The 55,536-nt window shown below is 68.8% G+C and carries 55 protein-coding genes and 1 tRNA gene (1 of these 56 only partly in view); 35 read left to right on the top strand and 21 right to left on the bottom strand.

From position 1 onward, the window contains the following. Positions 1–7 precede the first annotated feature (7 nt). From ACYVGI_RS15065 to ACYVGI_RS15085, 5 genes are all read right to left on the bottom strand, one after another. Positions 8–2,110 carry a RecQ family ATP-dependent DNA helicase gene (locus ACYVGI_RS15065; RefSeq protein ID WP_460633417.1) on the bottom strand — a complete coding sequence of 701 codons (2,103 nt, stop codon included), beginning with the start codon at positions 2,108–2,110 and terminating at the stop codon, positions 8–10. A gap of 112 nt (positions 2,111–2,222) precedes the next feature. Beyond that, positions 2,223–3,038 (bottom strand): ABC transporter permease, encoded by an 816-nt coding sequence (locus tag ACYVGI_RS15070; protein ID WP_460633418.1) that lies wholly within the window; start codon positions 3,036–3,038, stop codon positions 2,223–2,225. Further along, the gene (locus tag ACYVGI_RS15075; protein WP_460633419.1) at positions 3,035–3,967 is read right to left on the bottom strand and encodes an ABC transporter ATP-binding protein; all 933 of its coding nucleotides are present in this window, start codon (positions 3,965–3,967) and stop codon (positions 3,035–3,037) included. Before ACYVGI_RS15075 ends, ACYVGI_RS15070 begins: the two co-directional genes overlap by 4 nt. A 7-nt stretch (positions 3,968–3,974) precedes the next feature. Then, entirely contained in the window at positions 3,975–4,304 is a 330-nt protein-coding gene (locus tag ACYVGI_RS15080) for a hypothetical protein (protein WP_460633420.1), read from the bottom strand. Further along, a complete protein-coding gene (locus ACYVGI_RS15085; protein ID WP_460633421.1) occupies positions 4,301–6,079 on the bottom strand; it encodes a PspC domain-containing protein in 1,779 nt (592 codons plus the stop codon). The genes ACYVGI_RS15080 and ACYVGI_RS15085 overlap by 4 nt, the downstream gene beginning before the upstream one ends. Before the next feature lie 114 nt (positions 6,080–6,193). Between ACYVGI_RS15085 and ACYVGI_RS15090 the strand changes: the two genes are divergently transcribed. Both ACYVGI_RS15090 and ACYVGI_RS15095 read left to right on the top strand, forming a co-directional pair. After that, on the top strand, positions 6,194–7,405 hold the full coding sequence (locus ACYVGI_RS15090; protein WP_460633422.1) for an ATP-binding protein: 1,212 nt from the start codon (positions 6,194–6,196) through the stop codon (positions 7,403–7,405). Beyond that, a complete protein-coding gene (locus ACYVGI_RS15095) occupies positions 7,402–8,112 on the top strand; it encodes a LuxR C-terminal-related transcriptional regulator (RefSeq protein ID WP_460633423.1) in 711 nt (236 codons plus the stop codon). Before ACYVGI_RS15090 ends, ACYVGI_RS15095 begins: the two co-directional genes overlap by 4 nt. 96 nt (positions 8,113–8,208) lie before the next feature. Here the strand turns inward: ACYVGI_RS15095 and ACYVGI_RS15100 are convergent, their stop codons facing one another. Beyond that, positions 8,209–9,423, bottom strand: coding sequence for a pyridoxal phosphate-dependent aminotransferase (locus ACYVGI_RS15100; RefSeq protein ID WP_460633424.1), 1,215 nt, complete (start codon positions 9,421–9,423; stop codon positions 8,209–8,211). A 194-nt stretch (positions 9,424–9,617) separates the two neighbouring features. Between ACYVGI_RS15100 and ACYVGI_RS15105 the strand changes: the two genes are divergently transcribed. The 7 genes from ACYVGI_RS15105 to ACYVGI_RS15135 all read left to right on the top strand — a co-directional run bounded on the left by ACYVGI_RS15105 (position 9,618) and on the right by ACYVGI_RS15135 (position 15,120). Next, positions 9,618–9,690, top strand: a tRNA-Trp gene (locus ACYVGI_RS15105). A 43-nt stretch (positions 9,691–9,733) separates the two neighbouring features. Beyond that, positions 9,734–10,006, top strand: coding sequence for a preprotein translocase subunit SecE (secE, locus tag ACYVGI_RS15110; protein ID WP_055890336.1), 273 nt, complete (start codon positions 9,734–9,736; stop codon positions 10,004–10,006). A 69-nt stretch (positions 10,007–10,075) separates the two neighbouring features. Further along, a complete protein-coding gene (gene nusG / locus ACYVGI_RS15115; RefSeq protein ID WP_460633425.1) occupies positions 10,076–10,996 on the top strand; it encodes a transcription termination/antitermination protein NusG in 921 nt (306 codons plus the stop codon). Between the two features lie 120 nt (positions 10,997–11,116). Next, complete coding sequence (gene rplK / locus ACYVGI_RS15120) at positions 11,117–11,548, top strand: 50S ribosomal protein L11 (RefSeq protein WP_055890341.1); 432 nt, start codon at positions 11,117–11,119, stop codon at positions 11,546–11,548. Between the two features lie 74 nt (positions 11,549–11,622). Further along, positions 11,623–12,312, top strand: coding sequence for a 50S ribosomal protein L1 (gene rplA / locus ACYVGI_RS15125; RefSeq protein WP_460633426.1), 690 nt, complete (start codon positions 11,623–11,625; stop codon positions 12,310–12,312). A gap of 208 nt (positions 12,313–12,520) precedes the next feature. Further along, complete coding sequence (locus tag ACYVGI_RS15130) at positions 12,521–14,518, top strand: S53 family peptidase (RefSeq protein WP_460633427.1); 1,998 nt, start codon at positions 12,521–12,523, stop codon at positions 14,516–14,518. 68 nt (positions 14,519–14,586) lie between these two features. Next, positions 14,587–15,120, top strand: a complete 534-nt coding sequence (locus tag ACYVGI_RS15135; protein WP_460633428.1) for a GNAT family N-acetyltransferase — start codon at positions 14,587–14,589, stop codon at positions 15,118–15,120. Here the strand turns inward: ACYVGI_RS15135 and ACYVGI_RS15140 are convergent. Further along, a complete protein-coding gene (locus ACYVGI_RS15140; RefSeq protein ID WP_460633429.1) occupies positions 15,117–16,085 on the bottom strand; it encodes an NADP-dependent oxidoreductase in 969 nt (322 codons plus the stop codon). The two genes, ACYVGI_RS15135 and ACYVGI_RS15140, sit on opposite strands and share 4 nt — an antisense overlap. Positions 16,086–16,224: 139 nt before the next feature. Here ACYVGI_RS15140 and ACYVGI_RS15145 point away from each other — a divergent pair, with 139 nt between their 5' ends. Continuing rightward, entirely contained in the window at positions 16,225–16,917 is a 693-nt protein-coding gene (locus tag ACYVGI_RS15145) for a DUF998 domain-containing protein (protein WP_460633430.1), read from the top strand. Here ACYVGI_RS15145 and ACYVGI_RS15150 read toward each other — a convergent pair. The 5 genes from ACYVGI_RS15150 to ACYVGI_RS15170 form a co-directional block, all read right to left on the bottom strand. After that, positions 16,914–17,555 carry a YqaJ viral recombinase family protein gene (locus ACYVGI_RS15150; RefSeq protein WP_460633805.1) on the bottom strand — a complete coding sequence of 214 codons (642 nt, stop codon included), beginning with the start codon at positions 17,553–17,555 and terminating at the stop codon, positions 16,914–16,916. The genes ACYVGI_RS15145 and ACYVGI_RS15150 overlap by 4 nt on opposite strands. 94 nt (positions 17,556–17,649) lie before the next feature. After that, positions 17,650–18,705, bottom strand: a complete 1,056-nt coding sequence (locus tag ACYVGI_RS15155) for a Gfo/Idh/MocA family protein (RefSeq protein WP_460633431.1) — start codon at positions 18,703–18,705, stop codon at positions 17,650–17,652. Positions 18,706–18,794: 89 nt separating this feature from the next. After that, entirely contained in the window at positions 18,795–19,544 is a 750-nt protein-coding gene (locus ACYVGI_RS15160) for a ThuA domain-containing protein (RefSeq protein ID WP_460633432.1), read from the bottom strand. Next, a complete protein-coding gene (locus ACYVGI_RS15165; protein ID WP_460633433.1) occupies positions 19,541–20,650 on the bottom strand; it encodes a Gfo/Idh/MocA family protein in 1,110 nt (369 codons plus the stop codon). Before ACYVGI_RS15165 ends, ACYVGI_RS15160 begins: the two co-directional genes overlap by 4 nt. A gap of 136 nt (positions 20,651–20,786) precedes the next feature. Then, positions 20,787–21,986, bottom strand: a complete 1,200-nt coding sequence (locus ACYVGI_RS15170) for an ROK family protein (protein WP_460633434.1) — start codon at positions 21,984–21,986, stop codon at positions 20,787–20,789. 141 nt (positions 21,987–22,127) lie between these two features. Between ACYVGI_RS15170 and ACYVGI_RS15175 the strand changes: the two genes are divergently transcribed. From ACYVGI_RS15175 to ACYVGI_RS15195, 5 genes are all read left to right on the top strand, one after another. Next, positions 22,128–22,871 (top strand): sugar phosphate isomerase/epimerase family protein, encoded by a 744-nt coding sequence (locus ACYVGI_RS15175; protein WP_460633435.1) that lies wholly within the window; start codon positions 22,128–22,130, stop codon positions 22,869–22,871. Further along, complete coding sequence (locus ACYVGI_RS15180) at positions 22,868–23,974, top strand: Gfo/Idh/MocA family protein (RefSeq protein WP_460633436.1); 1,107 nt, start codon at positions 22,868–22,870, stop codon at positions 23,972–23,974. Before ACYVGI_RS15175 ends, ACYVGI_RS15180 begins: the two co-directional genes overlap by 4 nt. Then, positions 23,975–25,075 (top strand): Gfo/Idh/MocA family protein, encoded by a 1,101-nt coding sequence (locus ACYVGI_RS15185; RefSeq protein WP_460633437.1) that lies wholly within the window; start codon positions 23,975–23,977, stop codon positions 25,073–25,075. Continuing rightward, positions 25,072–26,115 (top strand): sugar phosphate isomerase/epimerase family protein, encoded by a 1,044-nt coding sequence (locus ACYVGI_RS15190; protein WP_460633438.1) that lies wholly within the window; start codon positions 25,072–25,074, stop codon positions 26,113–26,115. Before ACYVGI_RS15185 ends, ACYVGI_RS15190 begins: the two co-directional genes overlap by 4 nt. A gap of 63 nt (positions 26,116–26,178) precedes the next feature. Next, positions 26,179–26,799 carry a pentapeptide repeat-containing protein gene (locus ACYVGI_RS15195; RefSeq protein ID WP_460633439.1) on the top strand — a complete coding sequence of 207 codons (621 nt, stop codon included), beginning with the start codon at positions 26,179–26,181 and terminating at the stop codon, positions 26,797–26,799. A gap of 117 nt (positions 26,800–26,916) precedes the next feature. On the opposite strand, the gene ACYVGI_RS15200 is transcribed toward ACYVGI_RS15195, so the two are convergent. Both ACYVGI_RS15200 and ACYVGI_RS15205 read right to left on the bottom strand, forming a co-directional pair. After that, positions 26,917–27,588, bottom strand: coding sequence for an ABC transporter ATP-binding protein (locus ACYVGI_RS15200; RefSeq protein WP_460633440.1), 672 nt, complete (start codon positions 27,586–27,588; stop codon positions 26,917–26,919). A 19-nt stretch (positions 27,589–27,607) separates the two neighbouring features. After that, positions 27,608–29,170 carry an ABC transporter permease gene (locus ACYVGI_RS15205; RefSeq protein WP_460633441.1) on the bottom strand — a complete coding sequence of 521 codons (1,563 nt, stop codon included), beginning with the start codon at positions 29,168–29,170 and terminating at the stop codon, positions 27,608–27,610. Between the two features lie 176 nt (positions 29,171–29,346). Here ACYVGI_RS15205 and ACYVGI_RS15210 point away from each other — a divergent pair, with 176 nt between their 5' ends. The 7 genes from ACYVGI_RS15210 to ACYVGI_RS15240 all read left to right on the top strand — a co-directional run bounded on the left by ACYVGI_RS15210 (position 29,347) and on the right by ACYVGI_RS15240 (position 34,737). After that, positions 29,347–30,102 (top strand): response regulator transcription factor, encoded by a 756-nt coding sequence (locus ACYVGI_RS15210; protein ID WP_235500366.1) that lies wholly within the window; start codon positions 29,347–29,349, stop codon positions 30,100–30,102. Further along, a complete protein-coding gene (locus ACYVGI_RS15215; RefSeq protein WP_460633442.1) occupies positions 30,099–31,679 on the top strand; it encodes a sensor histidine kinase in 1,581 nt (526 codons plus the stop codon). The genes ACYVGI_RS15210 and ACYVGI_RS15215 overlap by 4 nt, the downstream gene beginning before the upstream one ends. Then, a complete protein-coding gene (locus ACYVGI_RS15220; protein WP_460633443.1) occupies positions 31,676–32,452 on the top strand; it encodes an alpha/beta fold hydrolase in 777 nt (258 codons plus the stop codon). The genes ACYVGI_RS15215 and ACYVGI_RS15220 overlap by 4 nt, the downstream gene beginning before the upstream one ends. A 234-nt stretch (positions 32,453–32,686) precedes the next feature. Further along, complete coding sequence (gene rplJ / locus ACYVGI_RS15225) at positions 32,687–33,202, top strand: 50S ribosomal protein L10 (RefSeq protein WP_085371184.1); 516 nt, start codon at positions 32,687–32,689, stop codon at positions 33,200–33,202. A 61-nt stretch (positions 33,203–33,263) separates the two neighbouring features. After that, complete coding sequence (rplL, locus tag ACYVGI_RS15230; RefSeq protein WP_085371183.1) at positions 33,264–33,650, top strand: 50S ribosomal protein L7/L12; 387 nt, start codon at positions 33,264–33,266, stop codon at positions 33,648–33,650. 232 nt (positions 33,651–33,882) lie between these two features. Next, positions 33,883–34,026, top strand: coding sequence for a hypothetical protein (locus tag ACYVGI_RS15235; protein ID WP_157480029.1), 144 nt, complete (start codon positions 33,883–33,885; stop codon positions 34,024–34,026). A gap of 69 nt (positions 34,027–34,095) precedes the next feature. Further along, entirely contained in the window at positions 34,096–34,737 is a 642-nt protein-coding gene (locus ACYVGI_RS15240) for a class I SAM-dependent DNA methyltransferase (protein ID WP_460633444.1), read from the top strand. On the opposite strand, the gene ACYVGI_RS15245 is transcribed toward ACYVGI_RS15240, so the two are convergent. Then, positions 34,734–36,227, bottom strand: coding sequence for an amino acid permease (locus tag ACYVGI_RS15245; RefSeq protein ID WP_460633445.1), 1,494 nt, complete (start codon positions 36,225–36,227; stop codon positions 34,734–34,736). The genes ACYVGI_RS15240 and ACYVGI_RS15245 overlap by 4 nt on opposite strands. Positions 36,228–36,319: 92 nt before the next feature. On the opposite strand from ACYVGI_RS15245, the gene ACYVGI_RS15250 reads away from it, so the two are divergent. Next, complete coding sequence (locus tag ACYVGI_RS15250; protein WP_460633446.1) at positions 36,320–36,784, top strand: MarR family winged helix-turn-helix transcriptional regulator; 465 nt, start codon at positions 36,320–36,322, stop codon at positions 36,782–36,784. Positions 36,785–36,828: 44 nt separating this feature from the next. Next, positions 36,829–38,067, top strand: a complete 1,239-nt coding sequence (locus ACYVGI_RS15255; RefSeq protein ID WP_460633447.1) for an MFS transporter — start codon at positions 36,829–36,831, stop codon at positions 38,065–38,067. A 206-nt stretch (positions 38,068–38,273) separates the two neighbouring features. On the opposite strand, the gene ACYVGI_RS15260 is transcribed toward ACYVGI_RS15255, so the two are convergent. The 5 genes from ACYVGI_RS15260 to ACYVGI_RS15280 all read right to left on the bottom strand — a co-directional run bounded on the left by ACYVGI_RS15260 (position 38,274) and on the right by ACYVGI_RS15280 (position 42,864). After that, a complete protein-coding gene (locus tag ACYVGI_RS15260; RefSeq protein ID WP_460633448.1) occupies positions 38,274–39,281 on the bottom strand; it encodes a LacI family DNA-binding transcriptional regulator in 1,008 nt (335 codons plus the stop codon). 15 nt (positions 39,282–39,296) lie between these two features. After that, entirely contained in the window at positions 39,297–39,545 is a 249-nt protein-coding gene (locus ACYVGI_RS15265) for a hypothetical protein (RefSeq protein ID WP_460633449.1), read from the bottom strand. Between the two features lie 4 nt (positions 39,546–39,549). Next, the gene (locus tag ACYVGI_RS15270; protein WP_460633450.1) at positions 39,550–40,464 is read right to left on the bottom strand and encodes a carbohydrate ABC transporter permease; all 915 of its coding nucleotides are present in this window, start codon (positions 40,462–40,464) and stop codon (positions 39,550–39,552) included. Continuing rightward, entirely contained in the window at positions 40,464–41,498 is a 1,035-nt protein-coding gene (locus ACYVGI_RS15275) for a carbohydrate ABC transporter permease (protein WP_460633451.1), read from the bottom strand. The genes ACYVGI_RS15270 and ACYVGI_RS15275 overlap by 1 nt, the downstream gene beginning before the upstream one ends. Positions 41,499–41,580: 82 nt before the next feature. Next, complete coding sequence (locus ACYVGI_RS15280) at positions 41,581–42,864, bottom strand: ABC transporter substrate-binding protein (protein WP_460633452.1); 1,284 nt, start codon at positions 42,862–42,864, stop codon at positions 41,581–41,583. A 136-nt stretch (positions 42,865–43,000) separates the two neighbouring features. Here ACYVGI_RS15280 and ACYVGI_RS15285 point away from each other — a divergent pair, with 136 nt between their 5' ends. Together ACYVGI_RS15285 and ACYVGI_RS15290 are read left to right on the top strand one after the other, a co-directional pair. Continuing rightward, positions 43,001–44,887 carry an ABC transporter ATP-binding protein gene (locus ACYVGI_RS15285; protein ID WP_460633453.1) on the top strand — a complete coding sequence of 629 codons (1,887 nt, stop codon included), beginning with the start codon at positions 43,001–43,003 and terminating at the stop codon, positions 44,885–44,887. A 38-nt stretch (positions 44,888–44,925) separates the two neighbouring features. Continuing rightward, on the top strand, positions 44,926–46,191 hold the full coding sequence (locus ACYVGI_RS15290) for an Nramp family divalent metal transporter (protein WP_460633454.1): 1,266 nt from the start codon (positions 44,926–44,928) through the stop codon (positions 46,189–46,191). Positions 46,192–46,195: 4 nt separating this feature from the next. On the opposite strand, the gene ACYVGI_RS15295 is transcribed toward ACYVGI_RS15290, so the two are convergent. Continuing rightward, on the bottom strand, positions 46,196–46,864 hold the full coding sequence (locus tag ACYVGI_RS15295) for a metal-dependent transcriptional regulator (RefSeq protein WP_460633455.1): 669 nt from the start codon (positions 46,862–46,864) through the stop codon (positions 46,196–46,198). A gap of 49 nt (positions 46,865–46,913) precedes the next feature. On the opposite strand from ACYVGI_RS15295, the gene ACYVGI_RS15300 reads away from it, so the two are divergent. From ACYVGI_RS15300 to ACYVGI_RS15340, 9 genes are all read left to right on the top strand, one after another. Further along, positions 46,914–48,278 carry a cystathionine beta-synthase gene (locus tag ACYVGI_RS15300; RefSeq protein ID WP_460633456.1) on the top strand — a complete coding sequence of 455 codons (1,365 nt, stop codon included), beginning with the start codon at positions 46,914–46,916 and terminating at the stop codon, positions 48,276–48,278. After that, on the top strand, positions 48,253–49,437 hold the full coding sequence (locus ACYVGI_RS15305; protein ID WP_460633806.1) for a cystathionine gamma-synthase: 1,185 nt from the start codon (positions 48,253–48,255) through the stop codon (positions 49,435–49,437). Before ACYVGI_RS15300 ends, ACYVGI_RS15305 begins: the two co-directional genes overlap by 26 nt. A gap of 128 nt (positions 49,438–49,565) precedes the next feature. Beyond that, a complete protein-coding gene (locus tag ACYVGI_RS15310) occupies positions 49,566–50,279 on the top strand; it encodes an alpha/beta fold hydrolase (protein ID WP_460633457.1) in 714 nt (237 codons plus the stop codon). Between the two features lie 295 nt (positions 50,280–50,574). Further along, entirely contained in the window at positions 50,575–51,903 is a 1,329-nt protein-coding gene (locus ACYVGI_RS15315; protein WP_460633458.1) for a sodium:proton exchanger, read from the top strand. Positions 51,904–51,910: 7 nt separating this feature from the next. Then, positions 51,911–52,423, top strand: coding sequence for a GNAT family N-acetyltransferase (locus ACYVGI_RS15320; protein WP_460633459.1), 513 nt, complete (start codon positions 51,911–51,913; stop codon positions 52,421–52,423). Beyond that, complete coding sequence (locus ACYVGI_RS15325; protein ID WP_460633460.1) at positions 52,420–53,562, top strand: glutamate--cysteine ligase; 1,143 nt, start codon at positions 52,420–52,422, stop codon at positions 53,560–53,562. Before ACYVGI_RS15320 ends, ACYVGI_RS15325 begins: the two co-directional genes overlap by 4 nt. Before the next feature lie 83 nt (positions 53,563–53,645). Beyond that, the gene (locus tag ACYVGI_RS15330; RefSeq protein ID WP_460633461.1) at positions 53,646–53,924 is read left to right on the top strand and encodes a hypothetical protein; all 279 of its coding nucleotides are present in this window, start codon (positions 53,646–53,648) and stop codon (positions 53,922–53,924) included. A gap of 92 nt (positions 53,925–54,016) precedes the next feature. After that, entirely contained in the window at positions 54,017–55,330 is a 1,314-nt protein-coding gene (locus tag ACYVGI_RS15335; RefSeq protein ID WP_460633462.1) for a glycosyltransferase, read from the top strand. After that, positions 55,327–55,536: the beginning of an ArnT family glycosyltransferase gene (locus ACYVGI_RS15340; RefSeq protein ID WP_460633463.1), read on the top strand. The gene runs 1,905 nt beyond the window's last position; the window shows 210 of its 2,115 coding nt (coding positions 1–210); the start codon lies at positions 55,327–55,329; its stop codon lies off the right edge, out of view. Before ACYVGI_RS15335 ends, ACYVGI_RS15340 begins: the two co-directional genes overlap by 4 nt.

Here is a 55,536-nt window from a genome sequence, read left to right on the forward strand (position 1 = left end):
GCGCGCGTCAGGCGCGCAGCGCCGCCGCGAACGGCAGCACCGCGGAGGCGCCCGACGTGCGCAGCGCGCGGCCTGCGACCGTGATCGTCCAGCGGCTGTCGACCAGGTCGTCCACCAGCAGCACGGGCACGCCCTGCGGCAGGTCGAGCGCGTCGGCGGAGAAGCGGTTCCAGACCGAGGACAGCCGGAACGCGCTATTCCCTCCCGCTTCGCCGGACGGCCCGCCATCGAGGAGGTCGAGCGTTCCGAGGAACGGCAGACGACCTGCGTCGGCGAATCCCCGAGCGAGCGTCTGGACGAACTGCGGGCGACGACGCGACGGCATCGCGACCACCGCTGCTGGACGCTCCGCCCAGTTCCAATCGGAGAGCACCCGGATGCACGCGGCAAGCAGGGCGGGCGGGCACGGCTGATCGGCGGCGCCCGCTCCGAGGAGCTCGCGCAGCGGACCACCCCAGCCGAGGTCGGTGAGCCGCGCAAGCGCCCTGCCGGGTTCGAGCTGCTCGTCCTGGCTGATCTTGCCCTTCACCGGGACGCCGAGGCGGTCTGCTCCGGTCGGCCAGAGCTTGCGCGGCTCGATCTCGACGCCGACCCTGTCGAGGGCCGTCGCCACCGACGAGCTGGCCGCCTCCGCGATCGCTGCCGGATACCAGGGGCCGGCGCAGTTGTCGCAGCGACCGCACGGCTGCGCATCCTGGTCGTCGAGTGCGCGCTGCAGGAACATCATGCGGCACTGATCCGTGGACTCGTAGTCGAGCATCGACTGCTGCTCGGCCGTGCGGGCGGCGGCGATCCGCTCGTAGCGTTCGCGGTCGTAGGTCCACGGCGTGCCCGTGCTGACCCACCCCTTCGCGACCCGCTTGACCGCTCCGTCGACGTCGAGCACCTTCAGCAGCAGTTCGAGCGTCGACGGCTTGAGGTCGACCTGGCTCTCCAGCGCGCGCGTCGACTGCGGCTCGGAGTGCAGCGCGCCGAGCACGGCGTCCGCTTTCACCTCGGACGGCATGGATGCGGTGGCGAAATAGTCCCAGATCGCCCTGTCCTCCTGCCCGGGCAGCAGCAGCACGTCCGCGTTGTCGGTGGCACGCCCTGCACGACCCACCTGCTGGTAGTAGGCCACCGGTGACGACGGAGCGCCCAGGTGGACGACGAACCCGAGGTCTGGCTTGTCGAATCCCATCCCCAGCGCGCTCGTCGCGACCAGCGCCTTCACCTCGTTGCGTTTCAGGCGGCCTTCGAGGTCCTCGCGCTCTGCCGTGTCCGTCTGCCCCGTGTACGCGTAGGTCTCGTGCCCTGCCTGCCGCAGCAGGCGCGCGGTGTCCTCCGCCGCCGATACCGTGAGCGCGTAGACGATGCCGCTGCCGGGCAACTGCGCGAGGTTGCTGACCAGCCAGGCCAGCCGGGCGCCGGCGTCGGGGAGGGTGAGCACGCCGAGCCGGAGCGACCGCCTGGCGAGAGGACCCCGGATGGTGAGCACCGCCTCGTGGCTTCCCGTGCCCATCTGCTCCGCGACGTCGGCCACTACGCGCTCGTTGGCGGTCGCCGTGGTCGCCAGCACAGGCACGCCGTCCGGCATCGTGGCGATCAGTTCGCGGAGTCGCCGGTAGTCGGGCCGGAAGTCGTGTCCCCAGTCGGAGATGCAGTGCGCCTCGTCGATCACCAGCAGGCCGCTGCGCGCGATGAGGTCGGGCAGGAACTCGTCGCGGAACTGCGGGTTGTTCAGTCGTTCGGGGGAGACGAGCAGTGCATCCACCGTGTCGTCGCGGAGGCGTTGAGAGACGTCGTCCCACTCGTGGCGGTTGGCGGAGTTGAGCGTGACCGCGCGCACGCCGGCGCGCTCCGCCGCCGCGACCTGGTCGCGCATGAGGGCGAGCAGCGGGGAGACCAGGATGGTCGGCCCAGCCCCGCGCGACCGGAGCACCATCGTGGCGACGAAGTACACCGCAGACTTCCCCCATCCCGTGCGCTGCACCACCAGGGCGCGCCTGCGGTCGTCCACCAGTGCGGAGATCGCTTCGAACTGCCCGTCGTGGAACTCGGCGTCTGGGTTGCCGACGAGTGCGCGGAGGGTCTCGACGGCCTGGTCTCGTGTGGTGCTGGTGGTGCTCATGGACTCATCGTTCCAGAGAGGACCGACGCCGGAGCCCCGCTGGGGCAGATCGGTGGACAACTCGCGGGGGTGGGAAACTCCCGCACGTCCCGCCCGCCCCTGTGCCGCGCGGTCAGGCCCCGTCCTTCCGGATCCACCGGAACGTCAACCGGCACGCCACCAGTCCGGCCACCAGCCAGATCAGCAGCACCACGGCCATCCACCCGAGCTGCCAGCTCCCGCTCGGCTCCTGCGACTCGAACGCGGCTGGCAGGAACACGCTGCGCATCCCCTGTGCGATCCACTTCAACGGGAAGATGCTCGCGATGTTGCGCAGCCACTCCGGCAGCAGGTTGAACGCCAGATACACGCCGGAGATGAACTGCAGCACGAGCACGATCGGGATGATCACCGCCGTTGCGCTCTTGCCCGTTCGCGGAACGGCCGACAGCGCGATGCCGAGCACGGCCGAGGTCACGATGCCGAGCGCGTAGATCCACGCGAATCTGAGCCACAGCGCGGGGTCCGTCGGCAGGGCGACCCCGAACAGCAGGCGGGCCATGAGGAGCAGCAGCGCCACCTGCAGGATGCTCGTGACGATCACCTGCCCCATCTTCCCGATGAAGTACGACACCACGGGCAGAGGGGTGCCGCCGAGGCGTTTCAGGGTGCCGTCGCTCTTCTCCACCGCGATGTCGACGGCGAGGTTCTGCACGCCGCTCAGCAGGATGCCCGCCGCGATCATCCCCGGCAGGTAGTACGCGGCCTGCGTGATGCCGCCGGAGCCGTCCGGCGCGGCGCCGACCTTGCCGAGCCCCTGGAAAGCGACCGAGAAGATCCCGAGCATGACGACCGGAAAGAGGAAGGTGAAGAAGATCGTGTCCGCCTGGCGGAAGTAGGTGAGCACCTCGTACCGGATGCGGACGAAGCCCAGCGGGATGGTCCTCATGCTGCCGACCCCCGAGACGCAGCGCCCGAGCCCGCGCCCGCGCCCGAGCCCGGGCCCGCACCCGCGACCTCCGCCGCCTGCACCAGCCCCAGGTAGACGTCCTCAAGGCTCGGCCGGATCACCTCCAGGTCGCGCGGCTCGCCTCCGGTCTCGGCCGTCAGCCGTGCGACGACGGCGGCGGGCGTCTCCGTCCGCTCCTCGCGCACCTGTCCGCTCGCATCCCGCCACCGGACGATCGGGATGCGAGCCGCCCTGTCGCCGATCGTGTCCACGGCCCCGATGTCGATCAGTTCGCCGCGTGCGATCACCGCGACCCTGTCGCTGAGCTGCGCGGCCTCGTCGAGGTAGTGCGTGGTGAGCAGGATCGTCGTCCCCTCGCGCTTGAGCTCGCGGATGAGCTGCCAGAACTCGCGTCGCGCCTCGGGGTCGAAGCCGGTCGTCGGCTCGTCGAGGAACAGCAGCTCTGGACGTCCGATCACGCCGAGCGCCACATCCAGTCGTCTGCGCTGACCACCCGACAGGTTCCGGATGCGCACCTTCGCCTTCTCCGCGAGCCCCACCGCTGCGATCAGCTCGTCCACGTTCCGCCGCTCCGGATAGAAGCGGGCGAAGTGCGCCACCTGCTCCCGCACCGTCACGTCGGCCGCCTCGCTGCCGGACTGGAGCACGATTCCGAGTCGAGCCTTCCAGGCCGACCCTCCCCGGCGCGGGTCGATGCCGAGGACGGTGACGTCCCCTCCGCTGCGATCCCGGTAACCCTCGAGGATCTCGATGGTGGTGCTCTTGCCAGCGCCGTTGGGGCCGAGCAGGGCGAAGGTCTCGCCCTGTTCGATGTCGAAGGTCACGCCGCGAACCGCTTCGAACGAGCCGTACGACTTCCGCAGATCGCGCACGACCACCGCTGGACCGCCGGAGGGGTAGGGGCTCATGCCCCCATCATGCCCGTCGACGGCGCTGCGCGCTCCTCACTCCTCCGAGAACGGCGAGTACGACGATGATCCCGCCCGCCACCGCGAGGCCGAGTGCCCACGCGCTCGCCGGGGTGAGAGCCGCGAACCACACCTGAGCGGCGATCAGCCGGTCGCGGGCGGAGAGCACGGCGAGTGTCCCTGCGGCGAACGCGATGAGGATGATGCCCCACACCACGCCGCCCCAGCGGATCTGCGCCGAGCCACGGGATGCGGACGGTCGCGGCTGCGCGCCGACGCCCGTTCCCGTGTCGAAGACGATGGTGGGCTGGTCGTCCTGGTTCCTGTTGTCGCTCATCGTCCGTCCTCCGTCGTGCTGTTCTGCTGTGCGGTACCGTCCGAGAGGACGCTCACCAGGCTGGACTGGTCGACCCGCACCGTCGCATCCGCGGTGGTCGACGGGCCGACGACCAGGCTCACGGTGCAGCGGCCGTCGCCGCCGGGCGTGCAGGTGTGCGCTGTCGTGTCGCCGTCCTGGCCGGTGATGTTGACGCCGGTGCCGTCCGTCACCGCCACGAGCCTGACGGTCGCGCCGCCCACGAGGACGACCTGCGTCTGCCCGGTGCCTTTCACCAGGTCGATCACCGGCGTGCCTCTGCCGGAGAGCACGGTGTCGTCGATGCTGATCGTCGTGTCGCCGTACGCCTGGGCGTACTGGCTGCTGCCAGCAGGCTGCAGGAACGCGCCGTCGAAGACGAGCTGCCTGTCGCGCGGCACCCAGGCCGATACCAGGGTGACGACGGCGAGCAGGATGCCGAGGAAGATGAAGAAGCCGCTCCTGCGACGCGCGAGCCCCGCGATGAGGACGGCGACGCCGAACACGAGCGTCGCGGCTGCGAGGGCGGCCGTCACCCCGTAACCGGACAAGCCGGTCGCCGGTTCCCACACGGCGGAGACGATCGCGGCGGCCACGAGTGCGAGGCCGATCGTCGCCCAGCCGAAGGCCGCGCCGATCCGCGGGTTCGCCGCGCGGTACGCCCTGCGCTGCGCTGCAGCCTCAGCGGTGGCGACGGACGCCTGGGCTCGCAGCTCTGCCGCACGCTGCCGCTTGACGGCGCGCATGTCCTCGTTGAGCCTGGCCTTCCACTGGGCGTGCTCCGCCTGCCAGGAGGCGTGTCTGGCGCGCCAGTCCGCGACGTCCTGCGAGGAGGCGCCGAGGGTCGGCGCCGGGGGCTCGGACGGTTCGGCCGAGACGTCGAGGGTCGGCTTGGCCGCGGCGGGGTCGGCGCTGGCTGCGGGGTCGGTGCTACCAGCGGGGTCGGCGTTCGCGGCCGGGTCGGTGCCCGCCGCCGGGTCCAGCGGGATGGTGTCTGCCGCATCCGGTGCTGCGGTGGTGCTCGGCGTGGCGTCGGCGGCGTCCGTCGAGCGCTCCTGCTGGGTGGCTGCGCCGGTCGCGTCCGCGGTCCAGACACCAGGGCCAGGGGCACCGGCAGCAGCGCCGGTGGCCGCGGAGGCCGTGGAGGCAGCCGAGGCGGAGGCGGCGAAGGCGGAACCGTTCGAACCGGTGCCAGCGGACCGGTTCGTGCCCCACGCATCCCGCCCCCAGTTTCCGCGCACGGCCCACACGATCAGCCCGGCGATCAGCGCGAGCACGATCAGCGTCCAGATCACGCGCCCGATCACGTCGCCCAGCGACGGAGAGCCCCAGAAGCCGCCGTTCGCCCACCAGAGGCCAGGAGCCCACGGCAGCAGCGCCAGCAGCGCAAGCACGCCGATGCCGACGATGGCGGGCTGGAAGTCGCCGTCGAACAGCCGCTGCAGGTGGATGCGGTTCTCCCTGTCGGGCAGGAGCGCCCACGCCGCGGCGTAGATGAGCAGCATCGGGGCGCCGAGGATCGCGGCGACGACCACGATGCCGCGGACGATCAGGGGGTCAATGCCGATGCGGTTGGCCACACCGGCGCAGACGCCTCCGAGCCAGCCGTCCGAACGCACAATGCCGAGGCCGCGCATCCAGGTGAAGAAGGTGGTGCCGCGTCCGGCGAGGCCGCTGGCAGGGCCGCCGTATGGCGCGCCTGGCGTTCCTGGCGAGGGTGGCGGCGGGGGCGGGGTGGTCGAGTCGTGCTGTGACATGCTTCGATCCTGGCGCGGGCGGTCAGGGCGCCGGTATCGGGTATCACCCTGAGTCGTCCCTGATTCCCGGCGCCCGGGGTGTCGGGGATGGGCGGAGTCTGCTTGGATTTCACCGTGACCGACACCGTCGCGCCAGGAAGCGCGCCCGCCGCCCGCCCTCCGCGGGTTCCGCTGGCGCGCCCGCGGACGTGCGAGCTCAGCGGCGTGAGCGTCGCGCTCGCCGACCACCTCGGCTGGTCGGTGACGATGGTGCGCTGGCTGTTCGTCGCCCTCGGTCTGGTCGGCGGTGCCGGCGTGCTCCTCTATCTCTGGCTGTGGGCGCTCACCCCGCTGCGCCAGGCGACGGCGGCCGATCCGCAGGAGCAGGTGGTGCGCCGCATCCCCGTCTCCTGGTTGCTGCTGGGGGCGTCCGGTGTGGCCGGGGTCGCTGCCGTGGCGCTCGCCGCGGTCGGATCGTCTCCGTTCGGGCAGCTCGCCGCGATCGGTGCGAGCATCCTGTTCGCCGTGGCCTGCGTCGCCTGGGATCAGCTCGTCGACGTCGTCGCTCGCGGTCCTGCCGCATCGCGCACCCTGCGCATCGCCGCCGGTGCGTTCCTCGTCGTGATCGCGGTCGCGTTGAGCTCGCTGGTCGACAGGGCGGGCACTGGCTGGCTGTGGCTCGGGATCATCGCATCCACGTTCGCGGGAGCCGCCGTCCTCGTCGGCCCGTGGGCGCTGCGGCTGTGGCGCGAGCTGATCGCAGAACGCACGGCGCGCATCAAGGAGGAGCAGCGGGCGGAGATCGCGGCGCACCTGCACGACTCCGTGCTGCAGACGCTCGCGCTCATCCAGAACAGGGCAGGTGCGTCGAGCGAGGTCGCCCGCATCGCCCGGGCGCAGGAACGCGAACTGCGCGAGTGGCTCTATGCGGACGCCGGCGACGACAGGGATGCGCAGATCCGCGACCTCGCCTCCGACCTGCGATCCGCCGCGGCCGCCCTCGAGATCGATCACGCCGTGCACTTCGACGTGGTCGCCGTCGGCGAGCCGGTCGAGCACGCGCCGTCGGAGCTCGCGGCCGCCGCCAGGGAGGCCATGCTGAACGCGGCACGCCACGCGGGCGGAGAGGTCTCGGTGTACGTCGAGAGCCGCGCAGGCGGCGTGGACGTGTTCGTCAGGGACCGCGGCCACGGCTTCGACGTCGACGCACTGCCGGAGGGCAGGCTCGGCGTGCGAGAGTCGATCATCGGCCGGATGCGCAGGGCGGGCGGACACGCCACCGTCACCTCGCGCGACACCGGCACGGAAGTACAGCTCAGCATCGAGTACGCGAACGAGGCACCATGACAGACCACCAGAACGACGCACCGGATGCACCGGACGCCGCCGCCGCATCCACCCCGGCCCCGATCACCGTCGTGATCGTCGACGACCACTCCATCTTCCGCTCCGGCCTGCGCGCCGACCTCGACCACAGGCTCACCGTGGTGGGAGAGGCCGCCGATGTGGATGCGGCGGTCGCTGTCATCCTGGCCACGCGCCCCGCCGTCGTCCTCCTCGACGTGCACCTGCCAGGCGGCCAGGGCGGCGGGGGAGCCGAAGTGGTGCGGAAGACCATCGCCGAGTGCCAGGACACCCGCTTCCTCGCCCTGAGCGTCTCCGACGCCGCGGAGGACGTGGTCGGCGTCATCCGGGCCGGGGCCCGCGGCTACCTCACCAAGGGAAGCTCCGGTGGCCAGGTGAGCGACGCCGTGGTCGGCGTCGCGGGCGGGGACGCCGTGTTCTCACCGCGCCTGGCCGGTTTCGTGCTGGATGCGTTCGGAGCGGCCGCGGGGGAGCAGGCGGAGTCGACGGATGAACTCGACCGGCTGTCGGCGCGCGAGCGCGAGGTGATGCGGCTGATCGCCCGCGGGTACTCGTACAAAGAGGTCGCTGCCGACCTGTTCATCTCGATCAAGACCGTCGAGACCCACGTCTCCGCCGTGCTGCGCAAGCTGCAGCTCTCGTCCCGCCACGAACTCACAGCCTGGGCGCTGGAGCGGAAGCTCCTCTAGCCGCCCCGAAGCAATCGAGCCCAGGATTAATCACCGCTGGAGGGCCGCTATCGGTGAAAAAGCCTGGGCTCGATTGCTTCGGGCGGGGGACGGGAGTCAGGCGCGGTCGGGGGAGGCGAAGAGGCGCTGCATCCGGCGGACGCCCTCGAGCAGCTCGTCGTCGCCGAGAGCGTACGACAGGCGCAGGTAACCGGACGGGCCGAACGCCTCGCCAGGCACGGTCGCGACCTCCGCCTGCTCCAGGATGAGGTCGGCCAGCTCCAGGGACGTGGTCGGCGTCACGCCGCCCCAGGTGCGTCCGAGCAGGCCGGAGACGTCCGGGTAGACGTAGAAGGCGCCTTGCGGCGTCGGGGTGACGATGCCGTCGATCGCGTTCAGCTCGGCGACGATGGTGCGGCGGCGACGGTCGAACGCGAGGCGCATCTGCTCCTCCGGCTCCTGCGTGCCGGTGAGGGCTTCGAGGGCGGCGCGCTGCGAGATGTTGGAGACGTTCGACGACAGGTGCGACTGCAGGTTGGCCGCTGCGGCGACGATGTCGGCCGGGCCGACCATCCAGCCCACCCGCCAGCCGGTCATCGCGTATGTCTTGGCGACGCCGTTCACCAGGATCGTGCGGTCGGCGAGCGCTGGCACGGCCTCGACGATCGAGACGGCCTTCACGCCGTCGTACGTGAGGTTCTGGTAGATCTCGTCCGCGATCACGAACAGGCCGTGCTCGTCCGCCCAGCTCCCGATCTCCTCGACCTGCTCCGGCGAGTACACCGCGCCCGTCGGGTTGGACGGGGAGACGAACAGCAGCACCTTCGTGCGTTCGGTGCGGGCGGCCTCGAGCTGGTCGACCGTCACCAGGTAGCCCTGGTCTGCGCCGGCGAACACGTCCACCTGCACGCCACCGGCGAGAGCGATCGCCTCGGGGTACGTCGTCCAGTACGGGGTGGGGACGAGCACCTCGTCGCCGGGGTCGAGCAGCGTGGCGAAGGCCTGGTAGACCGCCTGCTTCCCGCCGTTGGTGACGACGACACGGGATGCGGGCACCTCCAGCCCGGAGTCCCGTCGCGTCTTCTCCGCGATGGCCTCGCGCAGCTCTGGGAGGCCCGCCGCCGGGGTGTACCGGTAGTTGCGGGGGTCGTTCACGGCCGCGATCGCCGCATCCACGATGTTCTCCGGTGTGACGAAGTCCGGCTCGCCTGCGGCGTAGCTGATCACAGGGCGGCCCTGTGCCTTCAGCGCCTTGGCCTTCGCATCCACCTTGAGCGTGGCCGATTCGGCGATGGATGCGATGCGTCTGGAAATGCGCTGCTGTGCGGTCACGGGGCCCAACTTTACAGTGCGGTCCACGTCACATACACTTGGTCGCGGTAGTTGAAATCTGCCAAGCTTTTTTGCGCCCTTTTTCACTTGAGGACGGTCGGCGGAACTGCCTCGCTCGCTGAGGAATCTCCGAGCGTGATCGGCTAGCCTTGGTCGAGAAGGTGCGCGGGAAGGCTACGCGATTTCGCTTTCATAGGGCGGTGGCTCAATTGGTAGAGCAGCGGTCTCCAAAACCGCAGGTTGCAGGTTCGAGTCCTGTCCGCCCTGCAAGTCGTCGCTTCAGGTGGCGACCCACGAAAGGTGTAACAAGGTGGCCCGAAAAGTTATCGACGAGCCGAGCGAGGAAATCGTCGCCAACGCGAAGAAGGACCGCGCCGCAAAGCGTGGACCCTTCGCACGGATCGCTCTGTTCATCCGCCAGGTCATCGGCGAACTGAAGAAGGTCGTCACCCCGACGCGCAAAGAGCTCCTGAGCTACACGGGAGTCGTGCTCGTCTTCGTGGTGATCATGATGGCGCTCGTGTCCCTGCTCGACTGGATCTTCGGACTCGGAGTCGTCTGGGTCTTCGGAAACCCGTCCTGAACCCGCGCCAACGTCACGGCCTTCCCGAGAGCCGCATGACCGGCTACCGACAGAAATGGAATGAATTCAGTGTCTGAGACAAATCGCGACGACGTGGACTGGGCGACCGCAGCCGAGCAGTCCTCCGAAGACGATGAGGCGCAGACCGGCAACGTTCTGGCCAGCGAAGAGGAGTCGGTCGACGCAGCGGAGCACGAAGCCCTGCACGTCGTCGCAGAAGACGGCACCGAGATCGACCTGGATGCGGTCCTCGACGCGATGGCGGAGGCCGTCGACCCCGAGGCCGACCGTGCCGTCGACGAGGCCCTCGAGATCGACGACGACCAGGAGGCGGAAGCCGCCGTCGAGGCCGTCGAAGACGAGGACGAGGCAGCGACCGATCCGTACGAGGAGTTCCGCGCCGAACTGCGCAGCAAGATCGGCAAGTGGTACGTCATCCACTCGTACGCCGGTTTCGAGCGCCGCGTGAAGTCGAACATCGAGAACCGCATGGTCTCCATGAACATGGAGGACTTCATCTTCGAGGTCCAGGTTCCGATGGAAGACGTGGTCGAGATCAAGAACGGCCAGCGCAAGATGGTCAACCGCGTGCGCATCCCCGGCTACGTGCTGGTGCGCATGGACCTCAACGAGGACAGCTGGTCCGTCGTGCGGCACACGCCGGGCGTCACCGGCTTCGTCGGTAACGCGCACAACCCCACCCCCCTGCGCTTCGAAGAGGCCTTCTCGATGCTGAAGAGCCTCGTGCAGGTCGAGGCCGCTCCGGCGAAGGGCGCAGCGAAGGGCCAGAAGGCCGCGCAGCGCGTCATCCCCGCCGAGGTCGACTTCGAGATCGGCGAGACCATCACGATCAAGGAAGGCTCGTTCGCGGGCCTGCCCGGTTCGATCAGCGAGATCAAGCCGGAGAGCGGCAAGCTCACCGTCCTCGTCTCCCTGTTCGAGCGCGAGACCCCGGTCGAGCTCAGCTTCGACCAGGTCACCAAGCTCTGACGGAATAAGAGCCCCCAGCACCCAGTTTTCTAGAACACCGGATCTCGGAAAGGCCGAGAAACCGGGAGAGCCGTTCGGGATCGCATCCCGAACGCTCGAATACACAAAGAAGGAAGAAACATGGCACCGAAGAAAAAGGTCACTGGTCTGATCAAGCTTCAGATCAACGCCGGCGCCGCCAACCCCGCCCCGCCGATCGGTCCGGCGCTGGGTCAGCACGGCGTCAACATCATGGAGTTCTGCAAGGCGTACAACGCGGCGACCGAGTCGCAGCGTGGCAACGTCATCCCGGTGGAGATCACCGTCTACGAGGACCGTTCGTTCACGTTCGTCCTCAAGACGCCCCCGGCTGCCGAGCTCATCAAGAAGGCCGCAGGCGTCCCCAAGGGCTCCGGCGTCCCGCACACCACCAAGGTCGGCAAGCTGACCCAGGAGCAGGTGCGCGCGATCGCCGAGCAGAAGATGGTCGACCTGAACGCGAACGACATCGACGCAGCGTCGAAGATCATCGCAGGCACCGCCCGTTCGATGGGCATCACGGTCGAGGCGTAAGCCCTCGTCCTTCACAGACACATCCGTGGCAGAGCCGGCCAGGCTCGCACCACATTCTCGACAGGAGAAACCACATGGCACAGAAGTCAAAGGCCTACCGGGCCGCGGCCGAGAAGATCGAGTCCGGAAAGTTCTACACCCCCACCGAGGCCGTCACGCTGGCGCGTGAGACCGGCTCGAGCAAGTTCAACTCGACCGTCGAGGTCGCGCTGAAGCTCGGCGTCGACCCGCGCAAGGCGGACCAGATGGTCCGCGGTACCGTCATTCTTCCTCACGGTACCGGCAAGACCGCGCGCGTCATCGTGTTCGCGACGGGTCCGGCCGCCGAGGCCGCGATCGCCGCCGGCGCTGACGAGGTCGGCGGCGCCGAGCTCATCGAGAAGGTCGCCGCTGGATACACCGACTTCGACTCGGCTGTCTCCACCCCGGAGCTCATGGGCCAGGTCGGCCGTCTCGGTAAGGTGCTCGGCCCGCGCGGCCTCATGCCGAACCCGAAGACCGGCACGGTGACCCCGGACGTGGCCAAGGCCGTCTCCGACATCAAGGGTGGAAAGATCGAGTTCCGCGTCGACAAGCACGCCAATGTGCACTTCGTCGTGGGCAAGGCGGCCTTCACCGCCGAGCAGCTCGACGAGAACATCAAGGCTGCGCTCGAGGAGATCATGCGTCTCAAGCCGTCCTCTTCGAAGGGCCGTTACGTGCAGAAGGGCGCCGTGTCGACCACGTTCGGTCCCGGCATCCCGCTGGACGTCAACGCCATCTAGGCAGACTCGTTTCGTTCGAAAAGGCCGTCTCCGGTTTCCGGAGGCGGCCTTTTCTGCGTTTCGATGCTGCTCGGCGCTGAGAATTCTTCAGCCGTGTAAAAGAATGCAACAGAACTGTCTACCCCTCTTGTGGCGGTAGAACTCAGGGGTCTACTCTCGCGATTGGCGCGCGTCGCGCGCCGCTCACTGTCGAGTAAGGATCAACTTCATGACAACTCGCACCACCAGACGCGTCCTTCACAAAAGGACCGTCGGAATCATCGCCACCGCGGCCGCCGCGGTGGCTTTGTCGATGGCGGGGACCGGAGCAGCGAACGCGGCCGACAGGGTCACCTTCGCCGACTCCGTGCCGAGCTGGGCGACTGCAGCAAACGATGCAGGGGCCGCCCCGACGGACGAGACAGTCCAGGGCGAGATCTATCTCCCCCTGCGCGACCAGAACGGCGCGGAAGCGCTCGCGAAGGCCGTCTCGAATCCGGTCACCTCAGGCTTCCGCAAGGCGCTCAGCCCGAGCCAGTGGATCAACCGGTTCTCGCCGACCCAGGCGGACTCGGATGCTGTCGTCAGCTTCCTGAAGACCGCCGGTCTCACGATCACCGCCGTCCCGGCGAGCAGGCAGTACGTCGTCTTCCGCGGAACGCCGGACCAGCTCGGCTCGATCTTCGGAACGTCGCTGCACTCGTTCGACTACGCGGGCAAGAAGCTCGTCGCGCCGACCTCCGCACCGTCGCTCCCCGCCGCGGTCGGCACGAAGGTGTCCGGCATCAGCATCGAGCAGTCGCGCACGCTGACCAAGCCGGACTCGATCAAGCAGGGCGACCTCGGCGCATCCGGAACCCCGCAGCTCAGCCGCAAGGCAGCGGCGGCACCGGTGGTCGCGACGCCGTGCTCGCACTACATCGGTGAGCACGTGGTGACGGTTCCGCCGAGCTACAACGGCCAGACGCAGTACAGCACGTACAACTGCGGGTACACCCCGTCGCAGTTGCGCACTGCGTACGGCCTCGACAAGCTCAGCAAGAGCGGCGTGAACGGGTCGGGCCAGACGGTCGCGATCATCGACGCGTACGCGAGCCCGAGCATCGTGAAGGACGTCAACTCCTACTCGCAGCAGTACGGCGAGCCCGGGCTGAACAACTCGAACTACCAGCAGCTGGTTCCGAAGCCGAGTGACTTCACCGACCAGGAGCTGTGCCAGCAGCCGAGCGGGTGGCAGGGCGAGCAGACGCTCGACGTCGAGTCCGTGCACGGCATCGCACCGGGTGCGCGCATCCTGTATGTGGGCGGCACGGACTGCAGCGGGGGCCTCGACGTCGCGATGTCGAAGATCCTCGACAACAAGCTGGCCACGATCGTCAGCAACAGCTACGGAAACGTCGGAGAGGCCGTCCCCGCCGATGTGATCCAGGGCGAGGTCAACCTGCAGCTCCAGGCTGCGGGCGAGGGCATCGGCCTGTACTTCTCGAGCGGTGACAACGGCGACGAGGTCGCGAACCTCGGCTACCCGTCGCCCGACTTCCCCGCCTCCTCCCCGTGGGTGACCTCGGTGGGCGGCACGAGCCTCGGCATCGACAAGAACAGCAAGATCGCCTTCGAGACGGGCTGGGGCGACACCGTCGGCCAGATCGTCAAGAACCCGGACGGCACGCTCGCATACGCCCAGCCGCTGCCCGGTACGCGGTTCGTCGGCGGGGCAGGTGGCGGAGTGAGCGCTGTGTTCGCTCAGCCCGACTACCAGAAGAACGCCGTGCCTGCCGCGCTGGCGAACGGACACCGCGTCTCTCCGGATGTGGCCGCCCTCGCAGACCCGTACACCGGGTTCTCGATCGGCATCCGCCCCATCATCGACGACAGCACCCTGGAGACGGGCGACTACGTGAACGAGACGTACGGCGGAACCTCGCTGGCCACTCCGATCGTGGCGGCCCAGATCGCGATCGTGCAGCAGGCGACGCACGCACAGATCGGGTTCGCGAACCCGACCCTGTACGGCATCAAGCGCATCCTGCCGAACGCGTTCCGCGACGTGCTGCCGCAGAACCCGACGCAGGCCGTGGCGTACACCAGCGCCACCAGCGGCAACAGCTACCTGGTCTCCTTCGATCAGGACACCACGCTGAAAACCGCGAAGGGCTACGACGACGTCACCGGCCTCGGTGGTGTGTCGTTCAACCTGCTCTCCCTGGTCGCGGCAGGACGTCACTAGCGTCCGCGTCGCACCGAACGGCCGGTCGTCCCTTCTGGGGCGGCCGGCCGTTTCAGTATGGTGGTCTGGTGACCGTCACCATCCGCTCAGCAGAGGCACGGGATGCGCGGGGCCTCGCCGCCGTCGCCGCCGTGACCTTCCCCCTCGCCTGCCCACCGCACACCACAGAGGAGGCGAAGGCGGCGTTCGTCGCGACGATGCTCTCCGAGGAGAGATTCGGCGAATACCTCGCAGACGACGCCCGCGTGCTGCTGATCGCGGAGGACGAGAACGGCGAGGCAGTGGGGTACACGATGGTGAACCTCGGAGAGCCGGCGGACTCCGATGTGAGCGCCGCCATTCGCATCCGCCCGTCGAGCGAGCTGAGCAAGTGCTACGTGATGCCCGGCCACCACGGTGCCGGTGTGGCGAGCGGGCTCATGGAGGCGAGCCTCGCGGCGGCTGCGCAGGCCGGTGCATCCGGGATGTGGCTGGGCGTCAACGAGGAGAACGCCAGGGCGCAGCGCTTCTACGCCAAGAACGGGTTCGAGCGCGTCGGCTCCAAACAGTTCCTGGTCGGAGACCGGCTGGAGGACGACTGGGTGATGGAGCGGGCGCTCTAGCCCTCCGCCACCTTCAGCACGATCTTGCCGCGCGTGTGGCCGGACTCGATCGCGCGGTGGGCGTCCGCGATCTGTTCGAGCGCGAAGATCTGATCGACGTGCACGCGCACGTTGCCGGACTCCAGCAGCCGGGAGATCACGGCGAGGGTGTTGCCGTCCGGCGCGACTTTGAAGTCGGTGCCGCGGACTCCTGCGGCGGCGGTCTCGTCCTGGAAGGTCGGCCAGCTCCCGGTGGGCGCATTGACGATGAGTCCGCCGGGGCGGAGCACCTTCAGGGAGCGGCTGCCGGTGTCGTCGTGGACGTTCCCGATCAGGTCGATGACCACATCCACTTCGCCGGCGACGTCCTCGAACCGGGTGGTCGCGTAGTCGATGACCGACGACGCCCCGAGTGTGCGCAGCCACGAGGCGTTCGACCCGGATGCCGTCGCCGTCACCTGCGCGCCGAAGTACGACGCGAACTGCACCGCGAAATGGCCGACGCCTCCGCTGCCGGCGTGGATGAGCATCCGCTGGCCCTCGTGCGCCTTCGCCACCTCGACCACCATGCCCCACGCGGTGAGGGCGGCCAGCGGCGCTCCGGCGGCCTCGATGTGCGAGAGCGTCGACGGTTTGCGCACGACGCTGAGGCTCGGCACCGAGACGTACTCGGCGTACGTTCCGCTGAACCGGGGGACCATCACCATCCCGAACACCTCGTCGCCCGGCTTGATGGGATGCGCGCGGTACGGCGACTCGACCACCACCCCGCTGAAGTCGTGGCCGAGCACGGCGGGCAGGTTCCTGATGGCGCCGAACACCCCGCGACCGGCTCTGGTCTTGGCGTCGATCGGATTCACGCTCGCCGCGACCACCTTGACCAGGAACTCCGCGTTCACTCTGTCCGGCGTCGCGATCTCGCCGATCCTCAGCGCGTCGGCGTCGCCCGGCTGGGCGAGAAGCGCGGCTCGCATCGTCTTCTGCATTCGTCGTCCCCTCATCGGCTGCCTCTCAGTCAATCCCGCCAATGCTTCAGGGGTGTTTCGGTCGCGTCACCGCTGATGAACAATGCGTTTCGGATACCCCCAGGACGTTTCCAGGGGCGGTCTGGTTAGGATGCTCCTCGTGAGCAGAGTGCTGCGCGTCGTGCGTCAACCGTTCGCGGCACCCGTGCTCGCGCGCGGCTGGCAGCGCGCCGTGCCGGTGCTCCTCGCGCTCGGCACGATCGCGGTGCTCGGTGGGCTGACCATTATCTGGGCCGCGCGGCTGACCGTGCCGTACCCGGTCTATGTGAGCGAGCTCGGCGCCCAGGGCGCTCCGACTGCGACGCCGTTCGCCATCGCGCTGCTGTGCATCGCGGCCGGCGGGTTCTCGATCGCGCTGGCGAGCGGGCACATCCGGTCGTCGGCCAGGCTGCTGAGCAGGTGGGCTCCCGCTGTCACCCTCGGCTTCGCGGCGATCTGCTTCGTGATCGCGTCGCAGGTCACCTGCACCGCTGCGTGCCCTGTGCCGCTCGCGGACCCGCGGTCGACCGTGCAGGATCTCGTGCACACGACCACGGCCGTGCTCGGCTTCGCTGCGGCGTGCTACGCGATGCTGCAGGTGGCCTTCGCCTCCACCGTGCCGAGGGTGGCCAGGTTCTCGCTGGTGAGCTGCTTCGCGGTCGCCGCCATCACCATCGTGGGCGGCCTGCTCGCGCTCGTGCACATCGCGACGGACGTGGGAGCGTGGCTGGAGCTGATCGGCACGACCGTGGCCATCGCGTGGCTGGCGATCTACTCGCTCACCCTGGTGCGCGTTCCTGTCGTCGCCGACTAGGACGGCTGCGGGCTGGTAGCGCGGCGCAGCGCGTCGATGAGGTCGCCTGCCAGCGCGACGAGCTTCGCGATCTCGGTCTCGTCGCGGTCGACCCACCGGCACTCAGGTTCGTCGTGCAGCGGAACGAAACCGGAGTGCTGCTCCCAGACGAACAGCGTGCGCTCGGCTCCGAGCACGTACTGCTGCCACCAGATCTGCCGCAGATAGTTGCGCGGGATGCTGCGGAACGGCTTGTTCGTGGTCTTGATCTCCGCCAGTTCGATGCTGCCGCTCGCGCGGACGGTCAGGCCGTCCGGTGTCGCGAGGTGACGCCTGTCCCGCACGGCGTGATAGAGCGCATCCGATGGCTGGATGCCGTGGGTGGCGGCCACCCACGCGGCGATCTCCGGCTCGCGGGTGCGGCCGTGCTGCGTGTAGACGTTGCCGGAGAACCCGGTGCCGTGCAGTTTGTCGTACGCGGCTGACTGCACGGAGCGCGGCGTGGAGAGCTTGGCGACGTCGGTGGCGGTGATGCCGCGGCTGCGGGCGCGCAGCCAGCCGACCCTGTCGCTGGAGTGCGCGACGACCCTGGTGAGGTGCCCGCGGAGGACGCGGTCCGCATCCGGTGCTTCGAGCTGGAACTCGAGCTCGGCCTGCACGCGTTCCGCCTGCACGACCTCGGCCGGCCGGAGGTCGACGAGAGAGGCTGGGCGGGTCAGGACAGTATCGAGCACCCGTCCATTCTCCCTCGCATCAGCCCTCGGCGGCGGACCCCACGCCTGTCACGCCGAGCTGGCGGCGCGCCTCGTCGATCGTCTCGAGCGTCTGCACCGCCTCGGCCAGTGGATGCACGGGCGAGTCGGTGAGTCCGTCCGTCACGTAGCGGGCGAGCGCTGCGGCCTCGTACGACATGCCCTGGCGGTGGGGTCGCCCGTATGGGTCCTCCCAGTCGAGCGTCGGAGCATCCCCGCCCTGCACCAGGCGCAGACCGCTCGCCGACCAGAACGGGCTCCCGGTCTCGACCCGCGCTTCCGATCCGCAGATCGTCGCGAGCGACGGCGTCGCGGCGCGCAGCCCTGTGCTGACCAGCGCCTGCGCCCCGCTCAGCGACGACAGGATGAGCGACGCCTGCTCGTCGACGCCGGTGGGCGCGAGCGTCCCTGCCGCGATCACCCCGGCCGGCCGGCCGATGGCGAACGACGCCCAGGAGACGACGTACACGCCGAGGTCGAGCAGCGCCCCTCCGCCGAGCGCGGGATCGAAGAGGCGGCTGGTCGGGTCGAACCGCGCGTTCCCGCCGAAGTCCGCGGTGACGATGCGCACGTCGCCGAGCACGCCGTCGTCGAGGAGCTGCCGGATGATGTCGGTCTGCGGCAGATACCGCGTCCACATCGCCTCCATGGCGAACACCCCTGCCGCCTTCGCCGCGCGCTCGATGCGTCTGGCGTCCTCCGCGTCCGCGGCGAGCGGCTTCTCGACGAGCACGCTCTTTCCGGCGGCGATCGCGAGCAGCGCGTGCTCGGCGTGCTGGGTGTGCGGCGACGCCACGTAGACGACGTCCACGTCCGGATCCTCGACCAGCTCCACATACGAGCCGTACGACCGCTCCACGCCGTGCGCTGCGGCGAACGCGGCAGCGCGCTCCGCCGACCGCGACCCGGCAGCCACCACGCGCTGCGTCGTGTGAGCGTGCAGCGCATCCGTGAAGTCGGCGGCGATCCCGCCCGGCGCGAGCACGCCCCAGCGCAGGGGAGGTGCGTCCGCCGGGTCCGGGTGCCGCGGCTCAGGTAGCGAAGTGATTCGGCTCATGTCACCCAGTCTGCCGCCTGAGACGAGATACCAGTAACTGTCGCGAAACGCGCGGGATGCGGCGCAGTTACTGGTATCTCGATCGCGGGCTACCGCGGCCAGACCCCCGCATCCGGGTTGGAGACCTCCGGCGACCTGCGGGCGCCGGAGACCGGCGCCGCCCAGCGCACGCCGTTGGCGAGCACCCTGCGCACCTGCGGGTGGAAGTACACCGGGTACTCCTGGTCGCCCGGGCTGAAGTAGAAGATCTTGCCGCGACCGCGCGTGAACGTCACGCCGGAGCGGAAGACCTCTCCGCCGGTGAACGAGCTGATGAACACCAGGTCGTCCGGGGTCGGGATGTCGAAGAACTCTCCATACATCTCCTGCGCCTCGATCACGATCGGCTGCTCGACGCCCTCGGCGATCGGATGCGTCGGGTTGACGTTCCAGACCAGCTCGCGCTCTCCGCCCTCCGGGTTGCGCCAGGCGAGCGAGCAGGTGGTGCCGAGCATCCGGATGAAGATCTTCGAGAAGTGGCCGGAGTGCAGCACGATGAGACCCATGCCGCCGAGGACGTGCTCGCGCACGCGCTCCACCACCTCGTCTGCGACCTGATCGTGGGCGATGTGGCCCCACCAGAGCAGCACATCCGTGTCGGCCAGCACCTGCTCGGTGAGGCCGTGCTCCTCGTCGGCGAGCGTGGCGGTGCGCACCGTCACGTCGGAGCCGAGCAGCTCGCTGAGGCCTTCGGCGATGGCGCCGTGGATGCCTGTGGGGTAGATGGCGGCGATGTCCGGCTGGGTGGCCTCGTGGACACCCTCGTTCCAGACGGTGACGCGCAGTGCTGACATGCTCATGCTCCCTTCGTTGCCGGTTCGAGCACGACTTCGGCGTTGCGGCGCGCCGACTCGTACGCCGCGTCGATGACGCGGGCGCGGGCGAGGGCGCGGGAACCGTCGTACTGCGACCAGTTGGCCGTGTCCGCGACGTGCTCGAGGAACGTCTCGACCACGGCCAGGTGGCCGCGGCCGGGATCGGCGGCGACGCGCACGTCGGAGGTCGCCTCCCCTTCTCCGGTGAAGATGGTCAGCTCGCCGGCCGGAGCGTAGTCGACGACGCGCAGGTCGGCGCCGCCCTCCGTGCCGTACAGCGTGATGCCGAACTCGTCGCCGGCCGGACGGTACGCCGCCCAGCTCGTCTCGAGCACGATCGAGCCGCCGCCTTCGAGGCGCAGCAGCAGGCTGGCGAGGTCCTCGACCTCGTATGCGGAGCCGACGTCCTGCTTGTTGCCGGCGGCGCCGCCGCGACCGCGGGTGCCGAGCTCGGAGTGCGTCACGGCGGAGACGGCGGTCACCTTCGGCTCGCCGAACAGGTGCAGCGCGTAGTCGAGCACGTGCACGCCGATGTCGATGAGCGGTCCGCCGCCCGCCATCTCACGGTTGGTGAACCAGCTTCCGAGAGCCGGGATGCCCGCCCTGCGCAGCCAGATCGCGCGCGCGTGGTACGGGCGGCCGATCTGGCCGGCGTCGATCGCGGCCTTCAGCGCCTCGATGTCGCCGCGGCGGCGGTGGTTGAAGGCGACCTCGAGCACGCGGTCTGCGGTGTGCGCCGCATCCACCATCGCCTGCGCCTCGTCGGCGGTCCTGGCGATCGGCTTCTCGCTGAGCACGTGGATGCCCGCCTCCAGGGCGCCGACGGCGATCGGGGCGTGCAGGAAGGTCGGGACGGCGACGCTCACCACGTCGATCCCTCCGTCCTCGACGAGCTCGTGCCAGTCGCGGTAGAGGCGGGTGATGCCGTACTTCTCGCCGAGCTCGGCGCGCGGCCCGTCCTCCATGCCGGCGATGGCGACGAGCTCGACCCCTGGCAGGGTCGCGTACGCATCCATGTGCTGCTGGCCCGCCCAGCCGAGTCCGATGACGGCGGCCTTGATGGTCTCGCCGGGTTTCGTCGCAGTGGTCACGACTGTCCTTCCGTTCTGTGTTCTGTGTTCTGGTGGTGTGAGGTGGTGGATGCGGTTGTCGAAACGATTCGATTTCGCCGGGGATCGGCGCGGGATCGGTGCAGGGGGAGGGGCGCTGCGGCAGGGGATGCCCGGCTCAGCGGCCCAGGGGTCTCGCGTATCTCTGGGAGTCCTCGACGGGATCGAGGGCGTGCTGGATCACCATGATCGCGGCGCCGATCACGCCGCCGGTCTCGCCGGAGCGCGACTGCGTGATGGTGAGATACTGCGTCGCCAGCGGCGTCGACCGCTGGTAGACGACCTCGCGGATCCCGGCGAGGAGCTGCTCGCCGACCCGGGAGAGACTGCCGCCCACGATGACGAGCGACGGATTGAGGAGGTTGACGGAGGTCGCGATCACCTCACCGAGGTCGCGGCCCGCCTGACGGATCGTCTGCAGCACAGTCGCGTTTCCGGTGCGGGCCAGCTCGACCACATCGTCGCTCGTGCGCGCCGGGATGCCGAGCGCTGTCAGCGTGCGCGCGATGGCCGGGCCGGAGGCGAGCGCTTCGAGGTCGGCGTCCTGCGCTCCGTGGCTGGGCGTGTCGGCGCCGAACGGCACGCGCACGTGGCCGAGGTCGCCTGCGGAGCCCTGCGCACCGCGCTGCAGCCTGCCGCCGTTGATGATGCCGGCGCCGATGCCGGTGGCCACCTTCACGAAGAGGAGGTCGGACTGGTCTGGCCACATGAGCGCGTGCTCGCCGAGCGCGAGGAGGTTGACGTCGTTGTCCACGAGCACGGGGACGTCGAACGTCCGCGCGACGTACGCCGGGATGTCGAAGCGGTCCCAGCCTGGCATGATCGGCGGGTTCACCGGCAGACCGGTCGAGTGCTCGACGGGTCCCGGCACACCGATGCCGACGCCGACCAGTTCGCTCGGCGGCCGGCCGGAGGCGGTGAACAGCTTCTCCGCCGTCCCCAGTGCCCAGTCGAGGATCGGCTCCGGCCCGTCGGTGATCAGGATGCGCTGCGACTCGCTGGTCAGGATGTTCCCCGCCAGGTCGGCGAGCGCGACCACCCCGTGCGTCGCGCCGAGGTCGATCGCGATGACGACGCGCGACTCCGGGTTGAACCGGATGCGGGCAGGCGGGCGACCGCCGGTCGACACGTCGTCGCCGGCGGGGGCGACGAGACCGGATGCGGTCAGGCTGTCGATCCGCACCGCGACCGTCGAGCGGGCGAGCCCGGTCAGCTCGGCCAGTTGGGCGCGCGTGCGAGGGACGCCGTCGCGCAGGATCGCCAGCAGGCCGGCGGCGTCCGGGGCGACGAGCGGCTGCTCGCGCACGCTGTCGGTCATGAGGGTATTGAACCACACGGTTCCCAGAGGGAACAAAGTCTGTTTTCTCTCATGCGACTTTTGATTGACATTCGGCAGAAGTCTGGCTTGAATGGGTACCGTCGCCATCAGGCGCGCCCCATCCACTCGACGAGGAGAAAAGTGTCGAAGTCCAACCTCTCCGTGCAGCTCTACACCGTTCGTGAGCTCCTGACCGACGACACGGTCGGCACCCTCAAGCGCATCGCAGACCTCGGGTTCACCCAGGTCGAGCCGTTCGCATTCCTCGACTTCGGCGACGAACTGCGTCGCGGTCTCGAGGAGACGGGCCTGACGGCGCCCACCACCCACCAGGGATTCATCGGCGGCGACCTCGAGCCCGTCTTCGAGGCGGCCAAGGCCCTCGGCATCCCCACCGTCATCGACCCGTTCGTCGCGCCGGAGCGCTGGCAGACGGCGGAAAGCGTCGACGAGATCGCCGCTCAGCTCAACGCGGCGGCCGAGGTCGCCGCCCGCTACGGCGTCCGCGTCGGCTACCACAACCACGCCCACGAGCTCGAGAGCACGATCGACGGCGTGACGGCCCTGGAGTACTTCGCCGGCAAGCTCGCGCCGGAGGTCGTCCTCGAGGTCGACACGTACTGGGTGGCCGTCGGCGGCCACGACCCGGTGGAGCTTCTCGGCAGGCTCGGCGACCGCGTCGTCGCACTGCACATCAAGGACGGCCCCGGCACCACGGAGACCAAGGACCAGGTCGCCGTCGGCAAGGGCTCGCTCCCGATCGAACAGATCATCGCCGCGGCTCCGAACGCCCTGCGCGTGATCGAACTCGACGACTCGCGCGGCGACCGCTTCGAGGCCGTCGCGGACAGCATCGAGTTCCTCACCGCCAAGGGCCTCGCGTGAGCGGCGGAAAGGTCGGCGTCGGCGTCATCGGCGCCGGTGTCATCAGCACCGAATACCTGACCAACCTCACCACCTTCCCCGATCTCGACGTGCGCTTCGTCGCCGACATCGACGAGCCGCGGGCGAAGGCGCAGGCCGAGAAGTTCGGCATCGCAGGGTCCGGCTCTGTCGCCGACCTGCTCGCCGACGACCAGATCGAGATCGTGGTCAACCTCACGCTCCCTCGCGTGCACGTCGAGGTCGCCCTGCAGATCCTGGATGCGGGCAAGCACGTCTGGAGCGAGAAGCCGTTCGCGCTCGACCGCGTCAGCGGCACCGAGCTTCTCACGGCGGCGCACGAGAAGGGGCTGCGCGTCGCGACGGCGCCTGACACCTTCCTCGGCGCCGGCATCCAGTCGGCTCGTCGCCTCATCGAGAACGGCCAGATCGGCGCCCCGCTCACCGCCCTGACTCTCATGCAGAGCCCCGGCCCGGAGTCGTGGCACCCGAACCCGGACTTCCTGTTCCAGGAGGGCGCCGGGCCGCTGTTCGACATCGGACCGTACTACCTCACCGCTCTCGTCCAGCTCTTCGGCCCCGTCGCCCGCGTCAGCGCGGTCGCGTCGAAGGCCAAGGAGTCGCGTGTCATCGGTTCCGGCCCCCGCGCCGGCGAGGAGTTCGCCGTGACCGTGCCGACGCACGTCAGCGCGCTCTACGAGTTCGAGAGCGGCCAGACGGCGCAGAGCATCTTCAGCTTCGACTCCAAGCTCGGCCGCACGCAGTTCGAGGTCGCGGGCGTCGATGGCACGCTGGTCGTGCCCGACCCCAACACCTTCGTCGGCGACCTCCTCGTCCACGGCGCCGACGGCGTCGAGACGTTCCCGTCGACGGGGTCGACGTCGAGCAGGGGCACGGGCGTCGTCGAGCTCGCCCGCGCGATCCGTGCCGGAGTGCCCGAGCGCGCATCCGGCGAGCAGGCGTACCACGTGCTCGACGTGATGGTCTCGACCATCGAGGCCGGACTCGCCGGGGCTCCCGTCGAGGTCCAGAGCACCGTCACGGTCGCACCGGCCCTGCCGGAGGATTGGGACCCGCGTGCAGCCACCCTCGGGCAGGATGGCTGAATGACGGAGACGACGGCAGGACCGCGGCCGAGGGTCGCGATCGTCGGCGGCGGTTTCATGGCGCAGGTGCACTCCAGGGCCGCTCGCAACGCGCGGGCGGAACTGGCGGGCATCGTCTCGTCCAGTCCGCAGAAGTCCGCCGCCGCTGCGGCCGACCTCGGCATCGCCAGGGCGTACGACTCGCTCGACCAGGTGCTCGCCGACGACGCGATCGACGTGGTTCATGTCTGCACGCCGAACGCGCTCCACGCCGAGCAGGCCGCCGCGGTTCTGGCCGCAGGCAAGCACGTGGTGTGCGAGAAGCCGCTCACCACCACGGTCCGGGATGCGGAGGCGCTCGTCGCCGCTGTCGGCGACCGCACCGCGACGGTGCCGTTCGCCTACCGCTTCCACCCGATGGTCCGCGAGGCGCGCGACCGGTTCGCGTCCGGGGCGGCAGGCCGCGTGCTCACCGTGAACGCGTCGTACCTGCAGGACTGGCTTCTCGGCGCCGACGACGACAACTGGCGGGTGGATGCAGCATCCGGCGGTCGCTCCCGGGCGTTCGCCGACATCGGCTCGCACCTGGTCGACCTCGTCGAGTTCGTCAGCGGCGACCGGGTCTCCCGCGTCTCCGCCACCAAGAAGACGTACTTCTCCGACAGGGCGGCGCACTCCGGCATCACCACGGAGGACGCGGTCGCGGTCGTCATCGAGACGCGCTCAGGCGGCATCGGGACCCTCCTGGTGTCGCAGGTCGCGCCCGGCAGGAAGAACCGTCTGCTGCTCGAGATCGCGGGAAGCGCGGAGAGCGTCGAGTTCGACCAGGAGCAGCCGGAGACGCTCTGGATCGGCAAGCGGAAGGGCAGCCTGCTCGTCCCGCGCGACGCCGACCAGCTCAGCGCGGACGCCGCGCGCCTGTGCGTCGTGCCGTCCGGGCATCCACAGGGCTACCAGGATGCGTTCAACGCGTTCGTCGCAGACACATACGCGGCCATCGGCGGGGCGGACCCCGACGGACTGCCGCGCTTCACCGACGGCCTGCGCGCCGTGCGGGTCACCGAGGCCGTGCTCGACTCCGCGGAGTCCGGCACCTGGATCGAGATGGGAACAGAGGAATGACAGACAATGCGAACACCGGCACGGAGCTCGCCAGCACGCACCCGGTGACGCTGTTCACCGGACAGTGGGCCGACCTCACGCTCGAAGAGGTCGCTCAGTACGCGAGCGAGTGGGGCTACGACGGCCTGGAGATCGCCTGCTCCGGCGAGCACCTCGACGTGTGGAGGGCCGCAGAGGACGACGCCTACCTGCAGGGCCGCCTCGACATCCTGAACAAGTACGGGCTCAAGGTCTGGGCCATCTCCAACCACCTCAAGGGGCAGGCGGTCTGCGACGACCCGATCGACTTCCGCCACCAGGCGATCGTCGGCTCGAAGGTCTGGGGAGACGGCGACCCGGAGGGCGTGCGTCAGCGGGCCGCCGAGGAGCTGAAGCTCACGGCGAAGGTCGCCCGCAAGCTCGGCGTCGACACGGTGGTCGGGTTCACCGGCTCCAAGATCTGGCCGTACGTCGCCCAGTTCCCGCCCGTGCCCGCCGACGTGATCGACGCCGGGTATCAGGACTTCGCCGATCGGTGGAACCCCATCCTGGATGTGTTCGACGGCGAGGGCGTCCGCTTCGCCCACGAGGTGCACCCGTCCGAGATCGCCTACGACTACTGGTCCAGCGTCCGGTCGCTCGAGGCGATCGACCACAGGGAGGCCTTCGGCTTCAACTGGGACCCGAGCCACATGATGTGGCAGGACATCGACCCTGTCGGGTTCATCGTCGACTTCAAAGACCGTATCTATCACGTCGACTGCAAGGACACCCGGCTGCGCCCGAAGAACGGCCGCGCCGGTGTGCTCGGCTCGCACCTGCCCTGGGGCGACCCGCGCCGCGGCTGGGACTTCGTCTCCACCGGGCACGGCGACGTGCCGTGGGAGGACTCATTCCGCGCGCTCACGTCCATCGGATACACCGGCCCCATCTCGATCGAGTGGGAGGACGCGGGCATGGACAGGCTGCACGGCGCCAAGGAAGCGGTCGGCTACATCCGCTCGCTGCTCTGGAAGCAGCCGACCGCGTCGTTCGACGCAGCGTTCAGCAACCAGGACTGAGTCGAACCATCCGGCACCGGCCGTCGCCGCGCAGGCGTCGGCGGCCGGTGCTTGGATGGGGTCATGACGGACAGTGGACGACGCAGCAGGACGCCCGTGACAGAGACGATGGTCCGCGGCGAGGACTGGTACGGCCGTGACCTCGACGGCGACGAGTTCGAGCGGGTCGAGTTCGTCGACGTCGACATGACGGAGCTGACCAGTTCCGGCGCCGTGTTCACCGAGTGCACGTTCCTCAACGTGAAGTTCAACGTCAGCATCCATACGGAGTCGGCGTTCGTGAACTGCACGTTCACCCGCTGCAACTTCTTCGACACCACGTTCACCCGGTGCAAGCTCACCGGCAGCCAGTTCGACGGCTGCGAGTTCGGCCTGCTGAAGGTCGACGGAGGCAACTGGTCGTTCGCCGGTTTCCAGAAGGCCGAGCTGCGCGGCGCCGACTTCACCGGTGTCCGGCTGCGCGAGGCCGATCTTGGCTATGCGCGCTGCCAGGACGCCACCTTCGTCGGGTGCGACCTCTCCGCATCCTGGTTCGAGGGAGCCGACTTCACCGGAGCGACGCTGCGGGGGAGCGACCTCACCGGTCTCGACCCCCGCACCGCCACCCTCCGCGGAGCGATCGTCGACGACCACCAGGCCGTGGCACTCGTCGAGGCCCTCGGCCTGGTCGTCCTCCCCTCCTGACCCACACCCTCACAGCCCCCGTACAACAGGAGAATCGGCGCGCCACCCGCCGGATCTCCGTCCGAACGGTGATCCTGCTGGAGTGTCGCGCCGATTCTCCTGTTGTGCCGCGCGCGGTCAGGCCACGTCCTTCACCTGCCCGTGCTTGATGTGCAGCCTGCGCTGCGCCCGCTTCGCGACCGCGGAGTCGTGCGTCACGATCACCAGCGTCAGGCCGCGGTCGCGCCAGAGCCCTTCGAGCAGGTCCATGATCTCGTCGCGGGTCTCCTCATCCAGGTTGCCCGTCGGTTCGTCGGCGAGCAGCACGTTCGGGTTCTTCACCAGAGCGCGCGCAATCGCGACGCGCTGCTGCTGACCGCCGGAGAGCTCGCTCGGCAGGTGGCTGCCGCGGTCGGCGAGGCCGACGGAGGCGAGCGCTTCCGCTGCGCGCCTCTTCCGCTCCTCGCCGCTCACCTTGAGCGGGGCGAGAGCGGTCTCGACGTTCTCCTGCGCGGTGAGCGTCGGGATGAGGTTGAAGCCCTGGAAGACGAACCCGATCTCGTTGGCCCGGATGGCGGTGAGCTTGCCGTCGCCGAGTCCGGACAGGCTCGACTTCTCCAGCTCCACCGAGCCGGTGGTCGGCCGGTCGAGCGCGCCGAGCATCTGCAGCAGCGTCGACTTGCCGCCGCCTGTCGGACCCTGGATGGCGACGAGCTGGCCGTCCGGGATGTGCAGGGTCACGTCGTTGAGGGCGACGACCTCGCGCTTGGACTGCGAGTACTTCTTCGTGACATTGGTGAGCGTGTACACGTTCTCTCCTTTGGGTGGGTCAGGCGACCGAGCGCAGGGCGGCGGCTGGGCGAAGACGGGATGCGCGCCATCCTCCGATGGCGCCGGCGAGGAGCCCGCCGAGGACGGCGAGGCCGACGGCGATGACGATCACCCAGACGGTGACGGGGGCGTGCAGGGCGATGTCCGTCGTGGCATTGGCCGCCGCGTTGCGCACCCCGGCGAAACCGCCGGTGCCGCCGCCGAAGCCGCCGCCGCCGAAGCCGCCCTCCGCGCCGCCGGTGCCTGCACCCGTTCCCGTTCTGGTCCTGGCCGCCGCTTCGACGGTGCCGCCACCGACGCGGCCGGAGAGGGTCGGCGAGATCACGTTCACGACGAGCACGCCGACCAGGCCGACCGCGACGCCGATGACGCCGCCGATCAGGCCCTGCACGACCGACTCGCCCGCCACCTGGCCGACGATGCGGCCGTTGGACCAGCCGATCGCCTTGAGGGTGCCGAACTCCCTGGTGCGCCGGGTGACGCCGGAGATGGTGAACAGGATCGCGATGAGGAACGCCGCGGCGAGCACGATGATCGACAGCCAGGTGCCGAGGTTCGCGATCAGGTCACCGGCGGTTCCGAGCGAGCCGGAGACACTGGATGCGAGATCCGCCTGGGTGCTGATGGTCGCCTTCGGCAGCGCCTTCGTGAGGTCGGACTTGATCTGGTCGATGTCGCTCGCTGACGCCGCGGTCACGTAGACCGAGCTGACCTTGCCGGTCTGGCCGGACAGCTTCTGGGCGACGTCGAGCGGGATGTACGCGTTGGCCGCCGTGGTGGAGTCGCTGCCCGTCGCCGCCACGATGCCGACGACCTTGAAGTCGGTGCCGCCGATGGTGACGGTGTCTCCGACCGCCTTGCTGCCGGTCTTGGCGTACGCCTGGTCGAGCACCACCACGTCCTTGCCGGCGTCGGAAGCCGCGAACGCGCGACCGCTGGAGAGGGTCACGGAGGAGAGCGGTCCGACCGACTTGCCGGCGGGGTCGAGGCCGAGGACGGAGAAGGAGTCGACGCTGAACGAGCTTCCGCCTGCACCGTCCGAGCCGCCGGTGGGCGCCGGGTTCGGCACGGTGGCTTCGCCGCCCGTCCCGCCGGCCTGACGCTGTTCGCGCAACTGCTGGAAGTTGGGGAGGGTGCCGGAGAAGCTTGTGTTCGTCAGCGACAGCACGGACGCGGCGGCGGACACGTTGTCCACCTTCTTGACGGTGGCGAGGGTGGTTGCATCCATCACCGTCGCGCCGCGGGTCGGCTCGAGCCGTGAGGTGTTCACCGAGCGACCTGCGCCGGTGTCTGTGCCGGCGTTCGCCCCGAAGTCGAAGCGAGGTCCGCCTCCCTGCGCCTGGTTGGTGGTGGCGCTCTGCGCGGTGGCCGGCTCGCTGACGGTGATGTCGGTGCCGACGCCGTAGACCGACTGGAGCACGCTCGCCTGGGCCGCCTTCACCCCCGCGGAGACGGAATTGACGATGATGACGAGCGCGATCGCGAGAGCCATGCCCACCGCGATGATCACTGTCTGCTTGCGGCGATTGAGGAGTTCTCGCCGCAGATAAGTCCCGAACATGCTGTTTCCGTATCTCTGGGGTGGGCTGGGGGCGATCTGGACGTTAGGAGCGCGGAATTTGGGAGGACTATGGCGTGGCTATGTTTTGGCTGTGCGCCGCGTCGAAGCCTCACAGAATTCCCATAGCTTTCGCATAGCCCTCATCAAGAGCACTCCTCATAATGAGAAAGGTGACCATGAACTCGCGTGCCGCCTCCGGCACCTCCACCCAGCCCCGTAGCCTGTTGCGCCGCGCAGACGGCACTGCGATCCGCGTGCTCGTCGTCGACGACGAGTCCACGCTCACCGATCTGCTCTCGATGGCGCTGCACTACGAAGACTGGGATGTGAAGACCGCATCCAATGGACAGCAGGCGCTCCAGCTCTCCCGCGAGTTCAAGCCGGACGTCGTCGTGCTCGACATCATGCTGCCCGACATCGACGGGCTGCAGGTGCTGTCCAGGATGCGCGCGGACGGCAACGAGGCTCCTGTCCTGTTCCTCACGGCGAAGGACTCGCTCGACGACCGCATCGCAGGCCTCACCGCCGGTGGAGACGACTACGTCACCAAGCCGTTCAGCCTGGAGGAGCTGGTCGCCCGCCTGCGCGGACTGCTGCGCCGGTCGCGCGCAGCGGTCGCCGACGAGAGCGACCCCGTGCTGATCGTCGGAGACCTGGTGCTCGACGAGGACAGCTACGAGGTGCACCGCGACGGGCAGCAGATCCAGCTCACGGCCACCGAGTTCGAACTGCTGCGGTTCCTGATGCGCAACCCGCGCCGCGTGCTCAGCAAGACGCAGATCCTCGACCGCGTCTGGAGCTACGACTTCGGCGGCTCGTCCAGCGTGGTCGAGCTCTACATCTCCTACCTGCGCAAGAAGATCGACTCCGGTCGCGCGCCGATGATCCACACCGTGCGCGGCGCCGGTTACATGGTCAAGGCGGCGCAATGACGACAGCCCGCGCGACGGGCACACCGACCGACACCCCGACGGACGGGCGCGGGATGCGCGGCCTGACCAAGCGCATCCGGCCGTTCCGCTCGTGGACGCTCCGCAGCCGCGTCGTGCTCGTGGTCGTCGCCATGCTGGCGGTGCTCGGCGCAGTGATCGGGACCGTCAGCGTGGTGGCGTTGCAGGGCTACCTGATCAGCAGGCTCGATGGACAGCTCACCAGTGCGCTCGTCCGCGGCCAGCACGCGGCCGACCGAATCAACGCCGGCGGTCCGACCAGCCCGCAGGCGGCGGGCGTCGTGCAGACCCCGGGCCAGCCCACGGGCACCCTCGGCGCAGTGCGCAGCGCGAGCGGCGGCCTGCTCTTCCCGCCCGTGGTCCTCGCGGACCAGCCCACCACCACGAACCAGCCGCTCGAACCCAAGCAGGTGACGATCAACGGCCTCGCGCTGCTGACGGTCCCCTCCGACGAGAAACCGCACACCGTCGATCTCGGCGAGGCCCTCGGTTCGTATCGCATCGCCGCGGCGCGACTCGACAACGGCGACAGCGTCATCATCGGCCTGCCGCTGAGCGACGTGAACGCCACCGTCTCCCAGCTCACCCTCGTGATCGTGCTGGTCACGCTGGCCGGGCTGATCTTCGCGTTCCTGATCGCGAGCTTCGTGGTGCGGCTGGCGATGCGCCCGCTCGCCCGCGTGGCCGGCACGGCTCAGCAGGTGGCGGAGATGCCCCTCGACCGCGGCGACGTCGCACTGTCGGTGCGTGTTCCAGAGGCGGACACCGACCCGCACACCGAGGTCGGCACCGTCGGCGCGGCTCTCAACCGGATGCTCGGCCACGTCGCCTCGGCGCTGACCGCCCGCCAGGCGAGCGAGCAGAAGGTGCGGCAGTTCGTCGCGGACGCCAGCCACGAACTGCGGACACCGCTCGCCTCCATCCGGGGCTACGCGGAGCTGACCAGGCGTTCGCCGCACGAACTGCCCACCGACGTGACGCGCTCGCTCGGCCGGATCGAGTCGGAGGCGACCAGGATGACCTCGCTCGTGGAGGACCTGCTCCTGCTCGCCAGACTCGACGAGGGCCGCGAACTCGACCGCGATCCTGTCGACCTGTCCATGCTGCTGATCGACGCGCTGAGCGACGCGCACGCCGCAGGCCCGGATCACACCTGGTCGATCGTGCTTCCCGAGGAGCCGGTCGAAGTGATCGGCGACCAGCCGCGCCTGCATCAGGTGGTCACGAATCTGCTGGCGAACGCCCGCGTGCACACCCCGGAGGGCACCGAGGTCGTCGCCGAGCTCGCGGTCGACCAGGAGAAGAACCACGCGGTCATCTCGGTGAAGGACAACGGCCCCGGCATCCCGGACGAGGTGCGCTCCACGCTGTTCGAACGCTTCGCCAGGGGAGACAGCTCCCGCAACCGTGCGACGGGCTCGACCGGTCTCGGCCTCGCGATCGTCAGCGCCGTCGTGGAGGCGCACGGGGGAGAGCTCACGGTGGAGAGCGGGCAGGGCGAGACCGTCTTCGCGGTGTCGCTCCCGCTCACCGAGCGCGAGGGCGAGGTGCAGGAGTGACTCCCGACATCCTCGCCACGGCCCACTACGGCGACGCCGACGCCGAGCCGCTGCTGTTCATCCGCGCACTTCCGGCGGAGGTCGACAACCCGCGCGGGGTCGACCGCGTGATCGAGCGGCTGATCGTGCGCGGCCCTGCCAGAGTCACGCGCGTGCACGCCGTCGGGCGTCCCGCATACCTTCCGACCGACTTCGACATGTCGGAGATCGCCGACATCTACGCGCGGTATGTGCGCGAGCACTTCGACGGTCCGGTCGCGCTGATGGGCCTGTCGACGGGAGCGAGCGTCGCCCTGCAGCTCGCCGCCGACCAGCCGGAACTCGTGAAGTCGCTCGTCGTCGCCGCCGGCTCCGGCCGCCTCGGTTCACGCGGGCGCGCGATCCAGCGGAGGTATGTCTCGCTGCTCGCAGCGGGCGATCGCCGCGCGTACGCCGAACTGGCGAGCGCCACCATGAACTCGAAGCACTTCGACAACATCGTCCGGCTGGCCAGCCGTCTCGCGCCGAAGCCGGACGACCCGGAGAGTCTGATCGCGCTCGTCCGCGCGGAGGACGGCTTCGACGTCCTCGACCGGGTGGAGCGCATCACGGCTCCGACCCTGATCCTCTCCGGCGAAAGGGACGTCTTCTACCCGCCGGAACTCGGGCGGCAGACGGCCGAGCGCATCCGGCACGCCAGTCACATCGTCTACCGCGGCCGCGCACACGGCGGCGTCCCGCTGCACCCGCACTTCGCGCAGGACATCGCCGGGTTCCTGGGCGCCAGCGCCTGATTTGCGCCTGGACCGCGCATCCCGTACTCTATACGAAGCCAAAGACCGCTGGTTGTCGTGTTCGCACGACAAGAAGATCCACTCAGGTGGGCGCCCGCGCAGGTGTATGAAGCAGTTCTCGCAGGTTCTCCTGCGTCGCCAGCTCCGTGCCTCTGCGCCGGAGCTTTTTTCATGCCGGCGGTCTGGGCGCACATCGCTCCCGCGGTGTGCGACGTAGATATAGAGGAGTAGGCCATGGCGAACAAGGAAGCCACGGTTGCCGAACTCGAGAACCTGTTCACGAGCTCGACCGCCGTTCTGCTGACCGAGTACCGCGGTCTCACTGTTGCTCAGCTCAAGACGCTGCGCAAGTCCATCAGTGAGCACGCGACGTACGCCGTGGTGAAGAACACGCTGACCAAGATCGCTGCCAACAAGGCCGGGATCTCGTCGTTCGATGAGGAGCTCGTCGGCCCCTCCGCGATCGCTTTCGTTCACGGTGACCCTGTCGCCGTCGCGAAGTCGCTGCGTGACTTCACCAAGGCAAACCCTCTCCTGGTGGTCAAGGGTGGTTACTTCGACGGTAACCCGCTGACCGCAGAAGAGGTAGGCAAGCTCGCCGACCTCGAGTCCCGTGAGGTTCTGCTGGCCAAGCTGGCCGGCGCCTTCAAGGCCTCGCTGTTCGGAGCCGCATATCTGTTCAACGCACCGCTGTCGCAGGCCGTTCGCACGGTCGACGCGCTGCGTGAGAAGCAGGAGTCCGCTGCGTAGTCCATCCCCAGGGATGCACTTCCAGCGGTGAGTAAACGAGAAAGAATCTAAGGAGAAAATCATGGCAAAGCTGTCGACTGACGAGCTGCTCGAGGCGTTCAAGGAGCTCACGCTCATCGAGCTGAGCGAGTTCGTGAAGAAGTTCGAGGAGACCTTCGAGGTCACCGCCGCCGCCCCCGTCGCCGTTGCTGCGGCCGGTGCAGGCGCTGCCGCTCCCGCGGAAGAGGTCGAGGAGAAGGACTCCTTCGACGTCGTCCTCGAGGCTGCCGGTGACAAGAAGATCCAGGTCATCAAGGAGGTGCGCGCCCTCACCAGCCTCGGCCTCGGTGAGGCGAAGGCCCTCGTTGACGGCGCTCCGAGCACCGTGCTCGAAGGCGCCAACAAGGAGACCGCAGACAAGGCAAAGGCACAGCTCGAAGAGGCTGGCGCCACCATCACCCTCAAGTAGTCAGCGCCCCATCGGGGCTCTTTCTGCCGCAGGTTGACTGCCGGTACGCGACGCGGACTCCTCGCAAGACGAGTATCCGCGTTGTGAAGGGCGTCGCCCCCGCAACGGGGCGACGCCCTTCGTGCGTTTAACGACGCCGATCGACGTGGATGCTCGACCACCCACCGCGTCCGATCGCGCCTGCCTGCGTGCATCGGTGTGCAAGGACGCACAACCGTAAGGAAGAACCACGATGAACCGATCCAGGTGGCGTGCATACGCCGCATACTGGCGCGACCTGACCGTCGCGACCCTCGCGGGCGAGACCAGGGAGAGCTCTGCTCACCCGCCGGATCTGTACCGCAGCATCGCTCTGTACGAGCGATTCCTGCGGTAGCCCCCGACCCATTGAGAACGCCCCCGGTTTGGTAGCTGGGGGCGTTTCCATGTTCTTTAGACTGCTGGCATGTCCGAGCATCCTGATGTCGTGGCCACCAGGGCGGCGTACGACGCCGTCGCCGTCGACTACGCCGCGCTGCTGCGCGACGAGCTGGAGGGGAAGGCGCTCGACCGGGCGATGCTCGCGGCGTTCGCCGAGCATGTGCAGGCGGCCGGCGGGGGAGAGGTGGCCGACCTGGGCTGCGGACCGGGGCGGGTGACCGTGCACCTGGCGGGGCTGGGGCTGGACGCGTTCGGCATCGACCTGTCGCCCGCGATGGTGGAGGTGGCGCGCGAGGCATACCCGGAGCTGCTGTTCGAGGTGGGCACGATGGCCGCGCTCGAGCTGCCGGATGCTGCGCTTGCGGGGGCGGTCGCCTGGTACTCGATCATCCATACGCCTCGTGAGCGGCAGCACATCCTGTTCGCGGAGTTCGCGCGGGTGGTGCGCACGGGTGGCTGGCTGCTGCTGGCGTTCCAGGTGGGCGATGACGTCGTGAACCTGCGGCACGCGTACGGCCACGACCTGGAACTGGATGCGTACCGCCAGGCTCCCGACCGCATCCACGACCTCCTGGCGGCGTCCGGCTTCACCGAGCACGCGCGCCTCGTGCGCGAACCCGTCGCGCCGGAGAAGGTGCAGCAAGCGTACGTGCTCGCCCGGCGCTAGCGGTCGGAGGGCGCGGGAACCGTCAGGTCGAGCTCACGCGCCCGGCGGACCGCGGCGACGCGTGCGACCCGGCGGCGGACACCGAACCAGCCGAGCACCAGGGCCGGGATGACGACCACGATCGCCGTGCCGAAGGTGAAGGTGCCGGTGGGGTAGTCGAGGAGGATGAGCACCGCGACCGTAGCGAGGAAGGCCAGCGTGAGGTACGCCGTGAACGGTGCTCCCGGCAGCCGGAACGACGGCCGCGTCACGAGCCCGGCGAGGGAGAGCCGTCGCAGGCGGATCTGGCAGAGCACGATCACGCCCCAGGCGGTGAGCGTGCCGAGCGCCGTGAGGTTGATGCCGATCTCGAACGCTTCCTCGGGAACCACGGCGTTGAGTCCGACGCCGAGCAGGGCGATGGCGCCGGTGACCATGATTCCGCCGTACGGGACGCCGTGGCGGCTGAGCTTGGCGGTGAAGACCGGCGCAGCCCCGCGCAGCGCAAGCGACCTGGCGATTCGGCCGGTGGAGTAGAGGCCGGCGTTCAGGGACGACAGTGCCGCCGTCAGGACCACCATGTTCATCACGACGTCGGCGCCCTCCACGCCGATGGATGCGAAGAACGTGACGAACGGGCTCTCTCCCGCCGTGAAGGCGGTGTACGGCAGGAGCAGCGACAGCAAGGCCACGGAGCCGACGTAGAACAGCGCGATGCGCAGGATGACCGAGTTGATGGCGCGCGGCATCGTCTTCTGCGGGTCTGGCGTCTCGCCCGCCGCCGTGCCGACGAGCTCGATGGCGCCGTATGCGAAGACCACGCCCTGCACGACGAGGACGGCGGGCAGGACGCCGTTCGGGAAGAAGCCGCCGCTGTCTGCGAAGAGGGAGAAGCCGGGCGTGTGACCGTCGATGGGCGTTCCGAAGACGACGAACAGGATGCCGACGATCAGGAAGATGATGAGGGCGCCGACCTTGATGACGGAGAACCAGAACTCGAGCTCTCCGAAGACCTTCACCGAGAGGAGGTTGAGCACAAGGACGACGGCAAGGGCCACCAGGGCGAACACCCACTGGGGGACGATGGCGAAGAACTCGACGTACTTGCCGAAGAACGACAGGTAGAGCGCGACCGCCGTGATGTCGACGATGGCGATCATCGACCAGTAGATCCAGTACGACCAGCCCGCCACGAAGGCCAGCTTCTCTCCGAAGAACTCCCTGGCGTACGAGACGAAGTTGCCGGAGTCCGGCCGATGCAGCACGAGTTCGCCGAGCGCGCGGAGGATGAAGAACGCGAAGAGCCCGCAGATGGCGTACACGATGAGCAGGCTGGGGCCGGCGGACGCGAGGCGGCCTCCCGCACCGAGGAAGAGCCCGGTGCCGATGGCGCCGCCCACCGCGATCATCTGGATGTGCCGACGCTTGAGGCCCTTGTCGTACGACTCCGTGTCGTTCTGGTCGGCGAGGAACTCGGCGGTCTGCTGCGGGGTGCGGCGCGAAGGGGGCATTGGACTATTAAACCCGACACTGAAACGTAGTCATATGAAATACTGAAACGAAATGGATTGATTTATATAGCGAAGCTATATATAATCGAGTCATGACACACAGCACCCCCAGTGATCTCCGGAACACGATCGGCGACCTCGTGGTCGCCAGTCACCGGCTGACCCGTCTCGCCGTGCGCGTCACGGGCAACACGGAATCGCCGGCCGTCTGGCGCACCCTCAGTGTTCTTCAGGCCTCAGGTCCCATGCGCCTCGGCGAGCTCGCCGCCCAGAGCAGGGTCTCCCAGCCCACCATGACCAAGCTCGTCCGCAACCTGGTCGAGTCGGAGTGGGTCAAGCGCATCGCGGACACTGACGACGCGCGGGCCTGGCAGATCGCCGCCACCGCCAAGGGCGAGGCCGCTCTGCAGAACTGGCGGGACGAACTGTCCGGCGCCCTGGTGCCGATGTTCGAGGACCTCACGGAGGACGAGGTGGCCGCCCTGCGCGCCACCGTCCGCATCCTTGGCTCTCGCGTCGGCCTCTCCGCGCCGGCAGAGGCCGTAGCAGCGCACTGACGACAGCACCACACACCACCGAACCATCGGAGTCCATCACCTCTATGTCGCACGACAAACCAAGCAATCTCCTCAAGCAGCCGACGGCCGTCTGGGCCGTCGCCTTCGCCTCCGTCATCGCCTTCATGGGCATCGGACTGGTCGACCCCATCCTTCCCGCAATCGCGAAGAGCCTGCAGGCGACACCGACCGAGACCGAGATGCTGTTCACCAGCTATCTGCTGATCACCGGCATCGCGATGTTCTTCAGTAGCTGGATCTCCAGCCGCATCGGAGCGAAGAAGACCCTGCTCATCGGGCTTGCCCTGATCGTCGTGTTCGCGCTCGCCGCCGGACTCTCCCAGAACGTGGAGTCGATCATCGGCTTCCGCGCAGGGTGGGGGCTCGGGAACGCGCTCTTCATCTCCACCGCTCTCGCCACGATCGTGGGCGCTGCCGCGGGCGGCACATCGTCGGCGATCGTCCTCTACGAGGCCGCGCTCGGTCTCGGCATCGCGATCGGCCCCCTGCTCGGCGGACTGCTCGGAAGCTGGAGCTGGCGCGGGCCGTTCTTCGGCACGGCGACGCTCATGGCGGTCGGCTTCATCGCCATCGTCCTGATGCTCAAGAAGTCGCCGGAGAAGCCGCAGCCGACCAGTTTGAGTGCGCCGTTCAGGGCGCTTGCGAAGCCTGCCCTCGGCTTCCTCGCCGCCGCCGCCCTGTTCTACAACATCGGCTTCTTCGTGCTGCTGGCGTACACCCCGTTCGCCCTTGTTCCGCTCGGCGTCGAATCGGCGATCTCGCTCGGCCTGATCTTCTTCGGCTGGGGCGTCGCGCTCGCGATCACCTCGGTCTGGGGTGCGCCGCTGCTCACCAGGCGACTGCCGCGCACCAGGGTGCTCTGGATCGTGATGCCGCTGCTCGCCATCGACCTGCTCGCCGCCGGGCTGCTGATCGGCTCGCTGGTCGGACTCATCGTCTGCGTGATCGTCGGCGGGCTGCTGCTCGGCGTGCTGAACACCGTGCTCACCGAGTGCGTGATGGAGGCCACCGACCTGCCGCGCTCCGTCGCATCCAGTGCGTACTCAGGAGTCCGGTTCCTCGGCGGCGCCATCGCACCGCCCGCTGCGACGCTCCTGGCCGACACGATCTCGCCCGCGACGCCGTTCTTCGCCGGAGCCGTCTCCGTGCTGGTCGCGGTCGTGCTGGTCATGGCAGGACACCGCTACCTCAAGCGGGTCGACGGCGTCGAGGAGTCCGGAGTCGAGGAGGCGGAAGCCGTCTCGGTCGGCGACGCAGCCTGACGAATTCGAAGAGCCGCCCCGTTCCTAGGCAGGGCGGCTCTTCCCGTTCCCGAGTTAGGAGCTCGCGAACGGGCGACATCGACAGCAGTTGATCGCGCCTACCCGAAAGGCACGATCAGCCGGACGTTCGCTCGGCTATTCTTTCAGATCGGTAAGCGCTGCACCTATCAGGCGGACCGCCGCGCGTGTCGGAGCGCCGATGCGGGTCAGCGTCGAGGAGCTGTCGACCCGCGAACCGTGAGTTTCGCGCTCGAGCGAACGGACCGGCTGCGCGGCTCTCCGCCCGCCAGCTCGTCCAGCAGGATGCGCGTGGCCACCGAGCCTTGGTCGAACGGATCCTGCGACATCGTGGTGAGCTGGAACGACTCGGCGAAGTCGTGATTGTCGATCCCGATCACGGACAGGTCGTCTGGCACGGAGAGACCGTGATCGGCCGCCGCGAGCATCGCGCCCATCGCCATCTCGTCCGACGCGGCGAAGACGGCGGTCGGTCGCGGACCTGGCCGGTCGAGCAGTGCGTTCATCGCCGCGCGCCCGAGCGGAAGGGAGAAGCCGCCGGGCACCACCCACTCCGGCCGCACGGAGAGTCCTGCGTCGCGCATCGCCTGCTGGAAGCCGTGCAGCCGCCCGACGGGGACCTGCTTGTTCAGGCCCTCCTCGTCCTCGCCTCCGATGTGCGCGATGTCCGTGTGCCCGAGTCCGATCAGGTGCTCGGTGGCGATGCGCGCGGTGGCCTTCTCGTCGATGCCGACGCTGCGCAGCCCCTTCACCGGGCCGCCGACCACGATGGTCGGGTGGCCGAGCGAGGCGAGCTGGTGCCGTTCGTCCGCCGTGAAGTCGAGGCACAGGGCGAGTAGCGCATCCGTCCGCTTGCGCAGGATGCTCCGGTGGAAGACCCGCTCCCTGTCGCCGCGGTGCCCTCCCAGGTTGAACAGGATCATGTCGTAGCTGGCCGCGCGCAGCTCGGCGTCGACGCCCTCCAGCACGGAGGTGTAGAACCAGCGGCTCACCGACGGGACGACCACGCCCATCGCGAGGGTCCGGCCGCTCGCCAGACCGGATGCGCTCGACGACGCGACGTAGCCGAGCTCATCCGCAGCCCGCCGCACGGCGGCGCGCGTCTTGTCCGACACGTTCGGCAGCCCGCGCAGCGCCCGCGACACCGTCGCCGTAGAGACGCCCGTCGCGCGCGCGACCTCGTCGATCCCTGCCATGCTCGTTCCTTGTCGTCAGGAGCCCTGGTGGGGCAGGGTGACGCGTTCGTCGTCCTCCTCCGGCCGACGCGACGCCGCGATGCGGAGCCGCGCCTGCCAGAGGAGCACGAGGATGAGAACGAGAGCCAACAGTGTCAATGCCCAGCCGAGGGCATCGGCGCCCGTGAGCTCGCTCACGATCGTAACGATCAGGAACGCGAACGCGAAGAACCCGACGATGCCGATGCCGACATCGACCACCTCCAGCGAATCGTCCCAGCGCATCCGATCAGCCCTTCACACCACCGGCGGTGAGCCCGGCGACGATGCGGCGCTGGAAGATCAGCACCAGGATGACCAGCGGAACCGTCACGATCGTACCGGCCGCCATGACGGCGGTGTACGGCTCCTGGTGCGGCTGACTGCCGGCGAAGGAGGCGATGGCGACGGTGACAGGCTGCGTGGCGTCACTCGACAACTGGCTGGAGATCAGGTACTCGTTCCACGAGGAGATGAACGCCAGGATCGCCGTCGTGAAAACGGCGGGAGCCGCGAGCGGCAGGATGATCTTCCGGAAGGCCTGGGCCTGCGTGCATCCGTCGATTCGTGCTGCCTCCTCCAGGTCCCACGGCATCTCGCGGAAGAACGAGGTGAGCGTGTAGACCGTCAGCGGAAGCACGAAGGAGATGCTCGGGATGATCAGCGCCTGGTACGTGCCCATCCAGCCGATGTTCGTGAAGAGCTGGAACAGCGGCGTGATGAGCGCGACACCGGGGAACATCGACGCACCGAGGATGAGGCCGAGCACGATTCCCTTGAACTTGAAGTCGAGGCGTGCGAGCGCATACGCGGCGAAGGTGCCGACCAGCAGGGCGATGATCGTGACGCAGGCTCCGATGAACAGCGAGTTCAGGAGCGCCTGGCCGAGATGGTTGCCGAGCTTGGTGGAGAACGCCGTCGCGTAGTTGTCCCAGGTGAAGTGGGTGAACCACGGCGTGGTGTCGAACGTGTACCCGACATCGCGGAACGAGGTCACGACCATCCAGTAGAACGGCAGCAGGCACCACAGCACGATGATGATCGCGCTGATTCCGGTGCGGATGCCCGCGTTGCGCTGGCGCGACCTCGACTTGGACTTCTGCTTCGTGCGGGGAAGGGACTTCGCCTCGGCCGTTGCCGCTGCCGGTCCTGCGACGGTGGTCATCACTTCGCTCCCTTCTGCTGGGCTTCCTGCGTTCTGACGACGTTGGTCCCGAGGAACCGCACGAAGATGAACGCGACGAGGAAGATGAGGATGAACGTGATCGTCGACAGGGCGGAGGCGCTGTTGAAGCCCTGCCTGATCTGATCGACCACGAGGATGGAGAGGGTGGTCGTGGCATTACCGGTGCCACCACCTCCGCCGGTGAGGATCGCTGGCAGGTCGTAGATGCGGAGAGCGTCGAGCACGCGGAACAGCACGGCGACGAGCAGAGCCGGTTTCACCAGCGGCATCGTCACCCGCCAGAACCGCTGCCAGGTGGTGGCGCCGTCGACCTTGGCGGCCTCGTACACCTCTTCCGGGATGATCTGCAGCCCGGCCAGGATGAGCAGCGCCATGAACGGCGTCGTCTTCCAGGTGTCAGCGATGATCACCGCGAACCGGGATGCCCACTCGTCGCTGGTCCAGAGGATGTGCGCGCCGAGCACGGCGTTGGCGATGCCGGCGACCGAGAAGATGAAGTACCAGAGCTTCGCGGTGACGGCGGTCGGGATGGCCCACGGCACCAGGATGGCGGCGCGGACGAGGCCGCGGCCGCGGAAGGTGCGGTTCATGATGAACGCGAACCACATCCCGAGCACGGTCTCCAGGACCACGGTGGTGGCGGTGAAGAAGAACGTGACGAAGACGGCGTTCCAGAACTGCGAGCCAAGGTTGCCCGGCGGGCAGGTGATGCTCTCGCCGTTGGGTCCGGCGCACTGCTGGAACAGCCAGTGCGCGTAGTTCTGGAATCCGGCGAAGCCGCCCTGCACGAACAGGCCGGTGGCCGGGTCGAGTCCGGCGTCCTTCTGGAAGGACATGATGATCGCGCTGACGACCGGGTAACCGATGACGATGGCGAGGAGGACCAGGGTGGGGAGGATGAGATAGAGCGCCCAGCGACTTTGCTGACGGCGGTTCTTCTTCACCCCGGCGCGCAACTGCGGCGACTTGGGGTTCTGGGTTCCTGGCGGGGCGACGACGTTCGACGTTGACATGTGAGGCCTCCGAGACGGGGTTCAGGGGAAGTGGACCGGGCGGCGGGAGAGTTCCCGCCGCCCGGTGGCCGCATCCGGTCGGTTATCCGGCGCTCGCGGTCTTGATGGCCGCAGCCATGTCCTTCAGCGCCTGATCGACCGACTTGTCACCCTTCAGAGCGGCGTAGGAGTTGTCCTGCACCGCCTTGGTGATGGCCGGGTAGAACGGCGAGACGGGACGCGGGACTGCGTTCTCGATCGACGTCTTCAGGGTCGACAGGTACGGGAGCTGCGTGTTCAGGCTCGCGTCGTCGTACAGCGACGACAGCACCGGAGCCAGCGAGCCCTGGGTCACGAAGAACTTCTGGGTCTCTTCGCTCTGCAGGAACTTCAGGAACTCGAACGCGGTCGCCTTGTGCTTCGAGTAGACGCTGATCGCCGCGTTGTGGCCACCGAGGCTGGAGACGCCTGGCTTGTCGGCGGTGACGCCGGGAAGCGGAGCGATTCCGAAGGTGTCCTTCACGGTCGAGCTGCCGTCCGTCTTGGCCAGGTTGTACACGTACGGCCAGTTGCGCAGGAACAGGAGCTTGCCTGCCTCGAACGCCTGGCGTCCCTGCTCCTCCTGGTAGGTGATGGCCTCTGCCGGGATCTGCCCGTTCTTGAAGCCGTCGGTCAGGCGGGTGAGCCCGGCGTTGGCCTCTGAGCTGTCGACGGTGACGGTCTTTCCGTCGTCGCCGACGATGGTGCCCCCGTTGGTGTTGATGGCCTCAGCCACGTTCACCGTCAGACCCTCGTACTTGGCGAACTGCCCGGCGTAGCAGCCGATGCCCTTCGCCTTGGCGATGTCGCAGTCCTTGAGCATTTCGTCCCAGGTCTTCGGCGGCGTCGGAACGAGGTCCTTGCGGTAGTAGAGGATGCCGCCGTCCGAGGTCTGCGGCGCCGCATACTGGGTGCCGTTGTACGTGCCGGACTTGACGGTCGGCGCCAGGAGGGCCGAGTTGTCCATCTTGAGGTCGCCCGTCAGCGGCTGCAGCCAGCCCTTGGCGGCGAACTCGCCTGTCCACACGACGTCGACGTCGACGACGTCGTAGCCGGAGTCCTTGGCCTGGAAGTGCTGGACGAGGTCGTCGTGCTGCTGGTCAGCCTGGTCGGACTGCTCCTTGAAGGTGACCTTCTCATCCGGATGGGCCGCGTTCCACTTGTCGACGAGCGGGCGGACGACGTTCGAGTTGTCCTTGCCCTGGACGTAGGTGATCGGGCCTTTCGACGTGAGGTTGGCGCTGGCGTCTCCGCCTCCGCTGCCCCCTGAACCACCACCGGTGCATCCCGCCAGCGCGAGGCCGACGACGGCCACTCCGGCGATCACCGAGAGACGTGCTGCTTTCATTTCACTCCTCGTTGAGCTCTTGGTGCAGGCGCAGGTGCGCCCTGCACGGACGCTACCCCCGAGAACGGGTGTGATGCAAGCGTTTACGTCAAGCGCTTGCATCACGGTTGTGTCACGCCGGGTCTACGCTGAAACCATGAGCGGGATGCGCGGCATGGCCGGTGGTGGAGGCGGCGGTCGCGGCCGGGTGAGCGGTGGAGACGCAGAAGCGCAGAAGGCGCTGAACGCCACGGCGCCGAAGATCCCGCACCTGCTCCGGCGCATCACGACGCTGTTCGCCCCGCACAAGACGGCGATCATCGTCACGATGGTGCTCGTGCTCATCGGAGCGGCGCTCTCGGTCGTGCCCCCGCTGCTCACCCAGCGGGCGTTCGACGACGGGCTGTTCCCGAAGAGCGGCAAGCCGGACATGGAGGCGCTGATCACCATCGTCGTCGTGATGATCGTGGTGTTCGTCGGCTCTGCACTGCTCGGCGTGTGGCAGACCTACCTGACCGCCTCGGTCGGCAACAAGGTGATGGGTGCGCTGCGGGTGCGGCTGTTCTCGCACCTGCAGTCGATGGAGCTGAGCTTCTTCACCAAGACGAAGACGGGCATCATCCAGTCCAGGCTGCAGAACGACGTCGGGGGTGTGGCGAACGTCCTCACCAACACGATGTCGAGCATCCTGGGCAACACGGTCACGGTGATCGCGGCGTTCGTCGCGATGATCCTGCTCAACTGGCAGCTCACCATCGTGGCCGTCATCCTGATGCCGATTCTGGTCATCGCGCAGCGCAGGGTCGGTCAGGTGCGCGCCAGGATCGCCACGAAGACGCAGGAATCGCTGTCCGACATGACGGCGATCACGCAGGAGACGCTGAGCGTGTCCGGCATCCTGCTCTCGAAGAGCTTCAACAGGCAGGCCACGGAGGTCGGCCGGTACTCGGACGAGAACGAGAACCAGATCCGGTTGCAGGTGTCGCAGTCGATGAGTGGCCAGTGGTTCTTCGCGATGGTGAACATCTTCCTGTCGTCCATCCCCGCCATCGTCTACCTGGTGTCCGGCTGGCTCGTGCTCGGCGGCGCCACCGACATCACCGCCGGCACGATCGTGGCGTTCACCACGGTGCAGGCCAGACTCCTCTTCCCCCTGCTCGCACTGATGCGGGTGGCGCTCGACCTGCAGACCTCCGGCGCGCTGTTCGCGCGCATCTTCGAGTACCTCGACCTCAAACCCGCCATCTCCGACCGGCCGGATGCCGCTCCCGTCGATCCGGCGCAGGACCTCGGCCGCGTCGAGTTCGACCACGTCGTGTTCCGCTACCCGGATGCGCGCGAGGGGGAGAGGAACACGCTCGACGACGTCTCGTTCGTGATCCAGCCCGGCGAGTTCGCCGCGTTCGTCGGTCCCTCCGGCGCGGGCAAGACGACCGTCTCGTACCTCATCCCGCGGTTCTACGACGCTACGAGCGGCCGCATCCTGTTCGGCGACACCGACATCCGGTCGCTGCAGCAGGACTCGCTGGTCTCGCACATCGGCATCGTGAGCCAGGAGACGTATCTTTTCCACGCCACGATCGCGGAGAACCTCCGCTACGCCAGACCGGATGCGACGCAGGCGGAGATCGAGCAGGCCACCAGGAAGGCGAACATCCACGAGACGATCGCGAGCTTCCCCGACGGCTACGACACGCTCGTCGGAGAGCGCGGCTACCGGCTGTCCGGAGGGGAGAAGCAGCGCATCGCCATCGCCAGGGTGCTGCTGAAGGACCCGGAGGTGCTGATCCTCGACGAGGCGACCAGCGCCCTCGACTCGATCTCGGAACGGGTGGTGCAGCAGGCGCTCGACACCGCATCCCGGGGCAGGACCACGATCGCCATCGCCCACCGGCTCTCCACGATCGTCGCAGCCGACGTCATCTTCGTGATCGACCACGGGCAGTTGGTCGAGCACGGGACGCACAGGGAACTGCTGGAGCGCGGCGGCGTCTACGCGGGGCTGTACCGCGAGCAGACGGAGGGCGCGCTGCTCGACGACTGAGTGTTAGGCTGGCCTAACAATTCAGTTAGGGGCTGGCGATGGCGGATGCGGTGACGGCGAAGGAGCGGCGCTCCTCCCGTGCGCGCCGCCCGTCCACCCGGCTCTGGTTCCTGCTCGGTCCCGCCTTCGTGGCCGCCATCGCGTACGTCGACCCGGGGAACGTCGCCGCCAACCTCACGGCCGGCGCGCAGTACGGCTACCTGCTCGTCTGGGTGCTCGTCGCCGCGAACGTGATCGCCGTTTTCGTGCAGTACCAGTCGGCGAAGCTCGGGATCGTCACCGGCCGGAGCCTTCCCGAACTGCTCGGCGCGCGCCTCGGCACCGGGGGCAGGCGGGCGTTCTGGGTGCAGGCGGAACTGGTCGCCGCCGCGACCGACCTGGCGGAGGTGATCGGCGGAGCCATCGCGCTCAATCTGCTCTTCGGCCTGCCCCTTCCACTCGGCGGTCTGGTGGTCGGCGTGGTCGCCATCGGCATCCTCGCCATCCAGTCGCGCAGGGGGCAGCGGCCGTTCGAGGCGGTCATCCTCGGGCTGCTCGCCGTGATCTCGATCGGCTTCCTCGCCGGGTTGTTCGTCAGCCCGGTCGACTGGGGCGCGGCTGCGGGAGGCCTCGTCCCCCGGTTCGACGGCGCCCCGACCGTGCTGCTCGCAGCGAGCATGTTGGGAGCGACGGTGATGCCGCACGCGATCTACCTGCACTCCGCCCTCGCCCGCGACCGGCACGGTCACGCCACCACTCCGGATGCGAGACGCACCCTGCTGCGCGCCACTCGCGTCGACGTCGTCGCGGCCCTCGTGCTCGCCGGCGCCGTGAACATCGCCATGCTGCTGCTCGCCGCCGCCTCCCTCGGCGGCGTCGCAGGCACCGACACGATCGAGGGAGCGCACGCCGCCATCACGGCAGCGCTCGGCCCCGTGGTGGGGATCGCGTTCGCGCTCGGCCTGCTCGCGTCGGGGCTCGCATCCACGTCGGTCGGCAGCTACGCGGGAGCGACGATCATGGCGGGGCTGCTGAAGGTGCGCATCCCGTTGCTGACGCGCAGGGTGGTGACGCTCATCCCGGCCATCGCGATCCTCGCTCTGGGGGTGGAGCCGACCTGGGCGCTCGTGGTCAGCCAGGTGTTCCTGAGCCTCGGCATCCCGTTCGCGATGATCCCGCTGCTGCGACTCACCGGGTCGAAGGCGGTGATGGGAGACAGGGCCGACAGCGTCTGGATGCGCGTGGCCGGGGTCGGGATCGCGACCCTCGTGGTGGTGCTCAACATCGCGCTGGTGGTGCTGACGGTGGGGGAGTGGGTCGGCTGACGAGTCAGTCGCCCGCCACCCACACAGCGCCGGCCGCCGTCTGGCCGAGCACGATCTCCGCGTCGCCCAGCCGCACGGTTACGTCACCGGCGAACTCGCGGTGCTCGTCGACGCTCAGTTCGGCGTCTGGCACGATGCCGCGCTCTGCGAGATAGCGGAGGATGGCCGGCTCGGCGTCCGAAATGCGCGACACCGTCAGGCGGACGCCCGTGCGCGCGGCGAGCAGGGGAGTCGCATCCGGTCGGTGGGCCGTGCCGTCCGCTGTGGGGATGGGGTCGCCGTGCGGGTCGCGGGACGGGAAGCCGAGCCTGCGGTCGATGCGCTCGATGAGCCCGTCGGAGACCGCGTGCTCCAGCACCTCGGCCTCGTCGTGCACCTCGTCCCAGCCGTAGCCGAGCTCCTCCACCAGGAACGTCTCCAGCAGCCGGTGCCTGCGCACCATGGCGACGGCGTGGTGACGGCCGGTCTCTGTCAGCTCGATGCCGCCGTACGGCTCGTGCACGAGCATCCCCTGGTCGACGAGGCGGCGGATGCCGTCGGAGATGGTGGCTGCGCGGACGCCAAGGCGCTCGGCGAGCTGCTTGACCGTGATCGGGGTCTCCGACCATTCGGTCGCCGACCAGATCACTTTGAGGTAATCCTGGGCCACGGTCGAGAGGTCGGACACTGGCATGACGTAATTCTACGGGCGGTCCGCACGCGGCACTGTTACGGTTGGTCGCGTGAATTACGCAGAGACCATCATCGACTTGGTCGGCGACACTCCGCTCGTGAAGCTCAACAGGCTGACCGACGGAATCGCGGCGACGGTGCTCGTCAAACTCGAGTACCTGAACCCCGGAGGTTCGTCGAAGGACCGCATTGCAACCCGCATCATCGACGCTGCGGAGAAAGAGGGGCTGTTGAAGCCCGGCGGGACGATCGTCGAACCGACGAGCGGCAACACCGGCGTCGGGCTCGCGCTCGTCGCCCAGCAGCGCGGCTACAAGTGCGTGTTCGTGCTGCCGGACAAGGTGGGAGAGGACAAGCGCAACGTCCTCACCGCGTACGGAGCCGAGATCGTGGTGACGCCGACCTCGGTGGCGCCGGAGCATCCCGACTCCTACTACAGCGTCTCCGACCGGCTCGCGGCGGAGATCCCCGGCGCGTTCAAGCCCAACCAGTACTTCAACCCGAACGGCCCGCGCAGCCACTACGAGACCACCGGCCCCGAGATCTGGCGCGACACCGACCAGAAGGTGACGCACGTCGTCATCGGCGTCGGAACGGGCGGCACCATCAGCGGCACGGGGCGCTTCCTCAAGGAGGCGTCGGACGGCGCCGTTCGCGTGATCGGCGCAGACCCAGAGGGGTCGGTCTACTCCGGCGGAACGGGACGGCCGTACCTGGTCGAGGGCGTCGGCGAGGACTTCTGGCCGGGCGCATACGACCCGACCGTGGTAGACGAGGTCATCGCGATCTCCGACGCCGAGTCGTTCCACATCACGCGGCGGCTGGCACGGGAGGAGGGCATCCTGGTCGGCGGCTCCAGCGGCATGGCCGTCGCGGCGGCCCTCCGTGCGGCGAAGGACCTCACCGCCGACGACATCGTCGTGGTGATCCTGCCGGACGGCGGACGCGGCTACCTCGCCAAGATCTTCAACGACAAGTGGATGCGGTCATACGGCTTCAGCGACGTGCCGGACGAGGCGACGGTGCACGACGTCATCAAGACCAAGCGCGGCGACCTGCCCGACCTGGTGCACACGCATCCATCGGAGACGGTGCGCGACGCCATTCAGATCATGAACACGTACGGCGTGTCGCAGTTGCCCGTGCTCACCGCCGAACCGCCCGTGGTCATGGGCGAGGTGGCGGGGGCGCTCGACGAGACCTCGCTGGTGGACGCGGTGTTCAGCGGCCGGGCCGCGATGACCGACGATGTCGGCGCGCACATCGGCGACCCGTTCCAGCTCATCGGCGTCAACGAACCGGTCAGCGCCGCCCGCGCGGCCCTCGCCACCGAGAACGCCCTGCTGGTCACCGAGGACGGCAAGCCGGTCGCCGTGCTCACCAGGCAGGATCTCCTCAACTTCCTCAGCGAGTAGAAAGAGCAGCAGACAGAACATGAAGTTCGCAACACAGGCCATCCACGTCGGCCAGGAGTTCGACCAGACGACCGGCGCGATCATCCCGCCGATCTACCAGACCTCGACCTTCGTGCAGGACGGCGTCGGCGGCCTCCGCGGCGGTTACGAGTACAGCCGCGGCGGCAACCCCACCCGCACGTCGCTCGAAACGCTGCTCGCCGCCCTCGAAGGCGGCACCAGCGCGCTGTCGTTCGCCTCCGGCCTCGCCGCGGAGGACGCGCTGCTGCGCGCCGTGCTCCAGCCGGGCGACCACGTGGTGCTCGGCAACGACGTCTACGGCGGGACGCACCGGCTGATCAACCGCATCCACGGCGCATGGGAGATCCGCAACACCACGGTCGACCTCACCGACCTGGATGCGGTGCGCACAGCCCTGCAGACCGACCGCACGCGCGTGCTCTGGATCGAGACGCCCAGCAACCCGCTGATGAAGATCAGCGACATCGCGGCGCTGGCGGAGCTCGGCCACGCGGTCGGCGCGCTGGTCGTGGTGGACAACACGTTCGCATCGCCTGCTCTGCAGCAGCCGCTGTCGCTCGGCGCCGACGTGGTGGCCCACTCGACCACCAAGTACCTCGGCGGTCACTCCGATGTGCTCGGCGGCGCCCTCGTCTTCTCCGACGAGGAGCTGGCGTCGAAGGTGCAGTTCATCCAGTTCGCTGCCGGCGCGGTGTCGGCGCCGATGGATGCGTGGCTCACGACCCGCGGCATCAAGACGCTCGCCGTGCGGATGCAGCGTCACACCGAGAACGCGCAGGCCATCGCGGAGGCCCTGGTCGGCCGCGCGGGGATCGACGCCGTCTACTACCCCGGCCTGCCGACCCACCCCGGCCACGAGCTGGCCGCCCGCCAGATGAGCGGCTTCGGCGGGATGCTGTCGGTGGCTCTCAGCGGAGGGGCAGCAGCTGCGCGCCGCTTCGCGGAGTCGACCGAGGTGTTCCAGCTCGCCGAGTCGCTGGGCGGGGTCGAGTCCCTGATCGGCTACCCGAGCGAGATGACGCACGCCTCCGTGCGCGGCACGGAACTCGAGGTCCCAGACAACGTGATCCGCCTCTCCGTCGGCATCGAAGACGTCTCCGACCTCCTCGCCGACATCGACCAGGCGCTCTCCCGCTAGCGCGCCGCCCCGAGCGCGAAGCCATCGAGCCCAGGCTTTTTCACCGCAAGAACGCGTTTTGCAGTGAAAAAGGCTGGGCTCGATGGTGTGAGGGGCGGTAGCTTCGGGGGATGGGGGAGGAGGAGCGCGTGGGTGGGAAGATGCGGTACATCCTGCTTCCCGGCGCAGGCGGCGCCGGATACGTCTGGCACCGTGTGGCCGAGCAGCTCCGCGCTCGCGGGGTGGATGCGGTCGCCGTCGACTTCGAGACCGGTGACGGTCACGCGCTCGGCGAGTACACGGCGGCGGCGGTCGCAGCGGCGGACGGCGCTGACGATGTCGTGATCGTCGCGCAGTCGATGGGCGGCTTCACGGCCGCGCTCGCGGCGCAGAAGCTGCCGGTGAGCCGCATCGTCTTCCTCAACGCGATGATCCCCGTGCCGGGTGAGACGGCGGAAGGCTGGTGGGAGGCGGTCGGCCACGGTCCCGCCATGCGGGAGAACGACATCGCCGCCGGCCGCGACCCCGACGCCGAGTTCGACGTCGACCTCTACTTCCTCCACGACGTGCCGCAGGAGGAACGCGACGGCCTCGAACAGCAGGAGGGGGAACCGGACTCGGCGGAGATGTTCGCAGAGCCGTGCGACTTCCCCGGCTGGCCGAAGGTCCCCGTCACGGTGATCGTCGGCGAGGACGACCGGCTGTTCCCCGCCGACTTCCAGGAGCGCGTCGCACGCGAACGGCTGGGCGTGGATGCGCACAGCGTGGATGTGCACCGCGTGCCGGGCGGGCACCTCGCCGCGCTCTCGCATCCGGAGCCGATCGTCGAGCTTCTCGTGTCGGACGGCCGAACGGCGGAATGAGGTCGACCTGATCCGCCGCGGCAGGCCGGCCTAAACGCTGGGAAGATGCCCAGCCGGTTCACAGGATCGCGCGCATTCCGGGCAGGATGGGAGACATCGAAGGGGAGTAGTTCCCACCGCCGCACGACGGCGAAGCGGTGCGTCGACATACTGGCCGGTCACGGTGACCGGCCCGGCGCCCCACCCGCACAGCACGGTCCGTGCGGGCGAACGAGACCTTCGGTCGGCCATTCACGGCGACCGAGTCACCCCTGCGCTCTTCTCGGTCGCTGCCTGTGATCGAAAGGGTCTCCCCGTGTCGAATCCGCACCATCCCGCCGCGCCGCGAACAGCGCCATTTCCCGCATCGGCGCCGGCGTCCACCTGGCGTCGTCTCGTCATCCCCCTCGGGATCGTGGCGCTGATCGCCGCCCAAGGTGTCGCCCTGCGGCTGACCGGCGCGCACGTCCCCCCACTCGTCGGGGTGCTCGCGTTCGGTGTCGCGATCGTCGCGGCCGCCTTCGCCCTCGCCTGGGCAGGGGAGGCCGCCGAGGTCGACATCTCCGGCGGCCTCGCGGTGGGTCTGCTGGCGATCATCGCGATCCTGCCCGAGTACGCCATCGACCTGTACTTCGCGTTCACCGCGGGTTCCGATCCGTCGCAGGCCCCGTATGCGGCGGCGAACATGACCGGCTCCAACCGGTTGCTGCTCGGCTTCGGCTGGCCCTTCATCCTGCTGATCGCGTTCCTCGCCTTCCGCGCAGCGCGTCGCCGTCGCACCCCCGTCGATCCGGATGTGCAGGCGACGCCGTTCGCCATCCGGCTGCCGCGGGACAACCGGGTCGAACTCGGGCTCCTGCTCGTCGCCTCCGTGCTCACCCTGCTGATCCCCCTGACCGGGCAGATCCACGTCGTCCTCGGTGTGCTGCTGCTCGCCCTGTTCGCGTACTACCTCTGGCGGGTGTCGACGGGCGAGAGCGACGAGCCAGAGCTGCTCGGTGTCGCCCACAGCATCGGCACGCTCCCCACCCGCGCCCGCCGGACGACGGTGATCGCGATCTTCGTGCTCGCCGCCGTGATCATCCTGCTGCTCGCAGAGCCGTTCGCGAACAGCCTCGTCGATGGCGGCCGGTCGCTCGGGATCGACGACTTCCTGCTCGTGCAGTGGCTGGCTCCGCTCGCGTCCGAGGCACCAGAGTTCGTGATCGCGGTGATCTTCGCGCTGCGGGGCAAGGCGGCGATGGGCATCGGCATCCTGCTCGCCAGCAAGGTCAACCAGTGGACGGCGCTGGTCGGCACCCTTCCGATCGCTCACCTCATCGGCGGAGGAGGAATGGCCCTCCCGATGGATGCGCGCCAGGTGGAGGAGTTCACCCTGACAGCGACGCAGACCATCCTGGGCGTCGCCATGCTGCTCACGCTCCGCTTCAGCGGGCGCTGGGCCGTCGCCCTGTTCGTGCTGTTCGCCGCGACGTTCGTGTTCACCACGACCGAAGCCCGACTGATCGTGTCCGCCGTGTATGCGGTGCTCGCCGTCACCCTGTTCGTCCTGCGCAGGCGCACCCTGCTGCCGACGCTCACGGCTCCGTTCCGGTTCGGGAAACGGCAGGAGCCTGCCGTGCGGGAGCCGGAACGCGCGGGATGATCGGAGCATGACGACGACCATCCGCCGCGCCACCGAAGCCGACGCCACAGCGATCCTCCGCCTCTTCGACGACGCTATCGCCTGGTTCGTGAGCATCGGCAACACGCGGCAGTGGGGCACGGAACCGTTCTCCACCCAGCAGAAGCAGGTGGACAGGGTGACCGGGTGGGTCGCTGAGCCGGGCGCCTGGGTGGCCGAGCATCCGGATGCGGGGGTCGTCGGAGCGCTGATCCTCGGCGAAGCGACCGACTACGTCCCCGCGGCGACCGAGCAGGAGCTCTACGTGAAGGTGCTGATCGGGTCGCGGGATCCGCGAGCGAAGGGCACAGGCAGGGCACTCCTCGCGTTCGCCGACGAGCAGGCAGCGGCGGCGGGCGTGCGGATGCTCCGCGTCGACTGCTACGCCGGGGGCACGGGTGACCTCGTGCGGTTCTATGAGTCGTGCGGTTACGTCAAGACCGACACGTTCCTGGTGGGGGACTGGCCAGGGCAGGTGCTGGCGCGGATAGTTGGTGCATGAGGACTTTCGGGGTGGAGGAAGAACTGCTGCTCGTCGACGAGCACACCGGCGCCCCGCGAGCCGTGGCTCCCCAGGCGCTCGCCGCTGCGGCGGACGATGACCGGCAGGGGAAAGACCACCGAGAGGCAGCGCCGGAAGTCGCCGCCGAGATCCATCAGGAGATGCTCGAGACGCAGACCAGGCCGCTGACCTCCACCGACGACCTCCTGGCGGACATCGTGGCAGGCAGGGAGCGCGCCGACCAGCTCGTCCGCCCCCTCGGCGTTCGCGCGGCGGCGCTGGCGATGTCCCCGCTCCCCGTCCAACCGCATCCGACCGAGAAGGAGCGCTACGGCGAGATGATGCGCCGGTACGGCGCCACCGCGCACAAGACCCTCGTCTGCGGCTGCCACGTGCACGTCGGCATCGTGTCGCGCGAGGAGGGGGTCGCGGTGCTCGACCGCATCCGCACCTGGCTGCCCGTGATCCTCGCGTTGAGCGCCAACTCCCCGTTCGCGGACGGTGCGGACACCGGGTATGCGAGCTTCCGCTTCCTCACCTGGCACCAGTGGCAGAGCGCGGGGCCGACGGAGGTCTTCGGCTCCGTCGAGGAGTACGACAGGTTCGAGCGCGTGCTCGTCGACACCGGCGTCATCCTCGACTACGGCATGGTCTACCTCGACGCCCGGCTGTCGCACAAGCAGCCGACGGTCGAGGTGCGCATCGCAGACGTCTGCCTGGATGCACGGGATGCGGTGGTCTTGGCCGCCATCGTCCGCGCTCTGGTCGACACGGCTGCGGCGGAGTGGCACGCGGGCGTTCAGCCGTCCGATCTTCCGTCCGCTGCGCTGCGGCTGGCCGGGTGGCAGGCGGCGCTGACCGGCACGCAGGGCAGGCTCCCGCATCCACAGCACGGGGCGGGCGCCGACATCGCCGACGCGCTGGACGCCCTGGTCGCCCACATCGGCGCGGCCCTGGACGCGAACGGCGACCGGGAGCTCGTGCGCGCCGGGCTCAAGCGCATCGTGGCGGTCGGCGGAGGGGCGGGACGGCAGCGCGCGGCCTTCGCGGTGCGGGGGAGCCTGGAGGACGTGGTCTCCGCGGCGGTGGATGCGACGCACGAGCTGAGCAGGTCGGGCGACGACCTGTCCGTGCTCTGATCCGCTGCTCCGATCCGGCACGCGGCGCAACACGACACAACACCCGCTATCGCACCGTCGCGTTTGCGAATACTCTGCCGGACATGACCGGGAAGCAGCTCGACCACCAGCACGCGGTCTACAGCTACGGCACCACGCCGCTCACGCTCATGTACAGCCCCACCGCGACGGCGGCGTGGGAGGTCTACTACGGCGGGGAGTACCTCGGCCTCATCGAGGAGGTGCGGATCGACGGCGAGGCGTGGCCGCGGTTCGTCGCGCGGCTGCCGGGCGAGGAGGAGGGCTCGGAGACGGGGGACGGCGTTCCGTCGTCGGACTGGCGCCTCGCAGTGGAGGTGCTTGCGGCGCACGCAGGGCTCTGATCGGCAGCGCATAGCCACCCCGGAGAATATGCATTCATTCCGCATAGGGCCAGCAAAGGTCACAGGAATGTAACGACGTGAGGGTTGTCCTCATGTCGCACTCACTCTCACCCCTGTCGCTCGACATCGTCGTGCCCGTCTACAACGAGCAGGCGACGCTCGAACAGTCCATCCGTCAGCTCAACGCCTACCTGATCGGCGAGATCGACCAGACCTGGCGCATCACGATCGCCGACAACGCGAGCACGGACGCCACCCCGCTGATCGCCGACGCCCTCGCGGCCGAGCTCTCCGGCGTCGTCGCGGTGCACATCCCTCAGAAGGGGCGGGGTCGCGCGCTCAAGCAGGTGTGGGGCTCGTCGCCGGCCGACGTGCTGGTCTACCTCGACGAAGACCTCTCCACAGACCTCGCCGCCCTCCTCCCGCTCGTCGCACCGCTCCTCTCCGGCCACTCCGACCTGGCCATCGGCACCAGGCTGGGGCACAGCGCGCGGGTCACACGCGGTGGCAAGCGCGAGTTCATCTCCCGCAGCTACAACCTGCTGCTGCGCCGCACCATGGCCGTCAGCTTCAGCGACGCGCAGTGCGGGTTCAAGGCCATCAGGAGGGAGGTGGCGCACCGCCTGCTGCCGCTTGTCGAGGACGACGCGTGGTTCTTCGACACCGAACTGCTGATCCTCGCGGAGCGGGCGGGCCTGCGCATCCACGAGATCCCCGTCGACTGGGTGGACGATCCGGACAGCTCTGTCGACATCGTGTCGACGGCGCGAGAAGACCTCAAGGGGATGCTCAGGGTCGGCAGCAACATCGCCCGCGGCCGCATCCCGCTCGAGTCCGTGTACGCGGAGCTCGGCAGGCGGCCGTTCGCTCCGCCGAGACCGCCGAGCTTCTTCGGGCAGGTGGTGCGGTTCGGCGTCGTCGGCGTGCTCTCCACCGCGGCGTACGCCGTGCTGTACCTGCTGTTGCAGGGAGTCTTCCCCGCGCAGCTCGCGAACTTCGCCGCGCTGCTGATCACCACGGTCGCGAACACCTGGGCGAACAGGAGGTTCACATTCGGGGTCAAGGGCAGGAGCGGAGCCGTGCGCCACCAGTTCCAGGGGCTGATCGTGTTCGCGGTCGCCTGGGGGATGACGGCCGGATCGCTCGCCGTGCTCCACCTGACGGCGCCGACCGCCGGCGCCAGAGCGGAGCTGATAGTGCTCACGGCCGCCAACCTCGCGGCGACCCTCGTGCGCTTCGTGCTCCTGCGCCTCTGGGTCTTTCGCGCATCCCCCACCCCCCTCCCTCTCCCCACCCCCCCAGCCATTGAGTGGTCCCGAATTGCCGCGACGCCGGATGCTCGCGCGGCGATTCGGGACCACTCGATGCACGAGACAGGCCTTCGACAGGAAGCGAGCGGATCATGACCACCACAACGCAGGACCGACCGGCCGTGACATACCCGGTCTCCGACGCCCCACCCGGCACGAGGCGTCTCCGGGCGGCCGGACGCCGGCTGATCAGGGGCAGAGAGGGGAGCGCCGCCTGGGAGCGCCCCGCCCTGCTCGGCCTGCTCGGCGTCGCAGCGGTCCTCTACCTCTGGGACCTGGCGGCGAGCGGCTACGCCAACTCG

This window comes from Leifsonia lichenia, assembly GCF_054780215.1.

Excerpts from the sequence above, each read along its gene's own strand:
- ACYVGI_RS15065 (WP_460633417.1), bottom strand. The coding sequence starts at position 2,110 with ATGAGCACCACCAGCACCACACGAGACCAGGCCGTCGAGACCCTCCGC.
- ACYVGI_RS15070 (WP_460633418.1), bottom strand. The coding sequence starts at position 3,038 with ATGAGGACCATCCCGCTGGGCTTCGTCCGCATCCGGTACGAGGTGCTC.
- ACYVGI_RS15075 (WP_460633419.1), bottom strand. The coding sequence starts at position 3,967 with ATGAGCCCCTACCCCTCCGGCGGTCCAGCGGTGGTCGTGCGCGATCTG.
- ACYVGI_RS15080 (WP_460633420.1), bottom strand. The coding sequence starts at position 4,304 with ATGAGCGACAACAGGAACCAGGACGACCAGCCCACCATCGTCTTCGAC.
- ACYVGI_RS15085 (WP_460633421.1), bottom strand. The coding sequence starts at position 6,079 with ATGTCACAGCACGACTCGACCACCCCGCCCCCGCCGCCACCCTCGCCA.
- ACYVGI_RS15095 (WP_460633423.1), top strand. The coding sequence starts at position 7,402 with ATGACAGACCACCAGAACGACGCACCGGATGCACCGGACGCCGCCGCC.
- rplK (WP_055890341.1), top strand. The coding sequence starts at position 11,117 with ATGGCACCGAAGAAAAAGGTCACTGGTCTGATCAAGCTTCAGATCAAC.
- rplA (WP_460633426.1), top strand. The coding sequence starts at position 11,623 with ATGGCACAGAAGTCAAAGGCCTACCGGGCCGCGGCCGAGAAGATCGAG.
- ACYVGI_RS15130 (WP_460633427.1), top strand. The coding sequence starts at position 12,521 with ATGACAACTCGCACCACCAGACGCGTCCTTCACAAAAGGACCGTCGGA.
- ACYVGI_RS15140 (WP_460633429.1), bottom strand. The coding sequence starts at position 16,085 with ATGCAGAAGACGATGCGAGCCGCGCTTCTCGCCCAGCCGGGCGACGCC.
- ACYVGI_RS15155 (WP_460633431.1), bottom strand. The coding sequence starts at position 18,705 with ATGAGCCGAATCACTTCGCTACCTGAGCCGCGGCACCCGGACCCGGCG.
- ACYVGI_RS15160 (WP_460633432.1), bottom strand. The coding sequence starts at position 19,544 with ATGAGCATGTCAGCACTGCGCGTCACCGTCTGGAACGAGGGTGTCCAC.
- ACYVGI_RS15170 (WP_460633434.1), bottom strand. The coding sequence starts at position 21,986 with ATGACCGACAGCGTGCGCGAGCAGCCGCTCGTCGCCCCGGACGCCGCC.
- ACYVGI_RS15185 (WP_460633437.1), top strand. The coding sequence starts at position 23,975 with ATGACGGAGACGACGGCAGGACCGCGGCCGAGGGTCGCGATCGTCGGC.
- ACYVGI_RS15190 (WP_460633438.1), top strand. The coding sequence starts at position 25,072 with ATGACAGACAATGCGAACACCGGCACGGAGCTCGCCAGCACGCACCCG.
- ACYVGI_RS15195 (WP_460633439.1), top strand. The coding sequence starts at position 26,179 with ATGACGGACAGTGGACGACGCAGCAGGACGCCCGTGACAGAGACGATG.
- ACYVGI_RS15205 (WP_460633441.1), bottom strand. The coding sequence starts at position 29,170 with ATGTTCGGGACTTATCTGCGGCGAGAACTCCTCAATCGCCGCAAGCAG.
- ACYVGI_RS15210 (WP_235500366.1), top strand. The coding sequence starts at position 29,347 with ATGAACTCGCGTGCCGCCTCCGGCACCTCCACCCAGCCCCGTAGCCTG.
- ACYVGI_RS15215 (WP_460633442.1), top strand. The coding sequence starts at position 30,099 with ATGACGACAGCCCGCGCGACGGGCACACCGACCGACACCCCGACGGAC.
- rplJ (WP_085371184.1), top strand. The coding sequence starts at position 32,687 with ATGGCGAACAAGGAAGCCACGGTTGCCGAACTCGAGAACCTGTTCACG.
- rplL (WP_085371183.1), top strand. The coding sequence starts at position 33,264 with ATGGCAAAGCTGTCGACTGACGAGCTGCTCGAGGCGTTCAAGGAGCTC.
- ACYVGI_RS15235 (WP_157480029.1), top strand. The coding sequence starts at position 33,883 with ATGAACCGATCCAGGTGGCGTGCATACGCCGCATACTGGCGCGACCTG.
- ACYVGI_RS15240 (WP_460633444.1), top strand. The coding sequence starts at position 34,096 with ATGTCCGAGCATCCTGATGTCGTGGCCACCAGGGCGGCGTACGACGCC.
- ACYVGI_RS15245 (WP_460633445.1), bottom strand. The coding sequence starts at position 36,227 with ATGCCCCCTTCGCGCCGCACCCCGCAGCAGACCGCCGAGTTCCTCGCC.
- ACYVGI_RS15250 (WP_460633446.1), top strand. The coding sequence starts at position 36,320 with ATGACACACAGCACCCCCAGTGATCTCCGGAACACGATCGGCGACCTC.
- ACYVGI_RS15255 (WP_460633447.1), top strand. The coding sequence starts at position 36,829 with ATGTCGCACGACAAACCAAGCAATCTCCTCAAGCAGCCGACGGCCGTC.
- ACYVGI_RS15260 (WP_460633448.1), bottom strand. The coding sequence starts at position 39,281 with ATGGCAGGGATCGACGAGGTCGCGCGCGCGACGGGCGTCTCTACGGCG.
- ACYVGI_RS15265 (WP_460633449.1), bottom strand. The coding sequence starts at position 39,545 with ATGCGCTGGGACGATTCGCTGGAGGTGGTCGATGTCGGCATCGGCATC.
- ACYVGI_RS15270 (WP_460633450.1), bottom strand. The coding sequence starts at position 40,464 with ATGACCACCGTCGCAGGACCGGCAGCGGCAACGGCCGAGGCGAAGTCC.
- ACYVGI_RS15275 (WP_460633451.1), bottom strand. The coding sequence starts at position 41,498 with ATGTCAACGTCGAACGTCGTCGCCCCGCCAGGAACCCAGAACCCCAAG.
- ACYVGI_RS15280 (WP_460633452.1), bottom strand. The coding sequence starts at position 42,864 with ATGAAAGCAGCACGTCTCTCGGTGATCGCCGGAGTGGCCGTCGTCGGC.
- ACYVGI_RS15285 (WP_460633453.1), top strand. The coding sequence starts at position 43,001 with ATGAGCGGGATGCGCGGCATGGCCGGTGGTGGAGGCGGCGGTCGCGGC.
- ACYVGI_RS15290 (WP_460633454.1), top strand. The coding sequence starts at position 44,926 with ATGGCGGATGCGGTGACGGCGAAGGAGCGGCGCTCCTCCCGTGCGCGC.
- ACYVGI_RS15295 (WP_460633455.1), bottom strand. The coding sequence starts at position 46,864 with ATGCCAGTGTCCGACCTCTCGACCGTGGCCCAGGATTACCTCAAAGTG.
- ACYVGI_RS15320 (WP_460633459.1), top strand. The coding sequence starts at position 51,911 with ATGACGACGACCATCCGCCGCGCCACCGAAGCCGACGCCACAGCGATC.
- ACYVGI_RS15325 (WP_460633460.1), top strand. The coding sequence starts at position 52,420 with ATGAGGACTTTCGGGGTGGAGGAAGAACTGCTGCTCGTCGACGAGCAC.
- ACYVGI_RS15330 (WP_460633461.1), top strand. The coding sequence starts at position 53,646 with ATGACCGGGAAGCAGCTCGACCACCAGCACGCGGTCTACAGCTACGGC.
- ACYVGI_RS15335 (WP_460633462.1), top strand. The coding sequence starts at position 54,017 with ATGTCGCACTCACTCTCACCCCTGTCGCTCGACATCGTCGTGCCCGTC.